Here is a 56169-nt window from a genome sequence, read left to right as displayed (position 1 = left end):
AGCAGCTCGATGCCGATGCCGATGCAGAGCGCGTCGATGAAGGCCACGCAGACCGTGCCGCGCACGTACGCGGTCAGGGTGGTCCAGGCCTTGGGGCCGGCCCCGGCCATCGCGTAGCGGGACTGCCGGGGCAGCACGCCGAGCAGCCAGTTCCAGATCCGGGCACCGTCGTAGAGCAGGAAGAAGGTGGTGAAGAAGGCCAGCACCACCCCGGTCAGCACCTCGACCGCCACCGTCACGCCGGTGAAGCCGGCCGAGGTGATCTGCTCGGAGTTGGTGCCGATCGCGGTGGAGATCTGCTTGGCGAAGTCGGTGATCTGCTGCTCCGTCAGGTGCAGCGGCCCGGTGACCAGCCACTCCCGCAGGCGCTCGACGCCGGCCTGCACCTGGTCGGTGACGTCGTGCAGGTTGGTGCTCACCTGCCACACCACGAACCAGCCCACCAGACCGATGCCGCCTATCCCGGCCAGGAAGCTGCTGGCCGCCGCGAGCGAGCGCGGCACGCCGTGCCGCTTCTGCCAGGAGACCACCGGCTCCAGCAGGGCCGAGACCAGCAGCGCCGCCAGCACCGCGAAGGCCACCAGCCGGAGCATGTCGACCACCCGGAAGACCAGGTAGAGCGCCCCGGCCAGGAGCAGCAGCCGCCAGGTCGACTCGGCCGCCACCCGCAGCCCCCACGGCACCGCCTCGGCCGGGGTGGCCGGTCGGACCGGGTACGGGTCGCGGGCCGGCTCCGGCCGGGGCGGCTCGGCGGGGGCCTCGACGAAGACCCGCACCTGCGGCACGGCCTGCGGTTCGCGCTGCACCGGCAGTCCGGCTCCTCCCGTTCCCGGCTCGTGCGCCGGGCGCGCGGCCGACGCCGCGGACGCGGCCGAACCGGCCCGCGCCGCCCGCCGCTGCAGCGCCGCGCTCAACCGGGCCGCGGCCCGGGACATCCAGAGGCCCTGTGACACCTCGACCACCGCTCCCCGCTCGTGCCGTGGGTCCCGCCACGACGATCCGGGGACGACGCTACCGGGCCGGGCCTCGCGTCAGCCACGGGTATCCCGGACCGCTCCTGACAGACCGTCTGCAAACGGGAGGTTTCGGACACCACGATCCCGGGGAGGGGGCGGAGTACACGGACCAACTGTCCGCGGACCGGCCCGGAGGCACCAGGACCCCCTCCGGCCCCCGCGTCCGCACCCGGCCGCACCGCCCGCGCGCACGGTCAGCGCATCCGGGCGGCGCGGCCCACCGACGCCCCGGGCACGACGAAGGCCCCGACCTGATCGCAGGTCGGGGCCTTCGTCGTGGTGTCTAGTACCAGTGGTGGGACTGCCAGAACTGCCAGGCACCGCAGGGCGAGCCGTAGCGGCTGTTCATGTAGTTCAGGCCCCACTTGATCTGGGTCGCGGGGTTGGTGCGCCAGTCCGCGCCGGCCGAGGCCATCTTGGAACCGGGCAGCGCCTGGACCAGGCCGTACGCGCCGGAGCTCGGGTTGCTCGCCGTGTAGTTCCAGCCGCTCTCGCGCTTCACGATCTGGCTGAAGCACTGGAACTGCGTGTCGTTGCCGACGATCTGGAGGGCCATCTCCTGGACCGAGCCGGGGCTGACGGTGGCCATCACGGAGCGCGCCTTGGCGCGGTTCGCGGCCTCCTCGTCGGCCTTCCGCTTCTCCTCGGCCGCCTTCGCGGCCTTCTCCGCGTCGGCCTTGGCCTGCGCGTCCGCGGCCGCCTTCTGACGGGCCGCCTCCTCGGCGGCCTTCTTGGCGGCGGCGTCGGCCGAAGCCTGCTGAGCGGTCGCCTGGGCGGCGATGTGGTCGCTGACCGTCTGGGCATGGGCGCCCACCGGGACGTCCTGGAGCAGGGTGGCTCCCGCGACGTCGACCGTCTGGGTCGGCTTGCCCTCGCTGCCCGAGGCCACGCCCACGACCGCACCGACTGCGGTGACGGCGGTGGCGGAGGCCACGGCAACTCCCCGGACCGAGATCCGAGTCACATGGTTTCCTTCCAGCAGCACCCACAGCCGTGACCGTCCGGGTGCACCATGCCCCTGGTCACTGGCCTCCATGGTGGTGCTCTGGTCACGGGAGACGCGGGCCCGGCACCTCTCCGGCAGGCCGGATCGGCGGTTCGTTCGGGCGGCGTACGGCTCATGGCTGTTCAGTTGTCCACCCGACGACCGGAGTTGTCGGGTGATATGTGCCGTACGCGGGGCCTGACAGAACCCTCACCATGCCGCACGGGGACGGGTCAACGCAATTCCCCTCCGCGTGGCAGATGTCACAGCCTCCGCCACCAGGACGTTTGACGGAGCACCGCCCGACAGACAGTCAGATCTGATGACAGCAACGGGACCTGATACTTCGTACCAGGTCCCGTTGTCCGGTCTTGCCCCGTTATGACCTCCCGGCCGGGGCGTTCCCGCGGGCCTCCTAGGGCCCGACGTCCTCCAGCATCTCGGTCACCAGGGCCGCGATCGGCGAACGCTCCGAGCGGGTCAGCGTGATGTGGGCGAACAGCGGATGGCCCTTCAGTTTCTCCACCACCGCGACCACGCCGTCGTACCGCCCCACCCGCAGGTTGTCCCGCTGGGCCACGTCGTGGGTGAGCACCACCCGCGAACCCTGGCCGATCCGGGAGAGCACGGTGAGCAGGACGTTCCGCTCCAGCGACTGGGCCTCGTCCACGATCACGAAGGCGTCGTGCAGCGAACGGCCCCGGATGTGGGTGAGCGGGAGCACCTCCAGCATCCCCCGGGAGATGACCTCCTCGATCACGTCCGGGGTGGTCACCGCCGAGAGCGTGTCGAAGACCGCCTGGGCCCACGGGCCCATCTTCTCCGCCTCGCTGCCCGGGAGGTAGCCCAACTCCTGCCCGCCGACCGCGTAGAGGGGACGGAAGACCATCACCTTGCGGTGCTGCCTCCGCTCCAGCACCGCCTCCAGACCGGCGCAGAGCGCCAGCGCGGACTTTCCGGTGCCGGCCCGGCCGCCCATCGAGACGATGCCGACCTCCTGGTCGAGCAACAGGTCGAGGGCGACCCGCTGTTCGGCACTGCGGCCGCGGAGCCCGAAGGCCTCCCGGTCCCCCCGGACCAGCCGCACCCGGCCGTCCGCGGTGACCCGGCCGAGGGCCCGGCCGCGCTCGGAGCTGAGCACCAGACCGGTGTGCACCGGCAGCTCCTCCGCGCCCTCCACGTCCACCGCGGCGTCGTGGCCCGCGCCGAACAGCGCGTCCACCTGGTCGCCGGAGACGTGGAGTTCGGACATCCCGGTGTAGCCCGAGGTGATCGCCAGCTCCGCGCGGTACTCCTCCGCGAGCAGACCGACCGAGCTGGCCTTGATCCGCATCGGCAGGTCCTTGGAGACGACGGTGACGTCGTACCCCTCGGCCTGGAGGTTGCGCGCGACCGCGAGGATCCGGGTGTCGGCCTCACCACCGCCGATGCGGTAGCCGGCCGGCAGCACCGAGGTGTCGGAGTGGTTGAGCTCCACCCTGATGGTGCCGCCCACCTCCCCCACCGGGATCGGCTCGTCGAGCCGGCCGAAGCGGACCCGGTAGTCGTCCAGCAGGCGCAGCGCCTGGCGGGCGAAGTAGCCGAGCTCCGGGTGGTGCCGCTTGGCCTCCAACTCGGTGACCACGACCACGGGGAGGACGACCTCGTGCTCCTCGAAGCGGGTCATGGCGAGTGGGTCCGCCAGGAGCACGCTGGTGTCGAGAACGTACGTGCGCCGGTCTGGTGTCCGGCGGCTCTTGGTACTGACCACTAGGCCTCCAGAGCCGGTCCCGCGACCCGGGTGGCCGGGTACCGGTCATGGTGGGTCTATTCCCTCACCCGAGACCTGACGAACCCTGCTGGAGATCATCCTCTTGGTTAACTTTCGGTGCGTCAGACCCACCGTGGGCCACCGGTCCTGGCCGACCGGGACCGACCGGGGCTACAGCCCCATCCGACGGTTCCTCAACTGGAAGTCCCGCAGGGCCCGGCGGAAGTCGACCTTCCGGAAGGCCGGCCAGTACGCCTCGCAGAAGCAGGCTGTCTCCTGCGGGGGTCGACCCCCGCACCCCCAGCCGACCCCGCGTCGCCGCCCGCCGGGCCGACCCGTACCGGGCCGTCGGGCCGGATGCCTCAGAGGCCCATCCGCCGGTTGCGCAGCTGGAAGTCCCGCAGGGCCCGCAGGAAGTCGACCTTCCGGAAGGCCGGCCAGTACGCCTCGCAGAAGTAGAACTCCGAGTGGGCGCTCTGCCAGAGCAGGAAGCCGGACAGGCGCTGCTCGCCGGAGGTGCGGATCACCAGGTCGGGGTCGGGCTGGCCCTTGGTGTAGAGGTGTTCGGCGATGTGCTCGACGTCGAGGAGTTCGGCGAGCTCCTCGATGGAGGTGCCGCGCTCGGCGTGCTCCTGGAGCAGGGAGCGGACCGCGTCGGTGATCTCGTGCCGCCCGCCGTAGCCGACCGCGACGTTGACGGTGATCCCGTTGACGTGGGCGGTGGCCTCGGCGGCGTCCTTGAGGGTGGAGGAGGTCCGCTCGGGGAGCAGGTCGAGCGCGCCGACCGGGTGGACCTTCCAGCGGCCGTCGGCGGCGAGCCGGCGGACGGTGTCCTCGATGATGCCGAGCAGCGGCAGCAGTTCGGCCGGCGGGCGGGAGAGGTTGTCGGTGGAGAGCATCCAGAGGGTGACCACCTGGACGTGCGTCTCCTCGCACCAGCCCAGGAACTCGCTGATCTTGTCGGCTCCGCGCTGGTGGCCGTCCACGGTGGTGCCACCGGTGGCCTTGGCCCAGCGGCGGTTCCCGTCCAGGATCACGCCGATGTGGTGCGGGGTGCTCTCCAGGTAGACCTCGACCCGGCGGCCGTACAGCCGGTAGGCGTTGTCCAGCAGGGTGCGGAGACCCGGCGTGCGCTCGACGACGTCGCGCAGACCCAATGTAGTTCGGTCCCTCCGTGCTCGGCCCCCGGGACGGGTACCGAAAAATACCCTGCGCAGCCTACTCCGGCACCGGTCCGCTCGGTAAAGCCGCAGGTACCGACCGTGTCACGACCTGACGTCGCCGCCGTGACCACGGACACGGAACGGTCTCCTGTTCCTTAAATATGGCGTAAGCCGACCGCCGACTCCTTGACGCTTGCCATTGGTCTAGTCCAGCTTTTGACCGAGAGCAGCGGACGCCCCACCGGCCGCCGCACTCACCGGAACCACAGCGGACCTCCCCTCCCCCACACGGAGCCGCCGCGCCCCCCACCGCGGCGGCTCCTCCCTCCTCCCACAGGAGCGTCTCCATGGCTCGTACGCTGTCGCAGCCGTCCCACCGGCGCCGGCGCAGCCCCGTCCCCGCCCTCGCGGCCGGCGGCACCGCACTCGCGCTGGCCGCCACCGGCCTGGCCCTGTTCGCGGGCGGCGCCAACGCCGCCGTCGGCAACCTGGTGGCCAACGGCGGCTTCGAGGCCGGGAACCTCTCCGGCTGGACCTGCACCGGCACCGCCTCGGCCGTCGCCTCCCCGGCGCACTCCGGCTCGTACGCGCTGAACGCGGCGCCGAGCAGCTCCGACACCGCCGAGTGCCGGCAGACCGTCAGCGTGCTGCCCAACACCAGCTACGCGCTGGCCGGTTGGGTTCAGGGCCCGTACACCTACCTCGGTGTCCGCGGCACCGGCGGCACCGACCCGTCGGTCTGGTCCAGCCAGTCCAGCTGGAACCAGCTCTCCACCAGCTTCACCACCGGCGCGGGCGTCAACAGCGTCACCCTGTACGTGCACGGCTGGTACGGCCAGGCCGCGTACCAGGCCGACGACATCACCCTGACCGGCCCGGGCGGCACCGCCTCCCCGACGCCGACCGTGACGCCGACCCCCACCCCGACCGCCACGCCGACGGTCACCCCCACGGCCACGCCGACCGTGACGCCCACCGTCACCCCGACGCCGACGCCGACGGTCACCCCCACGCCGACCCCCACGGTCACCCCGACCGGCCCGGTCACCGACCTGCCGAAGCACGTGCTGACCGGTTACTGGCACAACTTCGACAACGGCGCGACCGTCCAGAAGCTGAGCGAGGTGCAGAGCGCCTACGACATCATCGAGGTGTCGTTCGCCGACTCCGTCCCGACGAAGACCGGGGCGATCACCTTCCAGCTCGACCCGGGCCTGTCCAGCAAGCTCGGCGGCTACACCGACGCGCAGTTCCGCGCCGACGTGAAGGCCAAGCAGGCGGCCGGCAAGAAGGTCGTCCTCTCCATCGGCGGCCAGAACGGCGCCATCACGGTCAACGACGCGGCCGCCGCCACCGCCTTCACCGACAGCGCCTACGCGGTGCTGAAGGACTACGGCTTCGACGGCATCGACGTGGACCTGGAGAACGGGGTCAACCCGGAGCAGCTGGGCAACGCCCTGCTCAACCTGCAGGCGAAGATCGGCTCGAAGTTCGTCCTCACCATGGCGCCCGAGACCATCGGCGTCTACTCCACCGAGGGCGCGTACTTCAAGCTGGCGCTCAAGACCAAGTCCATCCTCACCGTGATGAACACCCAGTTCTACAACTCCGGTGGCATGAACGGCTGCGACGGCAAGGTCTACACCCAGGGCACCATCGACTTCATCACCTCCCAGGTCTGCACCCAGATCCAGGGCGGCCTGCGGCCCGACCAGGTCGGCATCGGCGTCCCGGCCTCGACCAAGGCGGCCGGCGGCGGCTACGTGGCCCCGAGCGTGGTCAACAACGCGCTCAGCTGCCTGGCCACCGGCACCAACTGCGGCTCCTTCGTCCCGCCGGCCAAGTGGCCGACCATCCGCGGCGCGATGACCTGGTCGACCAACTGGGACGCCAACAACGGCAACACCTTCTCCAACACCGTGGGCCCGTTCGTCCACTCCATGCCGTAACACCTCCCCGGGTGCGCGCCCTATGAGGGTGGGGCCGCGCACCCACGAGGCCCGTCACGCCGCTCCGGGCGTGGCGGGCCTCTTCGCGTTCGGCGGGCCCCTCCTCCGGACATGACGGCCCGTCAACCCACAGGTGGTTTTCCGCCACTCCCGTCACACCCGCCACTGTGGTCCGCCTCACGTTTGCCCCGGGGGGACCGGGACGGATCGGACACGGTTTCCGGATACCGGCTCCACCGGCCCCGGAGGCCGGACGTTCGGGGGCGACATGACAAGGTCTCGTGATGGCCGATTAAAGCAGTGGTAAAACCGGTGCGCGTTCGTAGGATCGAATTGTTGCGAGGAGATGAAATCCGGAGCCTCGCGATGGACGACCCGAAAAACCGCCATCATTTACCGGGGAGTTGGGAAATGCGTACTTTCAAGAAGGCCGTCATCGGTTTCGTCAGCGCGGCCGCGCTGACCGTCGGTATGGCCGGCACCGCCTCGGCCGGCAGCTACAACGGCGTCTGCGAATCCGCCGGCGGCGGCGAGGCCTGCCTCTACTACACCTACAGCTACGACGGCTGGGTGTACGACACCCTGTACAGCAAGCCCAGCTACACCGGCACGTACTACGGCACCGAGACCCCGATCAACGACACCGTCGGCGCGGTCTGGAACCGTGACCCCGACAGCTCGCTGAAGCTGTTCACCGGCGCCAACTACACCGGCAGCGTCAAGGTGGTCGCGGGCGGCGGCAAGTTCAACACGCTCGGCACCGGATTCGCGAACGCCTTCAGTTCGCACTGCTTCTCCTCCAACGCCGGCTGCCCGTAATCGGCCGGAGGGGCGCCCCGGAATTCCCGGGGCGCCCCTCCGCATTTCCCGGAATTCCCCGGACAGAGCGAGGAGAAAGATCCGTGGCACGCCTGCACCCGCTCGGCGCCGCCTCGGCCCTGCTGGCCGTGGTCGCCGTCCTCACCGCCTGCCAGGCCGACCGGCCGGCCGAGCCGAGCGCGTTCTCGTCCGCGCTGCCGACCCGGACGGTCGCCGGGGCGGTGGCCCCCGTCCTGCCGTTGGACGCCTACCGGCTGACGCCGCCCCAGCTGGAGCGCCTCCAGCAGGCCACCGACCGGATCGCGGCCGACTGCATGCGGGCCAAGGGCCTGAGCTGGCCCGCCCGTCCCGCCGCGGCGGGCGAGGAGCACGACGTCAACGAGCGCCGCTACGGCGTCACCGACGCCCGGACGGTGGCCGCGATCGGCTACCGGGTGGCGCCGCCGCGCGGCCTGACGGCCGCTCAGGTCACCGAGCGGCGGCAGGCGGTGGAGGCCAGGAACGCCGCCATGACGGAGCCCCTGGTCGCGGCGTACACCGGGGAGGAGCCCGGTGCGACCACCCCGCAGCAGGCCGGGCGCGGCGGCTGCCGGGGCGAGGCCGAGCAACGGCTCGGCGTCCCGGCCGGCCTGGCCGAGGGCGACGACCCGGTGGAGGCCGCCCTGCAGGCCGGGTGGCAGCGCACCGCCGAGGACGCCCGGGCCAAGGAGGCCGACGCTCGGTGGAGCACCTGCATGCGCGAGGCCGGTCTCGACTACCCCGATCCGCACCGGGCCGCGGGTGACCCGGCGTGGCGGCCGGGCGCGCCGGGCGTCCCGGCCTCCCCGGACGCCCGGGAGATCACCACCGCGAAGCAGGACCTCGACTGCAAGCGCCGCACCGGTTACCTGGCGGTCTGGCAGACCGTGGAGACCGAGCACCAGAACGCCCTGCTGAAGGAGCGCGAGCCGCAGCTGCGGGCCGCCGCCGAGGCCTGGCGGCAGGCGCTGGCGAAGGCCGAAGCGCTACTGGGCCAGTAGCACCGCGGCCAGCGTGCCGAGCAGCAGCGGCGGGCCGAAGGCCAGGTCGTCCCGGCGGCCGGCCCGGCGGGTGGCGAGCAGGGCGACCGCCCACAGGCCGGCCAGCAGGACGGTGAGCAGCAGGCCGGTGCGCACAGTGGACCAGCCGGTGACGGCCAGCAGGGCGCCCAGGCTGGGGGCCAGCTTGGCGTCGCCGAGGCCGATCGGGACCAGCAGGGCCAGCAGGGCGAAGCCGAGTCCGAGGGTCAGGGCCGCGAGCAGGCAGCGGAGCAGGGCCTGAGGCTCCGTCAGGGCCAGCAGGGCGGCGGTGCCCAGGGCCAGCGGGAGGGTGAGCACGTCGGGGAGGCGGTGCACCGAGGCGTCGATCAGGCCGAGCGGCACGCCGAGCAGGGCCAGCCAGACCAGGGCCGGCCAGCCGGGCACCCCGTACCCGGCCCCGACCGCGGCGCCCACCGCCACCGTCACGGCGGCCTGCACCGGCAGCGGCACCGGCCGCGCCGTCTCCCCCTCGTAGGGCACCGCCCAGCGGGCCACCGCCCACCGCACCCAGACCACCGCGGCCAGTCCCGCCAGCGCCCCGCCCAGAATCGCCGTCATGGCCCACAGCCTCCCAGAACACCTGACGCTGTGGGCAAGGCCACTGCGGATCCGGGGCCCGTCGCCCGTAGCATTACCGAGCATGCAGGTCATCCAGTCCAGCAAGCTCGCCAATGTCTGCTACGACATCCGCGGCCCGGTGCTCGACGAGGCGATGCGACTGGAGGACCAGGGCCATCGCATCCTCAAGCTGAACACGGGCAACCCCGCCGCCTTCGGCTTCGAGGCGCCGCCCGAGATCCTCCAGGACATCCTGAAGAACCTCTCCTCGGCGCACGGCTACGGCGACTCCAAGGGCCTGCTCTCGGCCCGCCGCGCCATCGTGATGCACTACGAGGAGCGCGGCCTGCACGGCCTCACGGTGGAGGACGTCTTCCTCGGCAACGGCGTCTCCGAGCTGATCCAGCTGGCCATGACGGCCCTGCTGGACGACGGCGACGAGGTGCTCGTGCCGGCTCCGGACTACCCGCTGTGGACCGCCTCGGTCTCGCTGGCCGGCGGCACCGCCGTGCACTACCGCTGCGACGAGCAGTCCGAGTGGTACCCGGACCTGGCCGACATCGAGGCCAAGGTGACCGACCGGACCAGGGCGATCGTGGTGATCAACCCGAACAACCCGACCGGCGCGGTCTACCCGCAGGAGGTGCTGGAGGGGATCGTCGAGATCGCCCGCCGGCACAAGCTGGTGCTCTACGCGGACGAGATCTACGACAAGATCCTCTACGACGACGCGGTGCACGTCCCGCTGGCCACCCTGGCCCCGGACCTGTTCTGCGTGACCTTCAACGGGATGTCCAAGTCCTACCGGGTGGCGGGCTTCCGCTCCGGCTGGATGGTGCTCTCCGGCGACCGGCACCGGGCGGCCAGCTACATCGAGGGCCTGACCGTGCTGGCCAGCATGCGGCTGTGCGCCAACATGCCCGCCCAGCACGCGGTGGCCGCGGCGCTCGGCGGACGGCAGTCGATCAAGGACCTGCTGCTGCCCGGCGGGCGGCTGCTGGAGTCCCGGGACGCGGCGTACGAGCTGCTCAACCAGATCCCGGGGGTGAGCTGCGTCAAGCCCAAGGGCGCGCTCTACGCCTTCCCCCGGCTGGACCCGCAGGTCTACAAGATCAAGGACGACGCCAGGATGGTGCTCGACCTGCTCCGGGCCAAGCGCATCCTGATCGTCCAGGGCACCGGCTTCAACTGGCCCGAGCCGGACCACTTCCGGCTGGTCACCCTGCCCCGCCCGGAGGACATCACCGACGCCGTCACCCGGATCGGCGACTTCCTCTCCGGCTACGTGCAGCCGTAGCGCGCCCGTACCCGGAAACGGCCGGAGCCCCGCCCGGACGATCCCCAGAGGGTTGGGATCGTACGGTCGGGGCTCCGGCCGTTCTGTGACGCCGCGTCAGGTCACCCGGGCATCAGCCCAGGCGGTCGACCAGCGCCTCGTACTCGTCCCAGAGCGCCTTCGGCGTGTGCTCGCCGAACAGCTCCAGGTGGGCGGGGACCAGCGCGGCCTCCTTGCGCCAGATCTCCTTGTCGACCGAGAACAGCAGGTCGAGGTCGGCGTCGGCGATGTTCAGGCCCTTGAGGTCGAAGCCCTCGACGGTCGGCAGCACGCCGATCGGGGTCTCGACGCCCGCGCCGGTGCCCTCCAGGCGCTCGACGATCCACTTCAGCACCCGGGCGTTCTCGCCGTAGCCCGGCCAGACGAAGTCGCCGCCGGCGTTCTTGCGGAACCAGTTGACGTAGTAGATCTTCGGCAGCTTCGCGGCGTCGGCCTCGGCACCGAGCTTCAGCCAGTGGGCGAAGTAGTCGCCCATGTTGTAGCCGCAGAACGGCAGCATCGCGAACGGGTCGCGGCGCAGCTCGCCGACGGTGCCCTCCTGGGCGGCGGTCTTCTCGGAGGCGATGTTGGCGCCCAGGAAGACGCCGTGCTGCCAGTCGAAGGACTCGGTGACCAGCGGGACGGCGGTGGCCCGGCGGCCGCCGAACAGGATGGCCGAGATCGGCACGCCGGCCTGGTCCTCCCACTCCGGCGCGATGGTCGGGCACTGCGCGGCCGGGACGGCGAAGCGGGCGTTGGGGTGGGCGGCGGGGGTGCCGGACTCGGGGGTCCAGTCGTTGCCGCGCCAGTCGGTCAGGTGGGCCGGCGGCTCGTCGGTCAGGCCCTCCCACCAGACGTCGCCGTCGTCGGTCAGCGCGACGTTGGTGAAGACCGTGTTGCCCCAGAGGGTGTCGATCGCGTTGGCGTTGGTGTCGGTGCCGGTGCCGGGGGCGACGCCGAAGAAGCCGGCCTCCGGGTTGATGGCGTAGAGCTGGCCGTCGGCGCCGAAGCGCATCCAGGCGATGTCGTCGCCGATGGTCTCGACCTTCCAGCCCGGGATGGTCGGCTGGAGCATCGCCAGGTTGGTCTTGCCGCAGGCGGACGGGAAGGCGGCCGCGATGTACTTGGGCTCGGCGCCGCTCGGCGGGGTGAGCTTGAGGACGAGCATGTGCTCGGCCAGCCAGCCCTCGTCCCGGGCCATGGTGGAGGCGATCCGCAGCGCGTAGCACTTCTTGCCGAGCAGGGCGTTGCCGCCGTAGCCGGAGCCGAAGGACCAGATCTCGCGGGTCTCCGGGAAGTGCGAGATGTACTTGGTGGTGTTGCACGGCCACGGGACGTCCGCCTGGCCCTCGGCCAGCGGGGCGCCGACGGTGTGCACGGCCTTGACGAACTCGCCGTCCTCGCCGAGCTGGTCCAGCACGGCCTGGCCCATCCGGGTCATCACGCGCATCGAGACGGCGACGTAGGCGGAGTCGGTGATCTCGACGCCGTACGCGGCCAGCGGGGAGCCGACCGGGCCCATGGAGAACGGCACGACGTACATCGTGCGGCCCTTCATCGCGCCCTTGAAGAGGCCCTCGGCGCCGGTGAACAGCTCCCGCATCTCGGCGGGGGCCTTCCAGTTGTTGGTCGGGCCCGCGTCCTTCTCCTGCTCGGAGCAGATGTAGGTGCGGTCCTCGACCCGGGCGACGTCGGTCGGGTCGGAGGCGGCGTAGTAGGAGTTGGGCCGCTTCTCCTGGTTGAGCTTGGTGAAGGTGCCCTGGGCCACCAGCTGGTCGGCGAGGCGCTGGTACTCCTCCTCCGAGCCGTCGCACCAGACGACGGCGTCCGGCTGGGTCAGCTCCGCGATCTCGCTCACCCAGGCGAGCAGGCGCTTGTGACGGGTCGGCGCGGTTGCGCTGAGCGCAGAGATCTCGTTCGACACGATCGCTCCGTTTCACGCCATCTCGTCGGGGAGGCGGCGTCGCGGTGGTTGAGGGTGTCTACACCGTAGCTCCGCCCTCAAGGCCAGGACACGGCACAGAGGCGTGATTGGCGGAATCTTTACGCCTCCTTGTCCAAGTACTGGGGGGTAACAAGGCTTCGGCGTCCCTCCCCGGACCCCCGAGTGCCACCCTCGAACACTCCAGAACGTACAAAGGTGGCGATCATCACTTCCTACACGTCGGTAACCTACGGGACCGTAGGTAGGATCTGGCCATGACGGATGCTCTGACGCAGGCCCTGGCCGAGATCAAGCCCAAGTGGCGCGGATGGCTGCACGCGGGGATGTTCCCGGCCTCGGTGGCCGCCGGCATCGTGCTGATCTGTCTGGCCGGCTCGACCCCGGCCCGGATCGCCTGCACCGTGTACTCGATCAGCGCGTGGATGCTGTTCGGCGTGAGCGCCGTCTACCACCGCTTCGACTGGGGCCCGCGCGGCGACGCGATCCTGCGCCGGCTCGACCACGCGAACATCTTCCTGATCATCGCGGGCTCGTACACCCCGTTCACCATCCTGCTGCTGGACGGCGGCCGGCAGCAGGTGCTGCTCTGGCTGGTCTGGGGCGGAGCGCTGGCCGGGATCGCCTTCCGGGTCTTCTGGGTCGGCGCACCGCGCTGGCTCTACACCCCGTGCTACCTGGCACTGGGGTGGGCGGCGGTCTTCTTCCTGCCCGACTTCCTGCGCACCGGCGGCGTCGCGGTGCTGGTGCTGATGCTCGTCGGCGGGGTGCTCTACAGCGTGGGCGGCGTGGTGTACGGACTCAAGAAGCCGAACCCCTCACCGCGCTGGTTCGGCTTCCACGAGGTCTTCCACGCCTTCACCCTGGGGGCGTTCATCACGCAGTACGTCGGGGTCTCCCTGGTCGCGTACAGCGTCGCCCACTGAGGGCCCGTCAGCGGACGGTCCGGCCCTCCAGCCGCCGCCTGGCCCGGGCGCACTGCTCGCAGTGGTCGGCCTCCGGCCGGACGGCCGCCCTGCGGTGCATCGCCCGCACCTTGAACCGGCGGGCCACGTCCATCATCACCAGCGCCACCTCGGCCGCCGCCACGATCCAGACCATCCTCGGTCCGCCCAGCACGTAGGCCAGCACGACGGCCAACGCCGCCGCGATCGCGACCAGCGCCCCCGTGTACCTCACCGCCATCTGCTCCCCTTCTCCTGACACCCAACGGGACTCCGACGGCACACACGGTGACATGCCGGACCGGCAGGAAGGCGAACGAGGGGTCAACGCTTCGTCAAAAAAGACCGAGGACGCGGTGCCGGTTCCCCGGCCCCGCGTCCTCGGTCCTGCCTCGGGCCCCGCTCCGCTAGCCGCGGGCCCTGCGCCGTGCCCGCAGTCCGAGGCCGGTCAGGGCGGTGGCCAGCAGGGCCGCGCCCGCCGTGCCCGCCGTCAGCAGCGACGGGCCGTCCGGCTCCGCCACCGGAGCGGCCTGGTAGCCACCGCCCTTGCCCTCCCGGTCGTAGACCGAGCCGGGCAGCTTGTCGCCGTAGCGCTGCTTCACCTGGCGCTGGTAGTCGGCCAGCGGGACCCCGGCGCCCACCGCCTTCCGGGCGTCCTCGTCCAGCGGGAGCACCCTGCCCCCGCGCAGCACGTACCAGGCGTCGATCTGCGGCTCGCGGAAGGCGGTGCCGCCTCCGCCGGCCGCGGCCTTCGCGGCGTAGTCGGTCTCGTCGCCACCGGTGGCGATGTTGACGACCCGCCAGCCCGCGCCCTGCCTGGCCGTCCAGACCGAGGCCACCTGGCCGTCGGCCGCCACCGCCTTGCTGGCGGTGAACTCCGCCCGGGCCACCGGGGCACCCGGGGTGCCGGCCACGAAGCCCGGGTCCAGCAGGTAGACCGGGACGGTGTCGCCGCTCAGCCGCGGTGCGGCCTCGGCGGCGGCCCGGGCCTCGTCGGCCGGGGAGAGCGCCAGCGACTGGTTCGGCGGGACGCCCTTGCGGGCGAAGAAGTGGCCCAACTGGTCCAGGACGGACGGGGACTGGGCCGCACCGCGGGCCGCGCTCAGCTCCGTGGGGGCGAGCTGGGCGGGAGCGCCGGGTGCCGGGTCGGCGGCCTGGGCGAGCGGGGCGGCGGCCAGGCCGAGGGTGGCGGCCAGCACGGTGGCGGCCGCGAGCCGGGAGGCTTGCTTGCGGATGGTGTCGGTCATGGTCGTCTCCTCAGGCGCCGATCCGGTAGAGGGAGTGGGTCCAGGAGAACGTGTTGTTGTTGACGTAGTAGTTGTAGTCCGCCCAGTTGTAGCGGTAGTTGGAGGGCCACGGGTCGCCCCAGTAGACCCAGTTGTTGCCGGTGTCGTAGCCGTAGAGCACGTGCATGTGGCCGCCGCCGGAGGACCACTGGATCCGGGTCTCGATCGGCCGGTTGGCGTCGATCTCGGTCTGCACCGTGCTGTAGCGCAGGTACCCGGTCACGTAGGAGCCGGAGTTGATGCCGATGTAGCGCAGCGCCGTCTGCACGTTCCCCAGCGTGGCCTGGTTGTTGGGGCAGCTGGAGTTGATCGAGCGGTTGAACGCGGCGTTGCAGAACTGGTTCTGGCTGTAGGTGTAGCCGAAGTAGGTGGCGATGGTGTTGCCGCTCGCCGCCCAGCACCAGTTGTCCTGCTGCTGTTGCTGCATGGTGAGGTTGAGCTTGCGCACCCCGAGGGCGGTGACGGCGCCGGGTGCCTGGGCGGTGGCCGCCCGGGCCTGGGGAGCGGTGGCGGCCTGGGCCGGGGTGCCGGTGGCGGCCACCAGGGTGGGGGCGATGACGCCGAGCGCGAGTGCGGCGACCGCACGGCGCAGGCGGGTCCTGGAGATCTGCATGGGCTTCTCCTCCTTGCGTTCCCGCAGGAGAGGGGATGTGGGGGTACCGCGATGGGGCGCGGTGCAGTGAGCATCGGGCCATGACGGGAGCCGGTCAACGCACCTCGTCGGGGCCCGGACGGGGGTGTGAACGAGGCCCCGCACGGTGTGAACACGGCCGGCACCCCGCGCACGTCAACACGTCCGGACCGGTGACAACTCGCCACCGGCGTGTGAATATTCACGGTCAACCCGACAGACGGGAGCCCGCCGTGCAGCAGACCGTCCACCCCGAGCTCGCCACCGCCCTCCGCACCGGCCCGTTCCACCTCGCCCTGCGCGCCGCCATCGCGGCCCGCGGCCTCGCCCTCCACCGCCTGCGGCTGCACCTGGCCCAGCGCGGCGTCCAGGTCGGGGTGACCAGCCTGAGCTACTGGCAGCAGGGGCGGCGACGGCCCGAACGGCCCGAATCCCTGCGCGCCGTACGGATCCTGGAGGAGGTGCTGGAACTCCCCGAGCACTCCCTCACCCGCCTGCTCGGCCCCCGCCAGGCGGCACCGGCCGAGGCCGCCGGGCCCGCCACCCGCCCGTACCGGGACCTGATCGCACCGGCCGTCGCCGTGGACGGCCTGCTCGCCACCATCGCCTCACCGCCGGACACCGGCCTGCACACCATCACCCACATCGAACGGGTCCGGATCGGCGCCGACCGGCAGATGGTCCGCCGCGACTCCCAACACGCCCTGCGGGCGCACCGCGACGGGATCGACCGGTACCTGGCGCTCTACCAGGGGGATCCGGGGTGCGACATCGGGGTGGTGCGGGTGCGGGGTGAGGAGAACTGCCGGCCGGGGCGGGTCCGGCGCGACCCGGAGGCCGAACTGCTGGTCGCGGAACTGCTGTTGGACCGGCGGCTGCGGACCGGGGACACCCATCTGCTGGGGTACGGGTTCGACGACGCCCCGGCGGCGGAGCCGTCCACCGAGTACGTCCGCGGCTTCAACTCCGGCGCCGGGCAGTACGTCCTGCAGGTCACCTTCCATCCGGAGGCGCTGCCGGTCCGGTGCCACCGCTTCGCCAGCCGGGCGCCGGGCGAACCACCTTACGAGACGGAGGAGTTGACGCTGGACGGGCACCACTGCGTGCACCTGGTCGCCAGCTCGCTCAGCCCCTGCCTGCTGGGCATCCGCTGGGACTGGGAGTGACCGTGCCGGACGGGGGGCGGAAGGGCAGCGACCCGGGGGCGCGAGGCTCTGCTGACCTGCGGCTCCGCCGCGGGGCGCGCGGGGGAACGGCAGCACGTGCAACTGGCTGACGGCGGTTCAGTTGCCGGTGAGCCGCCTCCCGACCCGCGCAGTTCCTCGCGCCCCCGGCATCACCACGTACGTTCCGCGCGCCCCGGCATCACGTTCTGCCGCGCCCCTGGATCACAACCGCTCTCGCACCGATCCCCCTCAGGCGAAGTCGATGGAGACGCAGTCCTCGACCGGCCGGTAGCCGAGCTTCTGGTAGATGGAGTTGCTGGTGGGGTTGGCCAGGTCGGTGTAGAGCAGCACCTCGGCCGCGCCGGCGGCGAGGGCGTGGGCGGAGCCGGCCGCGACGACGCCGCTGGCGTAACCGTGGCCCCGGTGCTGCGGCGGGGTGTAGACGGGCCCGATCCGTGACATCCCGGCGAGGACGTCGCTGACCCCGGCGAAGGAGACCACCTCGCCCTGGTGCTCCCAGACGTGCAGGTGGCCGCGGGCGATCCGCCGCTCCACGGTGGGCCGGTGGTTCTCGCCCGGGATGCCGACCTCGGCCTCGGCGACGAAGGCGGCGAACCAGTCCGTCAGGAGGTCGGCCTCGTCCGGGGTGGCGAGCCGGACGGAGCCCTTCGGCAGCGGCGACGGGTCCGTCAGATCTCCGAGCCGGTAGAGCCGTTCGTTGCTGTTGACGCTGCTGCCGACCCCGGTCTCCCGCTCCCAGGCCTCGGCGAAGGCCCGGGCCGCGACGGTCTCGCCGCCGACCGCCAGCACCTCCCGCCGGTCGGCGCCGAGCGCCGTCGCCAGCTCGGCGGCCGCCTCGGGCGGCATGGTGCTGAGCCGGAGCGGGAACGGCGGCGTCCGGCAGAAGGCGCCGGCCACCGGTGCGTCCGGGGCCGGCCGCCACCAGCCGAACCACGGGTCGGCCTCGCCGAAGACGTGCGGGCCGCTCAGGGTCAGGTTGTGCACCAGGGTCAGCAGGACGGTGTTCCCGGCCGGATGGGCCGCCAGGAAATCGCCCGCGTGCGTCCGGAATTCGTCCAGGGAGGAGGAGAGGGTCCAGTTCATGCCGCATCCTCCCTGATCAGCGGCGCTTCACGCACCTCCATTACCGTCGGTCCGGGCCCCCACCTTGGCCGCCAGCTCGGCCGCCTGCGCCACCGGTGCCTCGCAGACGAAGTGGTGGCAGACGTACGCCCCCGCGGCCCCGCCCACCAGCGGCCGCCCGGCCAGCAGCGGCACCTCGGAGGAGCCGGGCTCCCCGACCGCGACCACGGCGCCCGGCGCGGTGCCGAGCAGCGCCGTCCGGTGCAGCAGCGCCCGCCCGGCGTCGCCCTCGGCGCCGACCACGGCCACCTCGCGCGGCCCGTCGGCCAGCGCCTCGGCGGCGGCCAGGCCCCACCCGACGAACCGCGGCGCCCGGCCGCCGAGCGCGCCGACGATGGCCAGCGCCCCCTCGGCCGCCGTGCGGTGCCGCTCGGAGCCGGTGTACGCGGCGTAGGTCAGCAGCGCCTGGGCGGCGGCCGTCCAGCCGGAGGGGGTGGCGTTGTCGGTCGGGTCCTGCGGGCGGCGGATCAGCTGCTCGGCGTCGTCGGCGGTGTCGTAGAGCGCGCCCGACGCCTCGTCGCGGAAGTGCGCCAGCACCGTGTCCAGCAGCCCGCCCGCCAGCCCGAGCCACTCGGCCCCGCCGGTCACCGCGTAGAGCGCGAGGAAGCCCTCGGCGGTGTCCGCGTAGTCCTCCAGCACGCCCGCGTTGGCCCCGGCCCGGCCGTCCCGGGAGGTGCGCAGCAGCCGGCCGTCCTCGCCGAGGTGCACGGTGATCAGCAGGTCGGCGGCGCGTTCGGCGGCCTCGACCAGGTCGGGCCGCTCCAGCAGGGCGCCGGTCTCGGCCAGCGCGGCGATGGCCAGGCCGTTCCAGGCCGCCACCACCTTGTCGTCCCGGGCCGGGGCCGGACGCTTCAGCCGGGCCTCGTACAGCGCCGTCCGGATCCGGTCGTGGGCGACCTCGTCCACCGGGTCGGAGAGCAGCTGGAGCACCGAACTCCCGTGCTCGAAGGTGCCCTCCGCCGTCACCTCGAACAGCACCGCGGCCAGCGCCCCGTCCTCCTCCCCCAGCACCTCGGCCAGCTGCTGCGGGGTCCACGCGTAGTAGGCGCCCTCGGCGTTCTCGCCGCTCGCCGCGTCCAGGCTGTCCGCGTCCAGCGCGGAGGCGAACCCACCCTCGGGGGTGCGGAGTTCGCGCAGCAGGAAGTCCGCGGTCTCCAGCGCGATCCGGCGCGGCAGGACGTCGCCGGTGGTCCGCCACAGGTGCAGGTAGGCGCGGAGCAGCAGGGCGTTGTCGTAGAGCATCTTCTCGAAGTGCGGCACCACCCAGCGGTTGTCCACCGCGTAGCGGGCGAAGCCGCCGCCGAGCTGGTCGTAGATCCCGCCGCGGGCCATCGCCTCGCAGCTGTGCCCGGCCATCGCGAGCGCCTCGGCCGAACCGGTCCGGGCGTGGTGGCGCAGCAGGAACTCGATCGCCATCGACGGCGGGAACTTGGGTGCCCCGCCGAAGCCGCCCCACTTCTCGTCGTACGAGCGCCCCAGCTCGGCCACCGCGGCCGCCAGCCCCTCGGCCCCGGGCGCCTCGTGCACCCCGCTGCCGACCCCGTACACCGAGGCGCGCTCCGCCAGGTCGGCCCGGATCCGGGCGGCCACCTCGCCGACCTCGTCCCGGCGGTCCCGCCAGGCGGAGTTCACCCCCTCCAGCACCTGCCGGAAGCCCGGCAGGCCGTGCCGGGGCTTCGGCGGGAAGTACGTCCCGAAGTAGAAGGGCTCCTGACCGGGCGTCAGGAAGACCGTCATCGGCCACCCGCCCTGCCCGGTGGCCGCCTGCACCGCCTCCATGTAGACGGCGTCCACGTCCGGCCGCTCCTCGCGGTCCACCTTGACGGCCACGAAGTGTTCGTTGGCGTACTCCGCCACCGACTCGTCCTCGAAGGACTCGTGGGCCATCACGTGGCACCAGTGGCAGGCCGCGTAGCCGACGCTGAGCAGCACCGGCACCCCGCGCCGCTCCGCCTCCTCGAAGGCCTCCGGCCCCCAGGGCCACCAGTCGACCGGATTGTCGGCGTGCTGCAGCAGGTACGGCGAGGTCGCGTCCGCGAGACGGTTCGGCATGGCCCCATCCTTGCGCATCGGGTGCCCTCCGCGTCGAACCTGGTGGTGCGGATACCCCTCTCAATACACATATGGACGCCCTTCTGACGGCCCGTTAGCGTCCTCATCGTGCATATCCGTTAATTCGAAAAAGCACCCCGGAAGTGCGTCCCTCGCGATCCATGATGTGGCGGTGTGAAATGTCCCAGGACGGCAAGCGGAATCGAGGAGCCGGTATCCGGCCGGCGTTCGGCGGCGAACCGGAAGTACTGATCGTCGGCGGTGGCCCCGTCGGTCTGGTGCTCGGCTGTGAACTTCTCCAGCAGGGCGTCGGGGTCAGGGTGGTGGAGCGGCGGCCGAGCCCGCGGGGCAGTGCCGGTCTGCATTCGCGGGCCATCCTGATCTGGCCCCGGATACTCGAGCAGTTGCGCCGGGTCGGCGTCAGCGAACGGCTGGTCGAGGCCGGGCACGTGCTCCCCTCGGTGGACTACTTCGCCGAGGGCCGCCCGCGCGGCTCGGTGCGGATGGACCGGCTGCCCGACACCCCCTACCCCTTCGTCCTGACGCTGGCCCAGGGCGAGACCGAGGAGATCCTCCGGTCCCGGCTCACCGAGCTGGGCGGGGTGGTCGAGTACGAGACCGCCCTGGAGGGGCTGGAGCACGGCACGGCCGGCGACGACCGGCCGAAGGTCAGGCTGCGGCGGGCGGACGGCACCGAGGAGACCGTCGTCCCGCAGTACCTGGTGGGTGCCGACGGCGCCGGCAGCACCCTGCGCGAGCTGCTCGGCATCGCCTTCGACCCCGAACCGATCGACGTCAGCTACGCGATCGGCGACTTCGCGATCAGCGGAGGGGTGCCGCACAGCGTGCAGTACTACTACTCGCCGAACGGCATCGCGGTGGTGGTGCCGCTGAAGAACGGGCTCTACCGCCTGGCGGGCAACGTGCCGCACCGCGGCGAGGAGGCCGGCCCGCCGACCCTGGAGCTGTTCCAGAACATGCTGCGCCAGCGGGCCCGGCTCTCGGTCCGGCTCGCCGAGCCGCTGTGGACCAGCTCCTTCCGGCCGCGCTGCGGCGTGGTGCACCAGTACCGCAGCGGCCGGTGCTTCCTGGCCGGCGACGCCGCGCACGTGGTCAGCCCGGCGGGCGGCCAGGGGATGAACCTGGGCCTGCAGGACGCCGTGAACCTCGGCTGGAAGCTGGGCGGGGTGCTCCGCGGGCAGCTGGACCACTCGATCCTGAACACCTACCACCCCGAGCGCAGCGCCGCCGCCGAGCGGGTCGGCCGGGCCGCCGCCACCCAGATCCGCTACGGCACGGTGCGCGGCGCCTTCAAGGTCGGCCTGCGGGACAACCTGTTCCACGCCTCCCACTACGCGGGCGTGCTGCAGCGGGGCATGGCGCCGCTGCTCGCCCAGACCGACTTCACCTACGGCCGCCAGCCGCTCGGCGTGACCGGCTGGGGCGTGCGCCGGCCGGCCCAGGAGGGCGACCGGCTCCCGCTCTTCGCCGGGCCCGCGGCCCTGGCCGGTCTGCCCGTCCTCGACCTGGAGCAGTACACCGTGCTGCTCTGGCCGGGCCGCCGCGCGGACCGGGACTGGGCGGCCGAGGCGGCCGTGCTGCGGCAGCGGCTGGCCGACCTGGCGCCGGTGCACGACCTGTCCACCGTCTTCGGCCGGGCGCACACCTGGCTGCTGGACGCCCTCGGCAGCGCCCCGGCGCTGGCCGTGGTGCGCCCCGACGGCCACCTGGCCCTGCGCACCGGGCCCGGCCGGCCCGAGCAGGTGGCCGCCTTCCTGGCCGAGCAGCGCCCGGGCGCCGCCCTGCTGCGCGGGGAGCTCGCCGCACGCCCGGCCGACGCCGCACTTCTCACCTGACCCGACGTCACCCGAACCTTCACCGACCAGCGACGAGTAGCAAGAGGAGCACAGCCGTGTCCGAGAACGCCACCACCGTGCGCGGGACCGCCGAGACCGTCCAGGAGTTCTTCAACCGCTTCGGGGCCGGTGACCGCACCGGCATGCTGGAGCTGTTCGCCGAGACCACCGACTTCGAGGTCCCCGGGGCGCCGACCGTGCCGTGGACCGGACAGCGGTCGACCCACGGGCAGATCGCGGAGTTCATCCGCAGCGCGACGGAGGACGTCGCCACCAAGGCCTTCAACGTCGACCACATCCTGGTGGACGGTCAGCACGCCGTCGTACTGGGCGACTTCGCGCACGAGGTGCTGAGCACCGGCAAGGTCTTCGCGAGCCGGTTCGCCCTGCACGTCACGGTCACCGACGGCCTGATCACCACCTACCGGATGTACGAGAACAGCGTCGCGGCGGCCTTCGCCTTCGCCGGCTGAGGGGGACCCACCATGTCGACCACCGACCAGAGCGTCGTCGCGCCCGCGGCGGCCGGCGACCGACTCGACGGCAGGCAGCGCTGGCTGCTCGTCCTGCTGCTCGGAGCCCAGTTCCTGATCGCGCTGGACTTCTCGATCCTCAACGTGGCCCTGCCGGACATCGGCACGGGCATGGGCTTCAGCCCGGAGAACCTGCAGTGGGTCGTGACGCTGTTCGCGCTCAGCTCGGCCGGCTTCACCCTGCTGTTCGGCCGGGTGGCCGAGATCGCCGGACGGCGCAACGTGTTCATGGGCGGCATGGTGGTGCTCGCACTCGCCTCGCTGACCGGCGGCCTGGCCGACTCCCAGACCGTCCTGCTGGTGGCCCGGGTCGCGCAGGGCCTGGGCACGGCCGCGGTCGCGCCCACCGCCATGGCGCTGCTCACCACCTCCTTCCCCGAAGGCCCGGCCCGGCAGCGGGCGTTGGGCCTGAGCGGTGCGCTGCTCTCGGCCGGCTTCACCACCGGAGCGGTCGCCGGCGGCCTGCTCACCGGCCTGGTGAGCTGGCGCTGGGCGTTCCTGATCAACATCCCGGTCTGCGTCGCGGTGCTGGCCGTCGCCCCGGGGCTGATCTCCGACCGCAGCCGCGGCGGGCGGGCCCGGCTGGACGTGCCCGGAGCGGTCACCGTCACCGGTGGCCTGCTCGCGCTGAGCTACGGCGTCACCTCGGGCGGGCACGAGGGCTTCGGCAGCACCACCACACTCGTCTCGCTCGCGGCCGCGGTCGTGCTGCTGGGGGCGTTCTGGGCGGTGGAGCTGCGCCAGGAGCAGCCGCTGGTGTCGCTGCGGGTGCTCGCCCGGCCCACCGTGAAGTGGGGCAACCTCGGCGGGCTGATCACCTTCACGATGTTCAGCGCCGTCATCTTCCTGATGACGCTCTACCTCCAGCAGGTGCTGGACTACTCGCCGCTGGTCACCGGCCTGGCCTTCGGCCTCCAGGGCGCGGCCGCCTTCTTCGCCGGTCTGCTGGCCGGCCCGCTGATCAGCCGGCTCGGCGGCAGCCGGGTCACCCTGGTGGGCGGCCTGGTGGTGCAGTCGGCCGTGACGGCCTCGCTCTTCCTGGTCGGCGCGGACCGCTCGTGGATGGTCCTGGTCCTGGTCGCGACCACGGTCGGCGGCTTCGCCCACGTGCTGAGCGTGGTCTCCTTCATGGTGACCAGCACCTCGGGGCTGGACGACGAGGAGCAGGGCCTGGCCACCGGCCTCGCCACCCTGACCCAGCAGGTGGGCATCACCCTGGGCATCCCGGTGATGAGCGCGGTCGCCACCGCGCGCACCGAGGCGCTCTCCGGCCGGACCCCCGAGCAGGCGATGCTGGGCGGGACGACGCTGGCCCTGCTGGTGGACGCGGCGATCGTGCTGGTCGCGGCCGTGGTCATCGGGCTGGCGCTGCGGCGGGTGGCCCCCAGGGCGGCTGCGGCCACCGACTGACGCGCCGTCACGCCGCCGCGTCCGGAAGGACGGAACGACCCGGAACCGGTTGCCCGGTTCCGGGTCGTTCCGTCGTTCTGTTCTGTTCCGTTCCGTTCCGTCAACCGTCCCAGTCCGCCAGGGGCTCGTCGCCCTGCGCGGCCCGCAGCAGCCTCTGGAGCTTCTGGGTGGTCTGCGAGGTCCTGCGCGGGACGTGCAGGATCAGCTGCACGTTCTCGTTGGCGGCGAGGTTCCAGTGGTGGACGTCGAAGCTGAGCCGGCCGACCATCGGGTGGTCGATCTCCTTGAGCCGGTGGTCGGCGTCCAGCACCTCGTGGCTGTGCCAGAGCCGCCGGAACTCCTCGCTCCGCTCCTGCAGCGACTCCACCAGGGCCTCCAACTGCGGATCGCCGAAGTGCTCCGCCATGCTGGCCCGGAACTTGGCCACCGTGACCCGGGCCAGCTCGTCGGAGTCGACGTACCGCGAGCGCGAGATCCGGTCGGTGAAGTAGACCTCCAGCAGGTTGGTGTTGAACTCGCCGAACCCGAAGACCTCGTAGACCGCCGCGTTGACGGCCAGGACGTTCCAGAACTTGTCGAGGATGAAGGCCGGGTTCGGCAGCCACTCGTCCACCACGTGGGCCAGCCGCATCTGGTCCAGCACGCCCTCGGCGGAGGTGTCCTTGGCCACCCGCGGCATCCCTGCCAGCTTGAACAGGTAGTCCTCCTCCGTGGCGTTCAGGCACAGCGCACGGCTGATCGCCCTGACCACGGACTCGGAGACGTTGATGTCGCGCCCCTGCTCCACCCAGGTGTACCAGGAGGTGCCGACGCCGGCCCGGACCGCCACCTCCTCCCGCCTCAGCCCGGGAGTACGTCTTCGGCTCGACGGTGCGAAGCCCAGTTCGTCGGGGGACAGTCTGGCGCGACGACCGCGTAAGAACTGCCCTAATTCCTGCAAGCGCCTCTGCTGCCCAACCCCCGTCATCCCACTCATGGCTTCGATGCTTGCCGCAACCTGACGGTGTGTCAAGCAATGTTTTGGCAATGACGGCGGTATCGGCTAGGGGATCAGGCGCTTTATCGTGCGGAAACATTCAGAAGTGAACCACGGGCAAATCGAAGCGAAGTCTCCACTCTCTTTAATAGTGTCATATATACGACAAAACCCGCACTCGACGAGTGCGGGTTCTGCGGGCGGACGGAGCCGGCTCAGCCGGCGGGGACGGGCAGCAGCCCCTGCTCGGCCAGCACCTTCCGCACCACGGCGACGCCGTTGAAGGTGCGCGGGAAGCCGACGAAGACCAGACAGTGCAGGACCGTCTCCACGATCTCCTGCGGGGTGGCCCCCACTTCGAGGGCGACCTTGGTGTGGAACGAGAGCTGGGGCTCGCAGTCGCCGAGCGCCAGCAGCGAGGCCAGGGTCAGGAGTTGACGCTGCTTCGGGTCGAGCCCGGGCCTGCTGTAGACGTCCCCGAACGCGAACTCCGCGACATACCGGCCCAGATCGGGCGCGACGTCACTCAGGGCGTCGAAGATCACCTGGGCGTCGCCGCCGATCTCCGCGAGCTTGGCGACCCCGCGCTCGAACCGCTCGCCGGGGGGCTGCGTCATGATCGCTCTCCAAGGGTGAGGTGCCGGAGGTCAGTTGGCCACGGCGGCGTGGCGGGCGGTGAAGTCCAGGATCCGGCCCCAGGCGTCGGTGCAGGCCTCCTGCCACTCGGCGAAGCCCCGGTCGAAGAAGGAGTGCGGGGCACCCTCGTAGACCTGGCTCTCGTAGGTCTTGCCGGCCTTCTCCAGGGCGCCGGTGAAGGCGTCGAACTCCTCCGGCGTGGTGGCCACGTCGCTGCCGGCGATGAGCAGCAGCAGCGGCACCTCCATGCCGTCGACCGCGTCCTCGACCAGCTTGGGCTGGCCGTAGAAGCCGATGGTGCCCGCCAGGCCCAGGCCGGCCGCCGACAGGCGCCAGGACTGGCTGCCGCCGAAGCAGAAGCCGACCGTGAAGACCGGGCCCGGGGCGGTCTCGGCCAGGTGCGCGACGGCCGCCTTGACGTCCAGCGCGACCTCGTCGGGCTGCACCAGCGGCAGGTACTGCTGCCAGTCGAACTCGTCGTCCCGCGCGCCGATGCCGGCCGTGCGGCCGTAGTAGTCGAGCGCCAGCACGGTGAACCCGGCCTCGGCGAAGCGCTGTGCCAGCTCCCGGTAGTACGGGTGCACGCCCCGGACGTCCGGGAGGATGACGACGCTGCGGCCGTTGGGCTCGGCCGGCACCGCGCGGTAGGCCTCGAAGACGTTGCCGTCCTCGGTGGTCAGCCGGACGATGCCGTGCTCGGCGACCTCACCCGGGTTCTCGATGCCCGGCGGACGGCTGTCGGTGGGGTGGCACATGGTGAACTGCCTTTCGATGATGGGTGGTTACCGCCCCCGGACGGGGAGGCCACGGGGCCCGGCCGCCGCGCTGACGGCGCAGGTGAGGCGAGCGGTGGAGCTGAGCTTTCCGGTGTGGTCGCTGATCTCGATCCCGTACGTGGCGTGCGCCCCCGCTTCGTGCAGAGGGCGGCAGACGCCGGTGACCAGCCCGCTCGACGCCCAGCGGTGGTGGGTGACCGACAGGTCGAGGCCCACCACGCTGCCGCCGGGGCCGGCGTGCAGCCAGGCCGCCACCGAGCCGAGCGTCTCGGCCAGCACGGCGTTGGCGCCGCCGTGCAGGATCCCGACCGGTTGGCGGTTGCCCCGGACCGGCATCGTGCCGATCACCAGGCCCGGTTCGCAGCGCAGGATCTCGATGCCCAGACGTGTGACGAGCTGCTCGTCCGCGTACTCCGGCAGGACCGCGACCGGCCCTAGCGACATCGCTGGCACAACCACCTCCGGAACGCGGGAGCCGATGCGAACGACCCTAGCGGCAAAAGCAGTTGGAATACGGCCCGGTGCGTAGTGGCCTCAAGGGTGGTACTGGCAGTAACAGCATCAGCACCTATGTGCCTCGCAGAACTTTTCTCGTGTTAGCTTTCGAATCAGCGGTCGCCGGCCGGATTTCCGCTCCGGTGGCCCGCCATGCGCACCGGCATTTTCATGGGGGAAAAACATGCCTGGAACCGCAGTTCACCTCGATTCGGTGGACGACTACCTCGGACCGGCCGAGAAGAGATTCTTCGGCGCCGGATTCCGCCGCGTCGAATACGACTACCAACCCGTCTCGGTCCGGTCCCTGGCCGACGGCAGCGTGATGCTGCACACCCTGCTCGGCGTGGCCTATCCCGCCGACTGGTCCCGCAAGGGCCGCAGCGCCGACCTCCGGCCGCACCTGAGCACCGTGGACGGTCTGATCACCGCGGTGCAGCTGAGCGAACTGACGCTCACCCACTCCTTCGGGCTGTCGGCCGCCGACCGCCGCCGGATGCTGGTCCGGTCCGTGCGGATCAAGGCCGGCACCACCCCGGACGAGGAGCTCGGGCGGCTCCAGGTGACGACCCGTCTGCTGACCAGCGTCACGGACCCGGCGGCGCTGAACGGCCAGTCCTCGGTCCTGGAGACCCGCCTCGGCGGCATGCGGGTGCGCTGCGAGATCGACCACGCCGCCGTCGGCCGCCCGCTCGGGCGCTCCGTCGGCCGGGCCCGCTACGCCGGCCCGGACAGCCTGCTCGGCCCGGCCGAGGAGCGCTACTACGGCACCGGCTTCGCCCGGCAGGCGCACGCGCTGCGCCGGGTCCTCGTCGAGCCGGAGCGGCTGCGGGCCGAGGCCGGGGTGCACATCGCCCGCGCCGGGCTGGTCGCCGACCAGGGCATCGAGGGCCGCTACCAGCCCTTCCTGGGCATGGTCGACAGCTTCGTGGTGAGCCTGCAGCTCGGACAGGTCCTGCTCTACGAGCTGGACGGCACCGAGCGCGGCGCCAGCAACACGCTGTGGATGCGCGGCACCGAGATCGTCGCGGCGCCGGTGCCCCAGGTGTGCAGCGACGGCGCGGCGGCCGTCACCCGGCTGGAGAACGCCCAACTGCTGGAGCGCCCCGACGGCGTCTGGCGGACCGCGGACGTGGTCGGCGTGCTCGGCGGGGTCACCACCCGCTGCTCCGTGACCCACCGCCTCCCCTGAACGACCCTGCCCCGTACGGCAGTCGACACCCTTTCCACGACCGGATCACCAGGAGGACCTCATGCGCATCGCGATCTCCGGCACCTACTCGTCCGGCAAGACCTTCACCTCGTACGCCCTGTCCCACCTCACCGGCATCCCGCGGACCCGCGCCCGCACCATGCGCGAGCTGCTGCCCGAGGCCGTCCCCGGCAAGACCCTGGAGCAGTGCACCGCCGCCGAGTTGGTGCAGCTGATCGTGCGCCGGCACTCGGAGCGCGCGGTCTTCGAGAGCCGCTTCGGCGACGCCTTCATCTCCGACGGCACCTCGCTGCAGGAGTGGATCTACGGCTCGGTCCGGGTGATCGTCGGCATCAACCCGAACGCCTCGCTCCACCTCGGCGAGCTGGAGAGCGTCGACCGCACCCCGGAGATCAAGGTCTTCGACGAGGTGATGGCGCAGCTCGGCGTGTACTTCAAGCAGCACGTCCAGCAGACCTACGACGTCTTCGTCCACCTGCCGAACGAGCTGGCGCTGGCCAAGGACGGCCACCGTCCGGTCAACGAGCGCTTCCGCTCGATGGCCGACGAGCGGCTGCTGGAGATGGCCGCCGAACTCGGCATCCCGGCGCACATCGTGGGCGGCACGATCCCCGAGCGCCTGGAGCGGATCCTCGAGGTCTTCGGCCTGCAGCCGAAGATGGGCATCGAGGAGGCGATCGAGCTCGCACAGCGCGAGTACCAGGCGGTCGACATGACCATCGAGTCCGACCGCGCCTCCGTCATCGTCCGCTGAGCACCGGCGATGCGGAGAACGGGGATCGTCGCGGGGATCGGATCGGCCGTCCCCGCGCGGACAGTGACCAACCATCAGCTGGCGGAGCGGATGGACACCTCCGACCAGTGGATCCGGAGCCGGACCGGGATCGCCGAGCGCCGGGTGATCGAACCCGGCACCTCGACCAGTGACCTGGCCGTCGAGGCCGGCCTGCGCGCGCTGCGCTCGGCGGGCACCGACCGGGTGGACGCGGTGGTACTGGCCACCGCGACACCGGACCACCAAGTGCCCGCCACCGCACCCGCGGTGGCGGCCCGGCTGGACCTGCCGGGGGTGCCGGCGTACGACGTGTCGGCGGTCTGCACCGGCTTCCTGTACGGGCTCTCCAGCGGCCTGGGCCTGATCGCCCAGGAAGCGGCCGACACGGTGCTGGTGATCGGTGCGGACGCCTTCACCACCATCATCGACCCGACAGACCGCAACACGGCACCCATCTTCGGCGACGGCGCCGGGGCCGTGGTGCTCCGCGCGGGCGCCCCGGACGAGCCGGGCGCGGTGGCCGCCATGGAGCTGGGGAGCGACGGCCGGCTCGCCGAGCTGATCATCGTCCCGGCCGGCGGCTCCCGGCAGCGCTCCTCGGGCGTGCCGGCCGCACCCGGGGACCACTTCATGCTGATGCAGGGCCGCGAGGTCTTCAAGCACGCCGTGGTGCGGATGACCGACTCCGCCCGGAGCGTGCTGGCCCGGGCCGGGTGGCCGCTGGACTCGGTCGACCTGCTGGTCGGCCACCAGGCCAACGCCCGGATCCTGCACTCGGTGGCCGAGCAGCTCGGCCTGCCGCCGGAGCGGGCGTTCCTCAACCTCGACCGCTACGGCAACACCGCGGCCGGATCCATCCCGCTGGCCCTGCACGAGGCGGCCGCGACCGGCGTGCTCAAGCCGGGCGACCGGGTGCTGACCGCCGCCTTCGGCGCCGGCACCACCTGGGGTGCGGCCTGCCTGACCTGGCCGGACGTCAGCGCCGGCTGACCGCACGGCACTTCGGACAGCGGAACAGAACAGCAGAACAGCCGAACAGCCGAACAGCAAGGAGAAGCCCGTGCCCACCGTCAGTTACGACCGCCTGGTCGACTTCATCGCCCGCAAGGCCGAGGTGCCGGTCGAGGAGATCGTCCCCGACGAGCCGCTGGACACCGTCGGTCTGGACTCCCTGGTCCTGATCGAGGTCGCGCTCTTCGTCGAGCGCGAGTACGGCATCGAGCTCGCCGAGGGCGAACTCGCCGCCACCCAGACGCTCAACGAGTGGACGGCCTTCCTGGACGGGAGGACGCCCTGACCCCGGTGGCCCGCCGCGCCGCCTTCCTGGACGTCGACGGAACGCTGATCCGGATCACCAGCCTCTTCCGCTTCCTGGCGTTCGACCTCCGGCTGAGCGGGGCGCCGCCGTCCCGGTACGAGGAGCTCCTGGCGGAGGTCCGGAGTCTGAAGGCGGCCGGCGCCCCCCGGGAACGGACCAACCGCGCGTTCTACCGGGTCTTCGCCGGCCGCCCGGCGGAGGAGCTGGCGCAGCGCGGCGAGCTCTGGTTCCGGGAGGAGGAGAGCCTGCCCGGGCTGTTCAACCTCCGGGTGCTGGAGCGGCTGGAGGAGCACCGGGCGGCCGGGGCCGCGATCGTCGCGGTCTCCGGCTCCTTCCCGCCGTGCCTGGCACCGATCGCCCGCCGGATCGGCGCCGACGCGGTGATCTGCACCCGGCCGGAGGTCCGCGACGGCCGGTACAGCGGCGAGGTTCCCGTGCCGATGATCGGCGATCAGAAGGCACGGGCGGTGCACCGGTTCGCCTCGGTGCACGGACTGGACCTGGCCGAGTGCCACGCGTACGGCGACGACGAGTCCGACGCCCCGCTGCTCGCCGCGGTCGGGCACCCGTGCGCGGTCGGCGACCGGCCGGCCCTGCTCCGGCTGGCCGCGGCGCGCGGCTGGCCGGTGCTCGACGGCTGAGGCCCCGTCAACCCACCGCACCACGACCACCGATCGAGAAGGCACACCATGACAGAGCTGATGAACGTGATCCGGACCACCGGAGCCGGGGCGGCGGCGGACGTCCTCGTCCCCGCCGTGGCCCCCCGGCCCGTACCGCTGCCCACCGAGGTGCTGGTGCGGGTGCACGCCGCCGGGGTGAACCCGGTGGACTGGAAGGTCCGCAGCGGGGTCTTCCCGCCCGGCGGGCTCGGCGCCCCGCCGTTCGTCCAGGGCTGGGACGTCGCGGGGGTGGTGGAGTCCGGCCCCCGGGTCACCCGCTTCCAGCCGGAGGACGAGGTGTTCGGGCTGGTCTGGTTCCCGCGCCCCGGCGGCGGCTACGGCGAGTACGTCACCGCGCCCGCCCGGCAGTTCGCCCGCAAGCCCGCCGCGCTGAGCTTCGAGGAGGCGGCGGCCCTGCCGATGGCCGGGCTCACCGCCTGGCAGACGCTGGCCGAGGTGGCCGAGCTCCGGGAGGGCCAGCGGGTGCTGATCACCGCGGCGGCGGGCGGGGTCGGGCACCTGGCCGCGCAGATCGCCGGGGTGCGGGGCGCGGAGGTGACCGGGACGGCCAGCGCGCCCAAGCACGACTTCCTGCGCTCGGTGGGCGTCGACCACCCGGTCGACTACACCGCCGGCCGGGTGTCCGAGCAGGTGCGGGACCAGGACGTGGTGCTCGACCTGCTCGGCGGCGAGCACACCCTGGACCTGCTGCGGACGCTGCGCCCGGGCGGGCTGCTGATCCTGGCCATCGGCCAGGTGAGCCCCGAGGTGGCCACCCGCGCCCTGAGCCTGGGCGTGCGGGTGACGCCGTTCCTGGTCGAACCCGACGGGGCCGGGCTGGAGGCGCTGGCCGGGCTGGTGGAGGCCGGCCGGCTGCGGGTCCACCTGGAGCGGGTCTTCCCGCTGGCGGACGCCGCCAAGGCGCACGAGCTCGGCGAGACCGACCGGGCCACCGGCAAGATCGTGCTCTCCGTGCGGAACTGACCCTCCGCCAACTCCGCGCGCCGATAACCTGGTTGCGCACCGATGCCGCCGCAGGCCGGTCTCCCCCGTCCGGCCTGCGGCCCGCTGCCCCGGGTGGGCGGCCGGCGACGGCCGCCCACCGTCGACCTGCGAAAGGCCGTACTGGTGACCACCTCCGGAGCCCCTTCCCCCGTGCCCACCGCCGCCCGGCCGGGACGCCGGCCCCTGCTGCCGGGCGGCGGGCTCTCCGACGGCACGGTCACCCTGTTCTCGGTGGCCGCCGGCCTCGCGGTCGCGAACATCTACTACGCGCAGCCGCTGCTCACCGCGATCGCCGCCACCTTCCGCTCCGGCAGCGGCGCCGCCTCCCTGGTCGTCACCGTCTCCACGGTCGGCTACGCGGCCGGCCTCGCCCTGCTGGTCCCGCTCGGCGACATCGTCAACCGCCGCCGCCTGGTGGTCCTGCTGCTCTCGGTGGTGGCGCTGGCCCAGGCCGCCTCGGCGGCGGCGCCCTCGCTGGCCGTCCTGGTGGTGCTCTCGGGACTGCTGTCGGTCACCGCTGTGGTCGCCCCGCTGCTGGTCTCCTTCGCGGCCACCCTGGCGGAGCCGGAGCAGCGCGGCCGGGTGACCGGCCGGGTGATGAGCGGGGTGCTGGCCGGGGTCCTGCTCGCCCGTACCGGCGCGGGCGCGGTCGCCCAGTACGCGGGCGGCTGGCGCTCCGTCTACGCGGTGGCGGCCGTGCTGATGGTGCTGCTCGCGGCGGTGCTGTGGCGCACCCTGCCCGACGTGCCGCGGGCCGCGGAGCTGCGCTACCCCGCCCTGCTCCGCTCCGTGGCCACGGTGGTGCGCCAGGAGCCGGTGCTGCGGCTGCGCTGCCTGTACGGCTTCCTCTGCTTCGCCTCGTTCAGCGCCTTCTGGGCCTCCGCCGCCTTCCTGCTGGTCGCACCCCCGTACTCCTTCGACGAGGCGCTGATCGGCGCGTTCGGCGTGCTCGGCATCGCGGGCGCGGTGGCCGCCCGGGCCACCGGCTTCCTGGTGGACCGGGGCCGGGACCGCACCGCGACCACCGTCCTGCTGGCCGCCTCCTGCCTGAGCTGGGCCCTGCTCGCCGTCGACCACGGCCGCGCGGCGGTCCCGCTGGTGCTCGGCGTGCTGCTGCTCGACTTCGGCGTCCAGGGCGCCCAGGTGACCAACCTCGGCGTGCTCTACCGGCTCCGGCCGGAGGCCCGCAGCCGGATCACCATGGCCTACATGACCACCTACTTCCTGGGCGGCGCGGTCGGCTCCGCGGTCTCCGGCGCGCTGTACGCCGGGTACGGCTGGTGGGGCGTCTGCGCGGCCGGCGGCGGCGCGGCGCTGCTCGCGCTGGCGGTCTGGACGGCGGAGTCGGTCGTCCTGCGCCGCAGGACCGCCGCGGGCACCGTGGGCACCGCGGGCACCGTGGGCACCGCGGGCACCGCGGGCACCGCCGACTGAACCCGGCGACGACCGGTCCCGGGGCGGTTCAGGGCCCGTACACCGAGTCCAGCAGGCCGTTCACGAAGGCGTCCAGGTCGTCCAGGCCGGCGCTGGCCAGGGCGCGGGGGTTGCCGCCGAGGAGCTGGGGGATGGCGGCGTGCAGGGCGAGGGTGACGGTGGCGGCGCGGCGGGGGGTGACGGGGAGTCCGGCCGCGCGCTGGGCGTGTTCGAAGCCGGCGAAGTCGGCGGCGACGACCGAGGCGAGGGTGTCGGCCAGCCAGGGGCGGCGGGCGGCCTCGATCTGGAGCTCCAGGTAGGCGAGCATCCGGGGGGCGCCGGGGCCGGCCACGTCGTGCAGCAGTCCGGCCATCAGGGCGGCCAGGCCGCGACGGTCCACGGGGTGGGCGCCGGAGGCCATCACCTCGGCGGTGGTGCGCTCGTACTGCTCGACGATCCGCTCGGCCGTGGCCCGGAGCAGGGCGTCCCGGCTCGGGTGGTAGTTCTTGGCGGTGCCCAGCGGCAGCCCGGCGGCCGCGTCCACGGCCCGGTGGGTCAGCCCCCGGCCTCCCGCTTCGGCCAGGACCCGGATCGCGGCGTCGCCCAGCCGGTCCCGGCGGTTCTCACTCACCGTCAGTTCTCCTCGTTCCTCGGTGCGTTGCCCAAACTACCCCAGGCGTGGTACCACAGGTGTGGTAGACCGGAAGCCATACGACGCCGGGGGGCGCGATGACGGGTACGGCCGTGGTGGTGGGAGCGGGAGTCGGCGGGCTGGCGGCCGCGATCGGGCTGCGCCGGGCGGGCTGGCGGGTGACGGTGCTGGAGCGCCGCGCCGGGATCGAGCGGTACGGCACCGCCTTCGCGCTCCACCCCGCCGCGCAGGACGCGCTCGACCGGCTCGGGGTGGGCGAGGCGGTGCGCCGCCGCGCGGTGCCGTACCGCTCCGCGCAGATCCGCACCCCGGGCGGGCGGGTGCTGGCCCGGCTCCCGCTGGACCGGGTGGAGAAGAAGGCGGGCAAGCCCGAACTGCTGCTCTCCCGCCCGTACTTGATCGATGCCCTGCTGGCCGGCCTGGAGGCCTTCGGGGACGTGCCGGTCAAGGCGGGCGAGGCCGTCACCGACACTACGGAGCTGCGGGCCGCGCACGACCTGGTGGTCGGAGCCGACGGCATCCGCAGCGTGGTGCGCGGGGACTTCGGCACCGCGAGCGGGCCGCGGAACATCGGCTCGGTGGCCTGGATCGGCATCGCCGACTTCGAGAGCGGGCTGCACGGCGAGACCTGGGGCCGCGGCCGCTTCTTCGGCCTCACCCCGGTCGAGCCCGGCCGCACCAACTGGTACGCGGCCGTCCCCGAGGGCACCACCGCCGACGACCTGCCCGGGCTCTTCGAAGGCTGGCACGACCCGGTCCCCCGCATCCTCACCGGGACCGACCCGGCCGGCTGGCTCCGCTACGAGATGCGGCACCTGCACCCGGCCCTGCCGAGCTTCGTGCACGGCGACCGGACCGCCCTGATCGGCGACGCCGCGCACGCCATGACGCCCAACCTGGGCCAGGGCGCCTGCACCGCCGTCCTGGACGCCGAGGCACTGGCCCGCGCGGTGGCCCGGCACGGGGTCACCGGCGTGCCGCAGGCGCTGCGCGACTACGACCGCGAACGGCGGCGCACCGCCCAGCGCACCGCCTTCGCCTCCCGCACCCTGCACCGCTTCGTCTCCACCGAGCGCACCGCGCTCCGGGACGGGCTGGCCCGGCTGCTGCCGGGCTGAGCCGTCGTCAGTCCGTGGCCGGCTTGGCGGGCACGGCAGCGGGCTGCTCGGGCTCCTCGACGAAGTTCACCCGACCGAACTGCTTGTTCATGGACTTGACCAGGAACCAGGTGGCCACGCCGAGGGCGGCGAAGACCACGAAGCCGAGCAGGCCGGGGGTGACCTTGGCCTTGTCGAAGGCGATGGCCGCGGTGGCGAGGTCGGTGAGGTGCATCGGGGTGCTCATGTCTCCAATGGTGGCCCGGCCCTACACGGACCGGGCCACCGGGGTGGAATGTGTCGCGCCGTCAGGCCGAGGCGGCGGTGCCGGCCGGGGTGCGCAGGCCGGCGAACAGGTCGTCCTCCGGCAGGTCGGTGTCGACCAGGGAGCGGGCCAGCTCGTAGTCCTCGGTCGGCCAGACGGCCTTCTGGACCTCCAGCGGCACCCGGAACCACGGGCCGTCCGGGTCGATCTGGGTGGCGTGCGCGATCAGCGCGCGGTCCCGGGTCTCGAACCAGTCGTCGCAGCGCACCCGGGTGGTGATCTCCCGGTCCTGGCGGCCGCTCTTCTCCCAGCCCGCGATCCACTCGCCGTACGGCGACTCGATGCCGTGCTCGGTCAGGTACGCGTGCATGGCCCGGATCCGGCCCATGGTGAAGCCGTTGTAGTACAGCTTCGAGGGCTGCCACGGCTCACCGAGGCCGGGGTAGGTCTCCGGGTCACCGGCCGCGCCCCAGGCCGCCATGGTGATCTTGTGGGTCATGATGTGGTCCGGGTGCGGGTAGCCGCCGTTCTCGTCGTACGTGGTGATCACGTGCGGGCGGAACTCGCGGATCAGCTTCACCAGCGGCGCGGCCGCCTCGGCCACGTCCTGGAGGCCGAAGCAGCCCTCCGGCAGCGGCGGCAGCGGGTCGCCCTCCGGGAGGCCGGAGTCGACGAAGCCGAGCCAGGCCTGCTTGACGCCGAGGATCTCCCGGGCCGCGTCCATCTCCTTGCTGCGCACCTCGTGGATGTTCTCCTCGATCCACGGGTCGCCCTGGAGCTTGGGGTTGAGGATCGAGCCGCGCTCGCCCCCGGTGCAGGTGGCGACCAGGACGTCCACCCCCTGCGACACGTACATCGCCATGGTCGCGGCACCCTTGCTGGACTCGTCGTCCGGGTGCGCGTGCACCGCCATCAGTCGCAACTGCTCAGTCAACGCCTGGTTCCTTCCGGGATTCATCCGGTTCATCGGGCCGCTCCCCCCGCCGCCTCCGGCGCGGACGTACCACTCCTATAGTGACTGACCGAAGGGCCCGTCCATTCCCCCCGCAGACCGGCGGCCCCTCAGCGAAAGGACTGAGCCGCCATGGACTCCGGACGTACGACCACCGCCGCCGCCGTGCCGCAGGGCCGCTACGGCCGCACCTCCGACCGGGAGGCCGATCGCAGGCTCCGGACCCTCGGGGTGGTCTGCGGCGCGCTGGGGCTGGCCCTGGTGGGCTGGCTGGGCTGGTCGTACGTCAGCAAGGGCTCCGAGATGAACGGCCTGGTGCCCGGGTTCCAGGTGGTCTCCGACAGCGCCGTGCAGGTGCAGCTCTCCGTGCACAAGAGCGACGGGAAGGCGGGGGTCTGCACCATCCGGGCCCAGGCCGAGGACGGCGGCGTGGTCGGGCTGCACGACTTCCAGGTGCCCGCCGCCGGGGGGACGTACGACGAGGTGGTCACCCTGCGCACCACCGCCAGGGCCACCAGCGCACAACTGCTGGGCTGCACTCCGGCGAAGTAACGCCCTCCCCTTCGTCGGCGGAACTTGTTAGGCTCGTGGTTTCGCCCCTTCCGCGCCGCCTGCCCGGAAGCCGGGCGTTGCTTTGTAGTACGACACCGTTCGGCTGCTGACCCAACCCTCAGCGCGACCCTGCACCTACGAGGAGCACCCGTGACCCAGACCAGCGAGAACGTGACCTGGCTCACTCAGGCCGGCTACGACAAGCTCAAGGCTGAGCTGGAGTACATGACCACCACCTGGCGTTCCGAGATCGTCCAGAAGATCGAGGCCGCGCGCGAGGAGGGTGACCTCAAGGAGAACGCCGGCTACCACGCCGCCCGGGACGACCAGGGCAAGGGCGAGCTGCGCATCCGTCAGCTCACCCAGCTGCTGGAGCGGGCCAAGGTCGGCGAGGCTCCGGCCGGCGCGGACGCCGTGGCCCCCGGCACCGTGGTCACCGTCGCCTTCGACGGCGACGAGGACGACACCATGAAGTTCCTGATCGGCTCCCGCGAGATGGCGGGCACCACCGACATCGACGTCTACTCGCCGCAGTCCCCGCTGGGCCTGGCGATCGACGGCAAGAAGATCGGCGACGAGGCGCACTACGAGCTGCCCAACGGCAAGCGCGCCATGGTCAAGATCATCGCGGTCGAGGCCCACACCGGCTGACGCACCCTCAGCACGCGGCAGAGCGGCCGCCCCCTCCTGGAGGGGGCGGCCGCTCTCGCGTCGCGGACTAGCCCACGGCCGAGCGGTACTTGCGCACCGAGAGCCAGCCGAACAGGCCCAGGATCACCAGCGACCAGAGCACCGAGACCAGCACGGCGTTCTCCATCGGCCAGCCGCCCTGCACCGGGCCGAGCTGGTTGCCGAACAGGTCGCGGCAGGCCTGCACGGTGGCGCTGAACGGGTTCCAGTACGCGATCGGCTGGAGCCAGCCCGGCATCGAGCTGATCGGCACGAAGGCGTTGGAGACGAAGGTCAGCGGGAACAGCCAGATCAGACCGGCCGAGGTGGCCGCCTCGGGGCTGCGCACCGAGAGGCCGATCAGCGCGCCGATCCAGGAGAAGGCGTAGCCCAGCAGGAGCAGCAGCGCGAACGCGCCGAGCGCCTTGAGGAAGCCCTCGTGGAAGCGCCAGCCGACGATGGCCGCCACGACCGCCAGCACCAGCAGGGTGAAGGCGGTCTGCACCAGGTCGGCCAGGGTGCGGCCGACCAGCACCGCGGAGCGGGCCATCGGCAGCGAGCGGAAACGGTCCACCAGGCCCTTGGTCATGTCCTCCGCGATGCCGGCCGAGGCGCCGGCCACCGCGAAGGTGACGGTCTGGGCGAAGATGCCCGCCATCAGGAACTGGGTGTAGGTGTCGGTGCTCGCGGTGGCACCGGGGATCTGGATCGCTCCGCCCATCACGTAGGTGAAGAGCAGGACGAACATCACCGGCTGCATCAGGCCGAAGACCACGATCTCCGGGATGCGGGTCATCCGGCGCAGGTTCCGCTTGGCGACCACCCAGGAGTCGTGCAGCATCGCGGCGAGGCCGTGCTTGGGGTGGGTGACGGCGGAGCCGATGGCTTGTTGCGGGTTGGCCGTGGTCATCAGGCGTCCTTCCCGTGGCTCTTGCGGCCCTTGGCCGGCTTCTGCCCCTCGCCCGACTCGTCCTCGTCCTCCTCGACCGTGGCCCGGCCGGTGAGGGAGAGGAAGACGTCGTCCAGGGTCGGGCGGCGCAGGCCGATGTCGTCGATCTCGATCGAGCGGGCGTCCAGCTCGCGGATCACGTCGGCCAGCACCCGGGCGCCGCCGCTGACCGGGACGGTGATCTTGCGGGTGTTCTTCTCCAGCGCCGGGTCGCCCTTGGCGTACGGGGCGAGCGCGGCCTGCGCCTCGGTCACGTCGTCGGCGCGGTGCACCACGACCTCGATCCGCTCGCCGCCGATCTGGGCCTTGAGCTGGTCGGCGGTGCCGCGGGCGATCACCTTGCCGTGGTCGACCACCGCGATGTCGTGGGCGAGGCGGTCGGCCTCCTCCAGGTACTGGGTGGTGAGCAGCAGGGTGGTGCCCTGCTCGACCAGGGTCTCGATGACCTCCCAGAGCGCCAGCCGGTTCCGCGGGTCGAGGCCGGTGGTCGGCTCGTCCAGGAACATCACCGGCGGGCGGACCACCAGGGCGGCGGCCAGGTCCAGGCGGCGGCGCATGCCGCCGGAGTAGGTCTTGGCGGTGCGGTCGGCGGCCTCGGTGAGGTTGAACCACTCCAGCAGCTCCTTGGCCCGGGCCTTGGAGTCGCGGTTGGTCATCTGGTAGAGCTCGCCGACCATCTCCAGGTTCTCGCGCCCCGTCAGGTACTCGTCGACGGCGGCGTACTGGCCGGAGAGGCCGATCAGGCTGCGCACCTTGTTGGGGTGCTTGAGCACGTCCACCCCGGCGACCACGGCGTGGCCGGAGTCGGGGCGGAGCAGCGTGGTGAGGACGCGGACGGTGGTGGTCTTGCCGGCGCCGTTGGGGCCGAGCAGCCCGAGCACCGTGCCTTCGGGGACGTCCAGGCTGACGCCGTCGAGGGCGCGCACGTCACCGAAGGTCTTGACCAGGTTCTCGGCTTGGATGGCTGGCGCCATGAGCCTGCCTCATCTCCTTCTGGGGGATTTGTCCTTTTTATCCCATGGCGGTACCCGGGTGCCCGGGGATTCATGCCGCAGGAAAGGCCCTGACACCCTCTCAGCTACCTGTGACAACCGCCTCCGGTTTTCGGGATCGGCGGCGCCGGTCAGCTGCTCACCACGTAGTCCGCGTCCCGGAGTTCGCCCACCACCAGGGCGCAGTGCTCCGGCCCCTTGGTCTCCAGGTGGAGGTCCACCTCGACCTCGGTCAGTCCCAGCCGCGGGTCGATCCGCACGTGCGCCACGTCCAGCACGTTGGCGTCCACCCGGGTGAGCACGGCCAGCAGGTCGGCCAGCGCCCCCGGCTTGTCGGTCAGCCGGACCCGCAGCGACAGGTAGCGCCCTGCGGCGGCCAGGCCGTGCCGCAGCACCCGCTGCATCAGCTGGGGGTCGATGTTGCCCCCGGAGAGCACCGCCACCACCGGGCCGCCCCGGAAGTCCTCCGGGTGCTCCAGCAGGGCCGCCACCGGGCTGGCCCCGGCCGGCTCGACCACCATCTTGAGCCGCTCCAGGCCGACCAGCAGGGCCCGCGACAGGCTCTCCTCGGAGACCGTGCGGACGCCGTCGGCCAGGGCGTTGACCACCTCGAAGGGGATGTCGCCCGGGCGGCCGACCATGATGCCGTCGGCCATGGTGGCGAAGCGCTCCAGCGACACCGGCCGCCCGGCCGCCAGCGAGGGCGGGTAGGCGGCCGCGCCGGCCGCCTGCACCCCGATCACCCGGACGTCCGGCCGCAGCGGCTTCACCGCCGCCGCGATGCCCGCCAGCAGCCCGCCGCCGCCCACCCCGACCAGGATGGTGCGCACCTCCGGGCACTGCTCCAGGATCTCCAGGCCGACGGTGGCCTGGCCGGTGACCACGTCCCAGTGGTCGAAGGGGTGGATGAAGGTGGCACCGGTGGTCTCCGCGTACTGCTGGGCGGCCCGCAGCGCCTCGTCCACGGTCGCGCCGTGCAGCTTCACCTCGGCGCCGTAGTCACGGGTGGCGGCCACCTTGGGCAGCGGGGCCGCGCGCGGCATGAAGACGGTGGCCCGGACCCCGAGCAGCGAGGCGGCCAGCGCCACGCCCTGCGCGTGGTTGCCCGCGCTGGCGGCCACCACGCCGCCGGCCCGCTGCACCGGCGTCAGCCCGGCGATCCGCACGTACGCGCCGCGCAGCTTGAAGGAGCCGGTGCGCTGGAGGTTCTCGCACTTGAGGTGCACCGGGGAGCCGATCAGCCCGGAGAGGTACCGGCTGCTCTCCATCGGGGTGACCCGGGCGACCCCGGCGAGCATCTTGTGCGCACCGCGGACGTCGTCCAGGGTGACCGGCCAGTTCTGCATGGTTCCTCAGGTGCCGTGTGACGTACGGGAATTGACGAAGGGGCGCGCGCCACAAGGCGCGCGCCCCCGGGTGGAGCGGGATCAGCCGAGCGCCTGCGTCAGGTCGGCCAGCAGGTCGTCGATCGCCTCGATGCCGACCGAGACCCGGACCAGGTCGGCCGGGACCTCCAGCGCGGAGCCCGCGACCGAGGCGTGGGTCATCAGGCCCGGGTGCTCGATCAGCGACTCCACGCCGCCCAGCGACTCGCCCAGGGTGAACAGCTTCGCCCGGTTGCAGACCTCGACCGCCGCCTGCTGGCCGCCCGCGACGCGGAACGACACCATGCCGCCGAAGGCCTTCATCTGCTTGGCCGCGATGTCGTGGCCCTGGTGCTCCGGCAGGCCCGGGTAGTAGACCTGGCTGACCTTCGGGTGCGAGGTCAGCAGCTCGGCCACCTTCTCGGCGTTGGAGCTGTGGCGGTCCATCCGGACGCCCAGGGTCTTGATGCCGCGCAGCACCAGCCAGGCGTCGAACGGGCCGGAGACCGCGCCCATCGCGTTCTGGTGGTACGCCAGCTCCTCGGCCAGGCCCGCGTCGGCCGCGACCAGCGCGCCGCCGACCACGTCCGAGTGGCCGCCCATGTACTTGGTGGTCGAGTGCACCACCACGTCGGCGCCGAAGGAGATCGGCTGCTGCAGGTAGGAGCTGGCGAAGGTGTTGTCCACCACCAGCAGCGCGCCCGCGGCGTGCGCCACCTCGGCCAGGCCCGCGATGTCGGAGATGCCGAGCAGCGGGTTGGACGGGGTCTCCACCCAGACCGCCTTGGTGCCCGGGCGGATCGCCGCGCGCACGGCGTCGAGGCTCTGGGTGTCGGCCACCGAGAACTCCACGCCCCAGCGGCTCAGCACCTTGGCGAACAGGCGGAAGGTGCCGCCGTAGGCGTCGTTCGGGATGACGATGTGGTCGCCCGGCTTCAGCACGGTGCGCAGCAGGGTGTCCTCGGCCGCCAGGCCGGAGGCGAAGGCCAGGCCGCGGGCGCCGCCCTCGATCGCGGCGAGGCACTCCTCCAGCGCGGTGCGGGTCGGGTTGGCGGAGCGGCTGTACTCGTAGCCGCCGCGCAGCCCGCCCACTCCGTCCTGCTTGTAGGTGGACACCTGGTAGATCGGCGTGACGACGGCCCCGGTCTGGGGGTCTGCTTCCTGGCCCGCGTGGATGGCGAGGGTCTCGAAGCCCTGGGGAAGAGGGTGCTCGGTCATGGTCCGAGCCTAGTCCGCAAACGGGACCAAGGCGGTCGATACGCCCCCCGGTCGGACCGTCCGTCAACTTCCGCGCGTGGTGCGGCTACGATCTGCACGCCCCGTACACGTGTCCGACCCGAACGGAGCATCCCGGACCGGCCGGCCGAGCGCCCTCGCGCACGCCCCCGCACCCGCCGTCCGACCCACCGTCAGCTGCCCGTGAACCACCGGAGTGCCCCGTGCTGTTCCTGACCATCGCGGTCATCGCGCTGCTCTTCAGCCTGTTCAAGTCCCTGCGCGCCCGCCGGGCCGCCCGCCCGCCGGCCCCGCTGACCGACGCCGCCGCCCAGCGCTTCGGCCTGGTCCCCGACCGCGGCCTGGTGCTCGGCCACACCACCCTGGACGACCGGGGCCGGGCGGCCCTGGAGTCCGCCGAGCGCGGCGACTGGCGCCCGGCCGCCGAGTACGTCGAGGAGGCCGGGACGGACTGGGACGAGCGCTACGACCGGATCGACCTGCTGGTCGACCTGGCCGGCCGCCGCCACGAGTGGCTGGAGGCCTGGCGGCAGGAGCGGCCGGAGTCCTCGGACGCCGCCTCGATCCGCACCGCCGCCCTGGTGCACGCCGCCTGGGCGATCCGCGGCTCCGGGTACTCCGACACCGTCACCGACGAGATGCGCAAGGGCTTCCAGGCCAAGCTGGCCGAGGCCCGCGAGGCCGGCGCCGCGGCGGCCCGCCTGGCCCCCGCCGGCGACCCGACCCCGTACCTGGCCCAGCTGGCGCTGGCCCGCGGCCAGAACTGGTCCGCCGAGGAGTTCCGCGCGCTGTGGGCCGAGGTCTCCTCGCGCGCCCCGCGGCACTGGGACGGCATCTGGCAGGGCAAGGAGTACTGGACCCGCAAGTGGCACGGCAGCCACGAGCTGATGCACGCCTTCGTCGACGCCACGATCGCCGCCAACCCGGTCGGCAGCCTGCTCACCGTCCACAAGCTGGACGCCTACACCGAGCAGTACGGCGACGCCGCGGCCGGCCTCGGCACCGCCGAGCTGCGGGCCGCCGTGGACGCCCTGCTGGCCGACCTGGCCGCCGCCCGCCCCGACCACCCGCAGCTGGCCGCCGCCCGCGGCACGGCCGTGCGCTTCCTGGCCGGCCAGGGCCGCCACGCCGAGGCGCTGGCCCAGCTCCAGGCCCTCGGCCCGGTCATCCCGCGGACCTTCCTGCGCTCCTCGAACGGGCCGGACGAGTTCACCGACCTGCGGGCCCGCACGGTGGCCGCGCTCGCCCGCGGCTGACGCCGCGTCAGCGGGAGGGGCCGTCCGGGCCCGGCCCGTCCGGAATTTCCGGGCGGGCCCCCTGCGTTGTCAGGGTCACCCCCCGATGTCGAACCCCGGGAGCAGGCCGTGCTGTTCAACCGTTCCAAGAGCGAGCTCGTCACCCCCGAGGAGGCCCTGCCCGGCCGCGCCGAGCCCCGGTTCGTCCCGGCCGGCCCGCACACCGTCCTCGGTACCCCGCTCACCGGCCCCTACCCGGACGGCCTGGAGGTCGCCGACTTCGCGCTCGGCTGCTTCTGGGGCGCGGAGCGCACCTTCTGGCGCCTGCCCGGCGTCTTCACCACCCTGGTCGGCTACCAGGGCGGCCACACGCCGAACCCGACGTACGAGGAGGTGTGCAGCGGCCTGACCGCGCACACCGAGGTGGTCCGCGTGGTCTACGACCCCGCCGTGATCTCCTACGAGACCCTGCTGAAGACCTTCTTCGAGTCCCACGACCCGACCCAGGGCTTCCGCCAGGGGAACGACCGGGGCACCCAGTACCGCTCCGCCGCCTACACCCACTCCCCCGCCCAGCTGGCCGCCGCCCTGGGCGCCAAGGACGCCTTCCAGCCCGCGCTGACCGCGATCGGCCTCGGGCCGATCACCACCGAGATCGCCCCGGCCGGCCCGTTCTACCCGGCCGAGGAGTACCACCAGCAGTACCTCTCGGACGCCAAGAACCCGAACGGCTACTGCGGCCTCGGCGGCACCGGCGCCAGCTGCCCGATCGGCGTGGCCAAGGCCTGACGACCGGCACGGAACGGGCCCCGTCGCTCCCCCCTTCCGGGGGAGCGACGGGGCCCGGGTGCGTTCCGGTCTATCGTCAGCCGCCGGCCGCGGCCAGCGCCTTGAGCTGCTCGAAGGTCATGCCGGCCTGGGCCAGCACCTTGATCTCGGCCTCGGGCGCGCCGAGCGCGACGAGCTCCTTGATCTGCGCGTCGGTCAGCGTGACCGCACCGGCACCGGGCTTGACGCCCGGGATGTCGGCGCCGCCCGGGACGGGGGCGCCGCCCTTGCCGGCCATCGCGGCGCCCATGACGGCGCCCATGGTGTCCTCGAGGTCCTTCTTGGTGATCGCGGTGGCGCCGGTCGGGGCCTTGGGGGCCTCGGCGTCCTTGGCGAAGGTCACCTTGATCGGCATGTGGAGGTCGGCCGGGGCGTCCTTCTCGAACTGGGCCAGGTCGAAGGAGACCGCCGAGAGGGCGCCGTCCTTGATGAAGACGTCGACGCCGACCTTCTTGTCCGGGAAGTCGGACGGGACGGTGGCGGGCAGCTCGTCGAAGCCCGGCAGGTCCTTCGCCAGCGGCTTGATGCTCTTCAGCAGGTCGTCCGCGAAGGCCTTGGCGGGGGCGGCCACGTAGATGTGGTCGGCGCCCTCGTGCTTGCCCTTGTCCTCGAAGGTGACGTTGCGGGAGATGACGTCCTTGACGGTGTTGACCAGGCCGGAGGCGACCTTCGGGTCCACCGACGGGGCGGCCGAGGGGCTGCCCTTGCTGCCCGCCGCCTTGCCGGCCTCCTCCGCCAGGCCCTTGAGGGTCTTGGTGTCGATCGAGACCCACTTGCCGCCGATGGCGTCCTGGAAGACCTTCGGGAAGAGGGCGGCGCCCTCCTTCAGCTCCTTGGTGTCCTCGCCGGCGATCTTGGCGATGCCGTCGACGTCGGCCTTCGCGTAGAGGGTGCCGTCGATGTAGCGGATGTCGGCCAGCGCGGCGCCGTCCTTGCCGGTGAGGGCGTAGGCGGCGTCGAACCCGAGGTCGTCCGGGATGGAGTTGAGGTCGGCGGCCTGGCCCTCCTTGAGGCCCGCCACGTCCTTCAGCGGCTTGTCGGCGGCGATCGCGACCGAGAGCTTGATGCCGGACATCAGCTCGGCCGTCTTCTGGTCGAGCTGCTCGCTCTTGTCCTTGGAGACGGCCTTGTCGAAGGCGAGGATCTGCTCGGGCGTGGCGTCGAAGCCGAGCTCGGCCTTGAAGCTCTTGCCCTCGTAGACCTTGCCGAAGGCGTCCGAGACCTTGTCGGCGGCGGACAGCTGCTTGACGGTGCCGCAGGCGACCAGGCCGCCGGCCAGCACGACGGAACAGGCGGTGGCGGTGGCGGCGACGCGGGCCGTCCGGCGCAGGGTGGTGTTGATGGGACTTCTCCCCCGTGAAAGGCACCCGGACTGCTCACCGGGCTGCAGTGCTCGACTCTTGGTGACGACCCCAGGCAAGCAGCTTTCACCCGCCGGGTCACCCTGTTTTCGGCACTTGTGGCCGAAGCAGGACGCACCCGGTAACTTATCCGGTTCTTATGACGAGCCCACGACCGGGTCAGACCGCGCTGCCGGCCTTCCACGCGGACCAGTCCATGTTCCAGCCGTTCAGGCCGTTCGACGGACTCACGGTCCTGTCACCCGAGTTGATCACCTCGACCACGTCCCCGGCCATCGAACTCGCGTAGAACTTGGCACCGTTCGTCCCGGGATCACCGGCGCCCTTGACGTCCCGCAGGGCGATGCAGCCGTGGCTGGTGTTGGCGTTGCCGAACTGTGACGCGGGGGACCAGTAGTTGCCGTGGATGAAGGTGCCGGAGGTGGTCAGCCGCTGGGCGTGCGGGACGTCCGGGATGTTGTACTCGTCGCCCAGGCCGACGGTCTGCGAGTCCATCTTGGTCTGGGTGTACTGCTCGGAGATGACCATCTTCCCGGCCCAGGTCCGGTGCTCCGGGGAGCCGCCGATCACCGGGTAGGTGGCGGTCACCTGGCCGTCGGTGGTCACCGTGAGGGTGTCCTTGCCCAGGTCCGCGACGCTGACCTGGCTGCGGCCGATGGTGAAGGCCACGTCCTTGGACTGGGTGCCGTAGACGCCCTTGGCGCCCTCCACGTCCTTGAGCCGCAGCTTCAGAGTGACCTTGGTGCCCTTGGCCCAGTACTGCTCGGGGCGGAAGTCGAGCCGGGTGCTGGAGTACCAGTGCCCGACGACCTCGACGCCCGGCTCGGCCGTCACCGTGATCGCCTGCTGGACGGCCTTGCGGTTGGTGACCGCCTTGTTGAAGTTGATCGAGACCGGCATGCCGACCCCGACGACGGCCCCGTTCTCGGGGGTGAAGTAGCCGACGAAGGTGTTGGCCGGGGAGGCGGTGGCGAACTTCGCGTTGGCGTCCGCCTCCAGCTTGTCCTTGTCCTGGGCGACGGCCGCCACGGCGTACTTGGCGCCGCTGGACAGCGGCGCGGTGGAGGTCCAGCTCGCGCCGTCGGCGGCGAGCTGGCCGGCTATCTCCTTGCCGTCCTCGGCGGTGAGCTTCACCGAGGTGAGCCTCCCGTCCACGACGGTGACCTTGACCGGCTCGGTGAACGGGGCGTCGGTGACGCCGTCCGCCGGGGAGACGGTGATCTTCGCGACCGAGGTCCTCGGCGAGCCGCTGCCGCCCGCCCCGGTGCCCCCGCCGCCACTGCCGCCGGATGGCTTGTCGTCGTTGCAGGCCGCCAGCAGGAAGACGGGGGCACCGAGCATCCCGGCCAGTACGCCGCGCCTGGTCCAGTGCGGCTTCTCGGTCTGCGTCACGGCGGTTCTCCCTGCTCTTCACCTACGGGCGTTACGTACCAAATCAACGCGATCCGGGCGGAAGCGGTTCCATCACCAAACGGTTGAGATCGTACGAGAGTACTGAAGATGCCGCCAGAACGGACAAATCCCCCACCCGGGGCTCCGGGCGGGGGATTCGCGGTGCTGCCTACTGGTCCGCGTACTCGGTCCAGGTCTCCTCGTCCGGGTCGTAGTCGATCCGGGCCGACTCCCAGGTGGCCGAGGTCAGCTCGGTGCCGGGGACGCCGCCGAGCAGCGCCACCGGGTCGATGAAGTGCGCGAGCGAGCCGGACGGGTCCAGCTCGATGGCCTCCACCGACTGGCCGCGCTCCTCGTCGTCCAGGTACTCGTCGGCCTCCACCTGGGCCAGGGCGGCGGCCTTCAGGGCCTGCTCGTCGGTGATCTCGGCGACGATCTCGATGCTGAGCCGTACGTAACGGGGGGCGTCCTGCTCGGGCAGGTCAGTGCTGGTCATGGGGGCGAGCCTAGGCGAGCACCCGCCGCCGGGGAAACGGGTGAGGCCGGCCCCCTCGGAAGGGGGCCGGCCTCGCCGTCTCCGCCCTGGTTCCCCCACCCGGGAACCGCGGAGCGCGCCTCGCGGCGCGGTAGGTGCCGCGGGGGCCACCACACCCTGGGCCGGCCTGGGCCGGCACAGGGGCGGGACGACGGCAACCCCCACGGGCAGGACACGGTGGGCCGGGTCAGGGCCGACCGACGTGTCCGTGGTGACCCCGGTGCGGGGAGCCGCTCCCGCTTCCGCTGTCACCTGCTTCGGCGTCTCGCCGTTGACCACTACAGTGCACGACCCGTGTTAACCGCGTGATGCGCGCAGGTGACGCCGGTGTACCACTTCGTGCCGGGAGCGTTCCGTCAGCCGCCGTCCCCGGCACGGCGGCTGACGGCGGGTCAGTGACCGGCCCGGTTGGCCAGGAAGGCCAGCAGGTCCTGGCTGGTCACGATGCCCTGCGGCTTGCCCTCGACCAGCACCACGGCGGCGTCGGCCTTCTCCAGCACGGTCATCAGGCTGGTGACGGTCTCGCCCGAGCCGACCACCGGCAGCGGCTTGGACATCACGCTGTCCAGGGTGTCGGTGAGCGCGACCTTCTGGGTGAACAGCCCCTCCAGCAGCTCCCGCTCCACCACCGAGCCGATCACCTCGCCGGCCATGATGTCGGGGTGCCCCGCGCCCGGCGAGACCACCGGCATCTGCGAGACGCCGAAGTCGCGCAGCACCCGGATCGCCTCGGCCACCGTCTCGTTGGGGTGCATGTGGACGAACTGCGGGACGCCCTCGTGCTCCAGCGCGTCCTTGCGGGCCAGCACCTCGACGATGTGCGCCTCGTCGGTCTCCGAGGGCAGGAAGCCGTAGTCGGCCATCCAGTCGTCGTTGAAGATCTTCGACAGGTAGCCGCGGCCGCCGTCCGGCAGCAGCACCACGACCACGTCGTCCGGGCCGAGCCGCTTGGCGACCTCCAGGGCGGCCACCACGGCCATCCCGCAGGAGCCGCCGACCAGCAGGCCCTCCTCCTTGGCCAGGCGGCGGGTCATCTGGAACGAGTCCTTGTCGGAGACGGCGACGATCTCGTCCGCCACCTCGCGGTCGTAGGCGGTCGGCCAGAAGTCCTCGCCGACGCCCTCGACCAGGTACGGGCGGCCGGTGCCGCCGGAGTAGACCGAGCCCTCCGGGTCGGCGCCGATCACCTTGACGGCGCCCTTCGAGGCGTCCTTGAGGTAGCGGCCGGTGCCGGAGATGGTGCCGCCGGTGCCGACGCCGGCGACGAAGTGGGTGATCTTCCCCTCGGTCTGCTCCCAGAGCTCGGGGCCGGTCGAGTGGTAGTGCGAGGCCGGGTTGTCCGGGTTGGAGTACTGGTCCGGCTTCCAGGCGTTCGGGGTCTCGCGGACCAGGCGGTCGGAGACGTTGTAGTAGGAGTCCGGGTGCTCGGGCGCGACGGCGGTCGGGCAGACCACCACCTCGGCACCGTACGCCCGAAGGGTGTTGATCTTGTCGGTGGAGACCTTGTCGGGGCAGACGAAGATGCACTTGTAGCCCTTCTGCTGGGCCACGATCGCCAGGCCGACCCCGGTGTTGCCGGAGGTGGGCTCGACGATGGTGCCGCCCGGCTTGAGGGCGCCCGAGGCCTCGGCGGCCTCGATCATGCGCATCGCGATCCGGTCCTTGACCGAGCCGCCGGGGTTGAAGTACTCGACCTTCGCCAGCACCGTGGCGCTGATCCCGTCGGTGACCTTGTTGAGCTTCACCAGCGGCGTGCCGCCGACCAGGTCGATGATCGAATTGTGGTACCGCACGGGGGTCCTCCCGGTCTGGGGCAATGCGACGTCTGTGAGTACCTCAAAGCCTAGGGCGTCTCAAGGGGTGGACGGGCACTTGCGGGACGAAAGGGAACCGCGTCCGGCTCGGCGGGGGCGCGGGCCGTTCCGGCGACGGGCGGCGCGGCACCTGACGTTCTCTCCCCGGATGGCCGAGGGTGCCCGGTAGGGCGCTCCGTCGTTGGGTACCCAGAAGGGGACAGAAGGTGCCGCCCCGACGAGGGGCCCGGTGGATGGAGGGGGTGCGGGGTTGACGCGGGAGTCACGGGCCCGGGCGGCCCGGCGGATCGCCACCGCGGCCGCGTACGGCGGCGGCGGGCTGGGGCTGCTCGGGGTGGGCTTCGTCGGGCTGCTGGTCACCGAGAGCCGGCTGGCCGTCCGCGCGGTCGGGCTGCTGGAGGGCGACCCGCCGCGCGCGGACGGGGTGTACGGGGCCGCCTTCGCCGATCCGGCGGGCGAGCAGGAGCCACTGGTGCTGGGCTTCCTGGGCGACTCGACGGCCGCCGGGCTGGGCGTGCGGCGGGGGCACGAGACCCCGGGCGCGCTGCTGGCGGCCGGTCTGGCCTCGGTGGCCGAGCGCCGGGTGCGGCTCGCCAACGTGGCCCGCTCCGGCGGCCGGTCCGCCGACCTGGCCGAGCAGGTGGTCCAGGTGCTGCCGCACCGCCCCGAGCTGGCCGTGATCATCGTCGGCGCCAACGACGTGACCAAGCGCACCCCGCCCGCCCTGGCGGTCCGTCAGCTCGGCGAGGCGGTCCGGGCGCTGCGCGAGGCCGGCTGCCAGGTGGTGGTCGGCACCTGCCCGGACCTGGGCACCATCAAGCCGGTGCGCCCGCCGCTGCGCTGGGTGGCCCGGCGGCTGAGCCGCGAGCTGGCCGCCGCCCAGACCATCGCGGTGGTGGAGCAGGGCGGCCGGACGGTCTCGCTGGGCTCGCTGCTGGGCCCGGAGTTCGCGGCCCGTCCGGAGATGTTCGCCGCCGACCGCTACCACCCCTCCGCGCAGGGCTACGCGACCGCCGCGATGGCCCTGCTGCCCTCGCTCTGCGCCGCCCTGGACCTCTGGCCGGACGAGCGGGAGCCGGCCGCGCCGGGGGCCGAGCAGGTGCTGCCGATGGCCGTCGCGGCGGCGGCCGCAGCGGGCCGTTCGGGCACCGAGGTGACGGCCGACGAGCGGATCGGGGACTTCGGCCGGCGGTGGGCGCAGGTCAAGCTGCGGCTGCGGTTCGGCCTGCCGGACGCGGCCGACTCGACCCCCGAACCGGCGTCGGCCAACTCACACGCGGGGACGGGTGACGACAGGGCTACCAAGCGGTAACTTTCTCCCGGACCGTCCGCCGCCGCCCCCGCGCGGCGCACCCGGACGCCCGTCGACCCGGACACCCAGCGAGGAGCCCACCATGCCCGAAGCCGTCATCGTCAGCGCCGCCCGTTCGCCGATCGGCCGGGCCTTCAAGGGCTCGCTCAAGGACATCCGCCCGGACGACCTGACCGCGCAGATCATCGGCGCCGCACTGGCCAAGGTGCCCGGGCTGGACCCGCGCCAGATCGACGACCTGATGCTCGGCTGCGGCCTGCCCGGCGGCGAGCAGGGCCACAACCTGGGCCGGATCGTCGCGGTCCAGATGGGCATGGACTACCTGCCCGGCACCACCATCACCCGGTACTGCGCCTCCTCGCTGCAGACCACCCGGATGGCGCTGCACGCCATCAAGGCGGGCGAGGGCGACATCTTCGTCTCGGCCGGCGTGGAGACCGTCTCGCGCAGCGTGAACGGCACCTCGGACGGCATGCCGGGCACCCAGAACCCGCTGTTCGCCGACGCGGTGGCGCGCACCGCCGACCGGGCCGCGAACGGCGGCGGCGAGTGGCACGACCCGCGCGAGGACGGCCTGCTGCCGGACGCCTACATCGCGATGGGCCAGACCGCCGAGAACCTGGCCGCGCTCAAGGGGATCACCCGCGCCGAGCAGGACGAGTTCGGCGTCCGCTCGCAGAACCTGGCCGAGGCCGCCATCAAGTCCGGCTTCTGGGCGCGCGACATCACTCCCGTCACCCTGCCCGACGGCACCGTGGTCTCCGCCGACGACGGCCCGCGCGCCGGGGTCACCCTGGAGGCCGTCTCCGGCCTCAAGCCGGTCTTCCGCCCGGACGGCACCGTCACGGCCGGCAACTGCTGCCCGCTGAACGACGGCGCCGCCGCCCTGGTGGTCATGTCCGACACCAAGGCCCGCGAGCTCGGCCTCACCCCGCTCGCCCGCGTGGTCTCCACCGGCGTCAGCGGCCTCTCCCCCGAGATCATGGGCTACGGCCCGGTCGAGGCCAGCCGCCAGGCGCTCAAGCGGGCCGGGCTGACCATCGACGACATCGACCTGGTGGAGATCAACGAGGCCTTCGCGGCCCAGGTCATCCCCTCCTACCGGGACCTGGGCATCCCGCTGGAGAAGCTGAACGTCAACGGCGGCGCGATCGCCGTCGGCCACCCCTTCGGCATGACCGGCGCCCGCCTCACCAGCACCCTGATCAACTCCCTGCAGTGGCACGACAAGCAGTTCGGCCTGGAGACCATGTGCGTCGGCGGCGGCCAGGGCATGGCGATGGTCATCGAGCGCCTGAGCTGACCGCTCGACCGACTCCGTCCACCCGTTCGGAGTGACGGTGCGTAACTGAGGGCCGGATCACACGCGGAGTGCGATCCGGCCCTCGGCACACCCTCTCCGAGCCGTTTTGTCGACGCCCCGGAATCGGTCAACTCCGCAGCGTAGAGCGGGACTACCTAACAATTTGAGGACAAGGACGAAAGTCACGGACAAATCGGACATCTGCCACTGCAGCATCAGTCGCCCATGCGGCACTGTGGAGACGTAACCCCGTTCCGCTCCTCCCTAGGAGTACGTTCCGTGAGCGTCGTGTACACCACCCTGCTGCTGGTCCTGATCGCCCTCTCCGCCGCGCTGCTGGTCCAGGGCCGCCGCCTCTCCCGCCGTCTCGCCGAGCAGGCGGCCGCCACCGCCGCCGCGACCGCCGCCGCAAGTGCCGCCGCCCCGGCCGTGGTTGACGAGACGGTGATACGCCGGGCCGTGCACGAGGCGCTGGCCGCCGACCGCGAGCGGGAGATCGCCGAGGCCCGCGCGTTCTGGGCCGAGCAGGAGGCCCGGGCCGCGGAGGACGCCCCGATCTTCGACTCCCCGTTCACCAGTGCCCAGGAGGAGTGGCCGCTCTTCTTCCCGCGCCCGACCGGCCCGCTCGACGCCGCCGACCAGGCGGGCACCATGGACCCGGAGTTCGGCGAGGCGCTGCGCAGCGCGCTCGAGGACCTGATCGGCGAGGACGGCGGCACCGCCGCCCCGCGCCCGGCGGGCGCCCACCCCTCGGGCGGCGGCCACCCCGCCGAGAGCGCCGGGGAGATCCGGGCCCGCCGCGAGGCCGATCTGCTCGCCACCGGCCTGGAGGCCGGCCTGCTGGACGCCGAACCGGCCGTGGACGCCGAGCCGGTGGCCGCCCCCGACCCGCGCCGCCACCCCTCGCACCCGGACTTCGTGCCCAGCCCGACCCCGTCCCGCGAGTGGACCGACACCCGCCTCGCCACCCTGGCCGACGAGGGCGTCGCGCTCACCGACGTCCGCCCCGGCCCGCTCGGCACCCTGGACGTCTACGCCTTCGCCGACGGCACCACGCTCTGCGTCGCCCCCGGCGACCGCGAGGCCGCCTACCGCCTGATCGACGCCGTCCGGGCCGGCGAGGACGTCCGGCTGCTCGGCGGCTCGCGGTTCTCCGGCTCCTACTCGCTGACCTTCTCCACCGACGAGGAGGCCGTCTACGTGCTGGCCGACCGGGTGGTCGCCAGCATCTGATCCGCCCTCAGCAGGCCAACGGCCGGTCGAGTCATCGGGGTTACCGACTCGACCGGCCGTTCGCGTGCCCGGGCTCCCGGGGGTCAGGCGGTGAGCTCGTCCGCCGCCCGCACCGCGTCCAGCGCCTGGGCCAGCACCTCGGGGCCGGCCACCGCGGCCAGTTCCCGCCCGGCGACGGCCAGTTGGTCGCCCACCGCGAAGGCCCCGGCGTCCGGGAACTCCCTCGGCGGCTCGCCCGCCAGCTCCAGCGCCCGCCCGGCCGAGTCCGCCGCCAGGGCCAGCACGGCCGCCGCCCGGCTCGGGTACCCGGGCACCGGGGCCAGCAGCCTGCTCTGCGGCATCGAACGGAAGCGGTCGGCCAGCCGGTCCACGGCGGCCAGGAAGGTCTGTGCGTCTGCCATGCGGTGAGCCTATGCGCTGCCGGGAACGGCGGAGGCCCGCCCCGGTGCGACCGGGGCGGGCCTCAGGCGGGCTGACGCGGGATCAGTCGTCGCCGCGGAGGATGGCGATCAGGCGCAGCATCTCCAGGTAGATCCAGACCAGCGACAGGGTGAGCCCGAAGGCGGCCCGCCAGGCCTCCTTCTCCGGGGCGCCGCCCTGGATGCCCGCCTCGATCTCGGCGAAGTCCAGGGAGAGGAAGAAGGCGCCGATGCCGATGCCGAGGATGCCCACCACGATGCCGAGCGGGCCCGAGCGCAGGCCCATGTCGGCGCCGAACAGCGAGGCCACCACGTTGACCAGCATGAGCAGCACGAAGCCCATGGCGATCGCGATGCCGATCCGGGTGTAGCGCGGGGTGACCCGGATCCGGCCGGACTTGTAGGCGATCAGCATCGCCGCGAAGACGGCCGCGGTGCCGAGCACGGCCTGCACCACGATGCCCGAGAACATGGTCTCGAAGGCGTGGCTGACCGCGCCGAGGAAGAAGCCCTCCAGGGCCGCGTAGGTGACGATCAGGGCGGGGCTGACGCTCCGCTTGAAGCTGATCACCATGCCGACCACGAAGGCGGCGATCGCGGCGCCGATGGCCGGGCCGAAGGAGGTGGCGGGCAGCAGGAACCAGGCCACCGCGCCGGCCGCGACCAGGGTCAGCAGCGTGATCGCGGTGCGGGCGACCACGTCGTCCATGGTCATCCGGCCGGTCTGCAGCGGGCCCGCGGACGGGGCCTGGTACATCTGCACCAGCTGCTCGTCGGTCAGCTGACCGGGCTGCGGCTGGGCGTAGGGGTTGTTGCCGTAGGGGTTGTTGCCGTACGGGCTCCCGGCCTGCGGCGCCCCGGCCTGGGGCTGCTGGGCGGTGTTGAACCCCGCGTATCCGGCGTCGCGGGTGAAGGACCCCTCCCGCGAGAAGACCGGGTTGCTGCTTCTCATGTCATTCCCTCCGGGGCGGCGTGGTGCCACCCGCACCGCTCCAGGGTAATGCCTTGGCAAAGGAATGAGCCTCAACCGCGAGGATGATCTCGCACACGCGCACCGGCGGCGCGCGGAGTCTTGGTGCCCGGGGCCGGACTCGAACCGGCACGGCCTACGGCCAAGCAGTTTTAAGCTGCCCGTGTCTGCGTTCCACCACCCGGGCGGGACCTCTCCGCCCCTCGTACGGGGTACCCCTGAGACTAGTCGCCCAGAGCACCCTTTCGCACACTCTCAGGCAGGCAATTTGTCATGTTTCCTTGACATCTGACGAATCGTCTGGAAATCGGCCATGCCCCGGCGCGATCCGGCCACCTCCTCGGCGTCGGGGTCGGTGTCATACCGCAGGAGGAGAAGCCCGGGCCCCGCCTACGCCCAGCGGCGGTGGGACCAACCGTTCCGGCGGGCGACGGATTCCATGATCGTCCGGCGGAGGATGGTGTAGCGGTCGGGCCCTGCGTCCGGCCGTCCACGACCACCTCACGTCCGCAAGGAGTTCCCCCGTGATCACCAAGCCCGCGTACGCCGCACACACCGGCCAGGCGGCCGCCCGCGCCACCGGCCTCAACAAGGTCTACGGCGAGGGCGAGACCAGGGTGGTCGCGCTGGACAACGTCAGCGTCGTGTTCCCGCAGGGCCAGTTCACCGCCATCATGGGGCCCTCGGGTTCCGGCAAGTCCACCCTCATGCACTGCATGGCGGGCCTGGACACGGTGAGCTCCGGCTCCTCCACCATCGGGGACACCGAGCTGGTCGGCCTCAAGGACAAGCAGCTCACCAAGCTCCGCCGGGACAAGATCGGCTTCATCTTCCAGGCCTTCAACCTGCTGCCGACGCTGACCGCGCTGGAGAACATCACGCTGCCGATGGACATCGCCGGCCGCAAGGTCGACCAGGCCTGGCTGGACCGGGTGGTGGAGACGGTCGGCCTCTCCGGCCGCCTCTCGCACCGCCCCTCGCAGCTCTCCGGCGGCCAGCAGCAGCGGGTGGCCTGCGCCCGCGCGCTGGCCAGCAGGCCGGACATCGTCTTCGCCGACGAGCCGACCGGGAACCTCGACTCCCGCTCCGGCGCCGAGATCCTCTCCTTCCTGCGCAACTCGGTGCGCGAGCTCGGCCAGACGGTCGTGATGGTCACCCACGACCCGGTCGCCGCCTCCTACGCGGACCGGGTGGTCTTCCTGGCCGACGGCCGGATCGTGGACGAGCTGACCGGGCCGACCGCGGACACCGTGCTGGACCGGATGCGCCGCTTCGACGCCAAGGGCCGGACGAGCTGACGGCCTGACGGCCCGTCACCGACCGCCCCCCGCTCCGACTCCCCCAGGACGACATCCGATGTTCCGCACCGCACTGCGCAACGTGGCGGCCCACAAGGGCCGGCTGCTCATGACGGTCCTCGCCGTCATGCTCGGCACCGCCTTCGTGGCTGGCACCATGGTCTTCTCCGACACGCTCGGCAAGGCCATGACCAACAGCTACTCCAAGAGCTACTCCGACATCTCGGTCCAGGTCACCGACAGCTCGGCCTCCGCCTACGCCCGCGCCTCGGAGAAGACCGGCGACGGCGCCGAGCTCACCAAGGCCACCGTCGACCAGCTGGCCGCCCTCCCGGGCGTCGCCCAGGTCCGCGGCGTGGCGGCCGGCTTCACCGCCGTGGCGAACAAGAAGGGCGACCTGATCGGCCAGGCGTACAACGCCTACGGCGCCAACTGGTCCCCGGCCGCCGACGGCAAGGACCCGCGCTACCCGATGGTCGAGGGCCAGGGCCCGAAGAAGGCCGGCGAGGTGGCGCTGGACCGCTCCAGCGCCGACAAGGCCGGCTACAAGGTCGGCGACACCGTCCGGGTGGCGGGCAACGGCCCGGCCCAGGACGTGAAGCTGACCGGGATCTTCACCACCGACGACCCGCAGATCACCTCGGGCGCCACCCTCACGCTATTCGACACCGCCACCGCGCAGCAGTTCCTGCTCTCGCCCGGCCGCTTCTCGGCCATCGACGTCCAGGGCAAGCCCGGCACCTCGCAGACCGCGCTGCAGGACGCGGTGATCTCCAAGCTGCCCAAGGAAGGCTCGATCACCGCGAAGACCGGTGACCAGCTGACGGCCGATCAGACCAAGATGGTCGAGCAGGGCACCAGCGGCATGAAGACGATGCTGCTGGCCTTCGCCGGCA

Annotated in this window: 54 protein-coding genes, 1 tRNA gene and 1 pseudogene (2 of these 56 running past the window's edge); 26 read left to right on the top strand and 30 right to left on the bottom strand. The window is 72.3% G+C overall.

All coding sequences use genetic code 11. The features are described from left to right. From ABD946_RS09945 to ABD946_RS09925, 5 genes and pseudogenes are all read right to left on the bottom strand, one after another. Window positions 1-806, bottom strand: partial view of an AI-2E family transporter gene (locus ABD946_RS09945; RefSeq protein WP_345282073.1) — the 5' portion only. Its footprint begins 412 nt before the window's first position; only the first 806 of its 1218 coding nucleotides appear in the window; its start codon is at window positions 804-806; the stop codon falls past the left edge of the window. A gap of 493 nt (window positions 807-1299) precedes the next feature. Then, on the bottom strand, window positions 1300-1980 hold the full coding sequence (locus ABD946_RS09940) for an aggregation-promoting factor C-terminal-like domain-containing protein (protein WP_345282071.1): 681 nt from the start codon (window positions 1978-1980) through the stop codon (window positions 1300-1302). A 436-nt stretch (window positions 1981-2416) separates the two neighbouring features. Further along, complete coding sequence (phoH2, locus tag ABD946_RS09935) at window positions 2417-3751, bottom strand: RNA 5'-3' helicase PhoH2 (protein WP_345282069.1); 1335 nt, start codon at window positions 3749-3751, stop codon at window positions 2417-2419. A 171-nt stretch (window positions 3752-3922) separates the two neighbouring features. Next, window positions 3923-4015 (bottom strand): annotated as a pseudogene (locus ABD946_RS09930) (undecaprenyl diphosphate synthase family protein); the annotation flags it as partial. A gap of 98 nt (window positions 4016-4113) precedes the next feature. Continuing rightward, window positions 4114-4908, bottom strand: a complete 795-nt coding sequence (locus ABD946_RS09925; protein ID WP_380149422.1) for an isoprenyl transferase — start codon at window positions 4906-4908, stop codon at window positions 4114-4116. A gap of 353 nt (window positions 4909-5261) precedes the next feature. Here ABD946_RS09925 and ABD946_RS09920 point away from each other — a divergent pair, with 353 nt between their 5' ends. The 3 genes from ABD946_RS09920 (at window position 5262) to ABD946_RS09910 (ending at window position 8701) form a co-directional block, all read left to right on the top strand. Further along, complete coding sequence (locus ABD946_RS09920; RefSeq protein WP_345282067.1) at window positions 5262-6863, top strand: chitinase; 1602 nt, start codon at window positions 5262-5264, stop codon at window positions 6861-6863. Window positions 6864-7274: 411 nt separating this feature from the next. Continuing rightward, window positions 7275-7682: a peptidase inhibitor family I36 protein gene (locus tag ABD946_RS09915; RefSeq protein WP_345282065.1), complete on the top strand. Its 408-nt coding sequence runs from the start codon at window positions 7275-7277 to the stop codon at window positions 7680-7682. Window positions 7683-7765: 83 nt separating this feature from the next. Then, entirely contained in the window at window positions 7766-8701 is a 936-nt protein-coding gene (locus ABD946_RS09910) for a hypothetical protein (RefSeq protein WP_345282063.1), read from the top strand. Here the strand turns inward: ABD946_RS09910 and ABD946_RS09905 are convergent. Then, on the bottom strand, window positions 8687-9298 hold the full coding sequence (locus ABD946_RS09905; protein ID WP_345282061.1) for a prepilin peptidase: 612 nt from the start codon (window positions 9296-9298) through the stop codon (window positions 8687-8689). The genes ABD946_RS09910 and ABD946_RS09905 overlap by 15 nt on opposite strands. An 82-nt stretch (window positions 9299-9380) precedes the next feature. Here ABD946_RS09905 and ABD946_RS09900 point away from each other — a divergent pair, with 82 nt between their 5' ends. Beyond that, window positions 9381-10595, top strand: a complete 1215-nt coding sequence (locus ABD946_RS09900) for a pyridoxal phosphate-dependent aminotransferase (protein ID WP_345282059.1) — start codon at window positions 9381-9383, stop codon at window positions 10593-10595. 112 nt (window positions 10596-10707) lie between these two features. On the opposite strand, the gene ABD946_RS09895 is transcribed toward ABD946_RS09900, so the two are convergent. Next, the gene (locus tag ABD946_RS09895; RefSeq protein WP_345282057.1) at window positions 10708-12537 is read right to left on the bottom strand and encodes a phosphoenolpyruvate carboxykinase (GTP); all 1830 of its coding nucleotides are present in this window, start codon (window positions 12535-12537) and stop codon (window positions 10708-10710) included. 275 nt (window positions 12538-12812) lie between these two features. Between ABD946_RS09895 and trhA the strand changes: the two genes are divergently transcribed. Then, window positions 12813-13481 carry a PAQR family membrane homeostasis protein TrhA gene (trhA, locus tag ABD946_RS09890; RefSeq protein ID WP_345282055.1) on the top strand — a complete coding sequence of 223 codons (669 nt, stop codon included), beginning with the start codon at window positions 12813-12815 and terminating at the stop codon, window positions 13479-13481. Window positions 13482-13488: 7 nt separating this feature from the next. Here the strand turns inward: trhA and ABD946_RS09885 are convergent, their stop codons facing one another. The 3 genes from ABD946_RS09885 to ABD946_RS09875 form a co-directional block, all read right to left on the bottom strand. Further along, complete coding sequence (locus ABD946_RS09885) at window positions 13489-13740, bottom strand: hypothetical protein (RefSeq protein ID WP_345282053.1); 252 nt, start codon at window positions 13738-13740, stop codon at window positions 13489-13491. A 166-nt stretch (window positions 13741-13906) separates the two neighbouring features. Next, window positions 13907-14746: a hypothetical protein gene (locus tag ABD946_RS09880; RefSeq protein WP_345282051.1), complete on the bottom strand. Its 840-nt coding sequence runs from the start codon at window positions 14744-14746 to the stop codon at window positions 13907-13909. Between the two features lie 10 nt (window positions 14747-14756). Then, window positions 14757-15398, bottom strand: a complete 642-nt coding sequence (locus ABD946_RS09875) for a papain-like cysteine protease family protein (RefSeq protein ID WP_345282049.1) — start codon at window positions 15396-15398, stop codon at window positions 14757-14759. A 251-nt stretch (window positions 15399-15649) separates the two neighbouring features. On the opposite strand from ABD946_RS09875, the gene ABD946_RS09870 reads away from it, so the two are divergent. After that, on the top strand, window positions 15650-16582 hold the full coding sequence (locus ABD946_RS09870; protein ID WP_345282047.1) for a hypothetical protein: 933 nt from the start codon (window positions 15650-15652) through the stop codon (window positions 16580-16582). A gap of 249 nt (window positions 16583-16831) precedes the next feature. Here ABD946_RS09870 and ABD946_RS09865 read toward each other — a convergent pair whose 3' ends face one another. Next, entirely contained in the window at window positions 16832-17686 is an 855-nt protein-coding gene (locus ABD946_RS09865) for a GNAT family N-acetyltransferase (RefSeq protein ID WP_345282045.1), read from the bottom strand. A gap of 27 nt (window positions 17687-17713) precedes the next feature. After that, window positions 17714-19777, bottom strand: coding sequence for a thioredoxin domain-containing protein (locus ABD946_RS09860; protein ID WP_345282043.1), 2064 nt, complete (start codon window positions 19775-19777; stop codon window positions 17714-17716). A 179-nt stretch (window positions 19778-19956) separates the two neighbouring features. On the opposite strand from ABD946_RS09860, the gene ABD946_RS09855 reads away from it, so the two are divergent. From ABD946_RS09855 to ABD946_RS09845, 3 genes are read left to right on the top strand one after another with little or no spacing between them, the layout of a single operon-like run. Next, window positions 19957-21633: an FAD-dependent monooxygenase gene (locus ABD946_RS09855; RefSeq protein WP_345282041.1), complete on the top strand. Its 1677-nt coding sequence runs from the start codon at window positions 19957-19959 to the stop codon at window positions 21631-21633. A gap of 56 nt (window positions 21634-21689) precedes the next feature. Next, complete coding sequence (locus tag ABD946_RS09850; protein ID WP_345282040.1) at window positions 21690-22106, top strand: nuclear transport factor 2 family protein; 417 nt, start codon at window positions 21690-21692, stop codon at window positions 22104-22106. Window positions 22107-22118: 12 nt separating this feature from the next. Then, a complete protein-coding gene (locus tag ABD946_RS09845) occupies window positions 22119-23576 on the top strand; it encodes an MFS transporter (protein ID WP_345282038.1) in 1458 nt (485 codons plus the stop codon). A gap of 100 nt (window positions 23577-23676) precedes the next feature. On the opposite strand, the gene ABD946_RS09840 is transcribed toward ABD946_RS09845, so the two are convergent. The 4 genes from ABD946_RS09840 to ABD946_RS09825 form a co-directional block, all read right to left on the bottom strand. After that, window positions 23677-24543, bottom strand: coding sequence for a helix-turn-helix transcriptional regulator (locus ABD946_RS09840; RefSeq protein WP_345282210.1), 867 nt, complete (start codon window positions 24541-24543; stop codon window positions 23677-23679). 224 nt (window positions 24544-24767) lie between these two features. Beyond that, window positions 24768-25169 (bottom strand): carboxymuconolactone decarboxylase family protein, encoded by a 402-nt coding sequence (locus tag ABD946_RS09835; protein ID WP_345282037.1) that lies wholly within the window; start codon window positions 25167-25169, stop codon window positions 24768-24770. Window positions 25170-25199: 30 nt separating this feature from the next. After that, window positions 25200-25943 (bottom strand): dienelactone hydrolase family protein, encoded by a 744-nt coding sequence (locus ABD946_RS09830; RefSeq protein WP_345282035.1) that lies wholly within the window; start codon window positions 25941-25943, stop codon window positions 25200-25202. A 27-nt stretch (window positions 25944-25970) separates the two neighbouring features. Then, window positions 25971-26408 carry a hotdog fold thioesterase gene (locus ABD946_RS09825; protein WP_345282033.1) on the bottom strand — a complete coding sequence of 146 codons (438 nt, stop codon included), beginning with the start codon at window positions 26406-26408 and terminating at the stop codon, window positions 25971-25973. Window positions 26409-26643: 235 nt separating this feature from the next. Here ABD946_RS09825 and ABD946_RS09820 point away from each other — a divergent pair, with 235 nt between their 5' ends. The 7 genes from ABD946_RS09820 (at window position 26644) to ABD946_RS09790 (ending at window position 32866) form a co-directional block, all read left to right on the top strand. After that, the gene (locus tag ABD946_RS09820) at window positions 26644-27651 is read left to right on the top strand and encodes an AvrD family protein (RefSeq protein WP_345282031.1); all 1008 of its coding nucleotides are present in this window, start codon (window positions 26644-26646) and stop codon (window positions 27649-27651) included. Between the two features lie 61 nt (window positions 27652-27712). Continuing rightward, window positions 27713-28426, top strand: a complete 714-nt coding sequence (locus tag ABD946_RS09815) for an AAA family ATPase (RefSeq protein ID WP_345282029.1) — start codon at window positions 27713-27715, stop codon at window positions 28424-28426. Between the two features lie 9 nt (window positions 28427-28435). Then, window positions 28436-29437: a beta-ketoacyl-ACP synthase III gene (locus tag ABD946_RS09810; protein ID WP_345282027.1), complete on the top strand. Its 1002-nt coding sequence runs from the start codon at window positions 28436-28438 to the stop codon at window positions 29435-29437. A gap of 70 nt (window positions 29438-29507) precedes the next feature. After that, window positions 29508-29744 carry an acyl carrier protein gene (locus ABD946_RS09805; RefSeq protein WP_345282025.1) on the top strand — a complete coding sequence of 79 codons (237 nt, stop codon included), beginning with the start codon at window positions 29508-29510 and terminating at the stop codon, window positions 29742-29744. Further along, the gene (locus ABD946_RS09800; protein WP_345282023.1) at window positions 29711-30406 is read left to right on the top strand and encodes an HAD family hydrolase; all 696 of its coding nucleotides are present in this window, start codon (window positions 29711-29713) and stop codon (window positions 30404-30406) included. Before ABD946_RS09805 ends, ABD946_RS09800 begins: the two co-directional genes overlap by 34 nt. 48 nt (window positions 30407-30454) lie before the next feature. Then, window positions 30455-31411 carry an NADP-dependent oxidoreductase gene (locus tag ABD946_RS09795; RefSeq protein ID WP_345282022.1) on the top strand — a complete coding sequence of 319 codons (957 nt, stop codon included), beginning with the start codon at window positions 30455-30457 and terminating at the stop codon, window positions 31409-31411. Window positions 31412-31555: 144 nt separating this feature from the next. After that, window positions 31556-32866, top strand: a complete 1311-nt coding sequence (locus ABD946_RS09790; RefSeq protein WP_345282021.1) for an MFS transporter — start codon at window positions 31556-31558, stop codon at window positions 32864-32866. A 28-nt stretch (window positions 32867-32894) separates the two neighbouring features. Here ABD946_RS09790 and ABD946_RS09785 read toward each other — a convergent pair whose 3' ends face one another. Further along, window positions 32895-33476 carry a TetR/AcrR family transcriptional regulator gene (locus tag ABD946_RS09785; protein ID WP_345282020.1) on the bottom strand — a complete coding sequence of 194 codons (582 nt, stop codon included), beginning with the start codon at window positions 33474-33476 and terminating at the stop codon, window positions 32895-32897. Between the two features lie 98 nt (window positions 33477-33574). Here ABD946_RS09785 and ABD946_RS09780 point away from each other — a divergent pair, with 98 nt between their 5' ends. Continuing rightward, window positions 33575-34615, top strand: coding sequence for an FAD-dependent oxidoreductase (locus ABD946_RS09780; protein ID WP_345282019.1), 1041 nt, complete (start codon window positions 33575-33577; stop codon window positions 34613-34615). A 7-nt stretch (window positions 34616-34622) separates the two neighbouring features. On the opposite strand, the gene ABD946_RS09775 is transcribed toward ABD946_RS09780, so the two are convergent. Both ABD946_RS09775 and mca read right to left on the bottom strand, forming a co-directional pair. Continuing rightward, on the bottom strand, window positions 34623-34841 hold the full coding sequence (locus tag ABD946_RS09775) for a hypothetical protein (protein WP_345282018.1): 219 nt from the start codon (window positions 34839-34841) through the stop codon (window positions 34623-34625). Between the two features lie 61 nt (window positions 34842-34902). Further along, complete coding sequence (gene mca / locus ABD946_RS09770) at window positions 34903-35793, bottom strand: mycothiol conjugate amidase Mca (RefSeq protein ID WP_345282016.1); 891 nt, start codon at window positions 35791-35793, stop codon at window positions 34903-34905. A 150-nt stretch (window positions 35794-35943) separates the two neighbouring features. Between mca and ABD946_RS09765 the strand changes: the two genes are divergently transcribed. Both ABD946_RS09765 and greA read left to right on the top strand, forming a co-directional pair. Next, complete coding sequence (locus tag ABD946_RS09765) at window positions 35944-36363, top strand: DUF4307 domain-containing protein (protein WP_345282014.1); 420 nt, start codon at window positions 35944-35946, stop codon at window positions 36361-36363. A 150-nt stretch (window positions 36364-36513) separates the two neighbouring features. Next, window positions 36514-37014, top strand: coding sequence for a transcription elongation factor GreA (gene greA, locus ABD946_RS09760; RefSeq protein WP_345282012.1), 501 nt, complete (start codon window positions 36514-36516; stop codon window positions 37012-37014). 67 nt (window positions 37015-37081) lie between these two features. Here greA and ABD946_RS09755 read toward each other — a convergent pair whose 3' ends face one another. The 4 genes from ABD946_RS09755 to ABD946_RS09740 all read right to left on the bottom strand — a co-directional run bounded on the left by ABD946_RS09755 (window position 37082) and on the right by ABD946_RS09740 (window position 41555). Continuing rightward, window positions 37082-37873 carry an ABC transporter permease gene (locus ABD946_RS09755; protein WP_345282208.1) on the bottom strand — a complete coding sequence of 264 codons (792 nt, stop codon included), beginning with the start codon at window positions 37871-37873 and terminating at the stop codon, window positions 37082-37084. Between the two features lie 68 nt (window positions 37874-37941). Then, window positions 37942-38955: an ATP-binding cassette domain-containing protein gene (locus tag ABD946_RS09750; RefSeq protein ID WP_345282010.1), complete on the bottom strand. Its 1014-nt coding sequence runs from the start codon at window positions 38953-38955 to the stop codon at window positions 37942-37944. 149 nt (window positions 38956-39104) lie between these two features. Continuing rightward, on the bottom strand, window positions 39105-40319 hold the full coding sequence (gene ilvA / locus ABD946_RS09745; RefSeq protein ID WP_345282008.1) for a threonine ammonia-lyase: 1215 nt from the start codon (window positions 40317-40319) through the stop codon (window positions 39105-39107). An 81-nt stretch (window positions 40320-40400) separates the two neighbouring features. Continuing rightward, window positions 40401-41555, bottom strand: a complete 1155-nt coding sequence (locus tag ABD946_RS09740) for a cystathionine gamma-synthase (protein ID WP_345282006.1) — start codon at window positions 41553-41555, stop codon at window positions 40401-40403. Window positions 41556-41776: 221 nt separating this feature from the next. On the opposite strand from ABD946_RS09740, the gene ABD946_RS09735 reads away from it, so the two are divergent. Together ABD946_RS09735 and msrA are read left to right on the top strand one after the other, a co-directional pair. Then, entirely contained in the window at window positions 41777-42829 is a 1053-nt protein-coding gene (locus ABD946_RS09735) for a DUF4034 domain-containing protein (protein ID WP_345282004.1), read from the top strand. A gap of 108 nt (window positions 42830-42937) precedes the next feature. After that, window positions 42938-43597 carry a peptide-methionine (S)-S-oxide reductase MsrA gene (msrA, locus tag ABD946_RS09730; protein WP_345282002.1) on the top strand — a complete coding sequence of 220 codons (660 nt, stop codon included), beginning with the start codon at window positions 42938-42940 and terminating at the stop codon, window positions 43595-43597. A 76-nt stretch (window positions 43598-43673) separates the two neighbouring features. Here the strand turns inward: msrA and ABD946_RS09725 are convergent, their stop codons facing one another. The 4 genes from ABD946_RS09725 to ABD946_RS09710 all read right to left on the bottom strand — a co-directional run bounded on the left by ABD946_RS09725 (window position 43674) and on the right by ABD946_RS09710 (window position 48717). After that, complete coding sequence (locus ABD946_RS09725) at window positions 43674-45056, bottom strand: hypothetical protein (protein WP_345282000.1); 1383 nt, start codon at window positions 45054-45056, stop codon at window positions 43674-43676. Window positions 45057-45156: 100 nt separating this feature from the next. After that, window positions 45157-46338: a L,D-transpeptidase gene (locus ABD946_RS09720; protein WP_380149458.1), complete on the bottom strand. Its 1182-nt coding sequence runs from the start codon at window positions 46336-46338 to the stop codon at window positions 45157-45159. Between the two features lie 220 nt (window positions 46339-46558). Further along, a complete protein-coding gene (locus ABD946_RS09715) occupies window positions 46559-46885 on the bottom strand; it encodes a hypothetical protein (RefSeq protein ID WP_345281996.1) in 327 nt (108 codons plus the stop codon). A gap of 431 nt (window positions 46886-47316) precedes the next feature. Then, window positions 47317-48717: a cystathionine beta-synthase gene (locus tag ABD946_RS09710; RefSeq protein WP_345281994.1), complete on the bottom strand. Its 1401-nt coding sequence runs from the start codon at window positions 48715-48717 to the stop codon at window positions 47317-47319. A gap of 271 nt (window positions 48718-48988) precedes the next feature. On the opposite strand from ABD946_RS09710, the gene ABD946_RS09705 reads away from it, so the two are divergent. The 3 genes from ABD946_RS09705 (at window position 48989) to ABD946_RS09695 (ending at window position 52586) form a co-directional block, all read left to right on the top strand. Then, complete coding sequence (locus ABD946_RS09705) at window positions 48989-50050, top strand: SGNH/GDSL hydrolase family protein (RefSeq protein WP_345281992.1); 1062 nt, start codon at window positions 48989-48991, stop codon at window positions 50048-50050. Window positions 50051-50132: 82 nt separating this feature from the next. Then, window positions 50133-51353 carry an acetyl-CoA C-acetyltransferase gene (locus tag ABD946_RS09700; RefSeq protein WP_345281990.1) on the top strand — a complete coding sequence of 407 codons (1221 nt, stop codon included), beginning with the start codon at window positions 50133-50135 and terminating at the stop codon, window positions 51351-51353. Window positions 51354-51632: 279 nt separating this feature from the next. Further along, the gene (locus tag ABD946_RS09695; RefSeq protein ID WP_345281988.1) at window positions 51633-52586 is read left to right on the top strand and encodes a hypothetical protein; all 954 of its coding nucleotides are present in this window, start codon (window positions 51633-51635) and stop codon (window positions 52584-52586) included. An 83-nt stretch (window positions 52587-52669) separates the two neighbouring features. On the opposite strand, the gene ABD946_RS09690 is transcribed toward ABD946_RS09695, so the two are convergent. The 3 genes from ABD946_RS09690 to ABD946_RS09680 all read right to left on the bottom strand — a co-directional run bounded on the left by ABD946_RS09690 (window position 52670) and on the right by ABD946_RS09680 (window position 54162). Further along, window positions 52670-52987, bottom strand: a complete 318-nt coding sequence (locus ABD946_RS09690; protein WP_345281986.1) for a hypothetical protein — start codon at window positions 52985-52987, stop codon at window positions 52670-52672. Window positions 52988-53069: 82 nt separating this feature from the next. Continuing rightward, window positions 53070-53957, bottom strand: coding sequence for a Bax inhibitor-1/YccA family protein (locus ABD946_RS09685; RefSeq protein ID WP_345281984.1), 888 nt, complete (start codon window positions 53955-53957; stop codon window positions 53070-53072). A gap of 121 nt (window positions 53958-54078) precedes the next feature. Further along, window positions 54079-54162 (bottom strand) — tRNA-Leu (locus tag ABD946_RS09680). A 340-nt stretch (window positions 54163-54502) separates the two neighbouring features. Here ABD946_RS09680 and ABD946_RS09675 point away from each other — a divergent pair. Beyond that, window positions 54503-55273: an ABC transporter ATP-binding protein gene (locus tag ABD946_RS09675; protein ID WP_345282207.1), complete on the top strand. Its 771-nt coding sequence runs from the start codon at window positions 54503-54505 to the stop codon at window positions 55271-55273. Window positions 55274-55331: 58 nt separating this feature from the next. Next, window positions 55332-56169: the 5' end (the start) of an ABC transporter permease gene (locus ABD946_RS09670; protein WP_345281982.1), read on the top strand. It continues 1718 nt past the right edge of the window; only the first 838 of its 2556 coding nucleotides appear in the window; the start codon lies at window positions 55332-55334; its stop codon lies beyond the right edge, outside the window.

Origin of the sequence: Kitasatospora albolonga, from assembly GCF_039535905.1 — a bacterium.
Classification (GTDB): Bacteria; Actinomycetota; Actinomycetes; order Streptomycetales; family Streptomycetaceae; genus Kitasatospora; species Kitasatospora albolonga.
This window is presented reverse-complemented; position numbering and strand designations above follow the sequence as displayed.

Coding starts and splice junctions, on each gene's coding strand:
- ABD946_RS09920 (WP_345282067.1), top strand. CDS start 5,262: ATGGCTCGTACGCTGTCGCAGCCGTCCCACCGGCGCCGGCGCAGCCCC.
- ABD946_RS09915 (WP_345282065.1), top strand. CDS start 7,275: ATGCGTACTTTCAAGAAGGCCGTCATCGGTTTCGTCAGCGCGGCCGCG.
- ABD946_RS09905 (WP_345282061.1), bottom strand. CDS start 9,298: ATGACGGCGATTCTGGGCGGGGCGCTGGCGGGACTGGCCGCGGTGGTC.
- ABD946_RS09900 (WP_345282059.1), top strand. CDS start 9,381: ATGCAGGTCATCCAGTCCAGCAAGCTCGCCAATGTCTGCTACGACATC.
- trhA (WP_345282055.1), top strand. CDS start 12,813: ATGACGGATGCTCTGACGCAGGCCCTGGCCGAGATCAAGCCCAAGTGG.
- ABD946_RS09885 (WP_345282053.1), bottom strand. CDS start 13,740: ATGGCGGTGAGGTACACGGGGGCGCTGGTCGCGATCGCGGCGGCGTTG.
- ABD946_RS09880 (WP_345282051.1), bottom strand. CDS start 14,746: ATGACCGACACCATCCGCAAGCAAGCCTCCCGGCTCGCGGCCGCCACC.
- ABD946_RS09875 (WP_345282049.1), bottom strand. CDS start 15,398: ATGCAGATCTCCAGGACCCGCCTGCGCCGTGCGGTCGCCGCACTCGCG.
- ABD946_RS09865 (WP_345282045.1), bottom strand. CDS start 17,686: ATGAACTGGACCCTCTCCTCCTCCCTGGACGAATTCCGGACGCACGCG.
- ABD946_RS09860 (WP_345282043.1), bottom strand. CDS start 19,777: ATGCCGAACCGTCTCGCGGACGCGACCTCGCCGTACCTGCTGCAGCAC.
- ABD946_RS09855 (WP_345282041.1), top strand. CDS start 19,957: ATGTCCCAGGACGGCAAGCGGAATCGAGGAGCCGGTATCCGGCCGGCG.
- ABD946_RS09845 (WP_345282038.1), top strand. CDS start 22,119: ATGTCGACCACCGACCAGAGCGTCGTCGCGCCCGCGGCGGCCGGCGAC.
- ABD946_RS09840 (WP_345282210.1), bottom strand. CDS start 24,543: ATGACGGGGGTTGGGCAGCAGAGGCGCTTGCAGGAATTAGGGCAGTTC.
- ABD946_RS09835 (WP_345282037.1), bottom strand. CDS start 25,169: ATGACGCAGCCCCCCGGCGAGCGGTTCGAGCGCGGGGTCGCCAAGCTC.
- ABD946_RS09830 (WP_345282035.1), bottom strand. CDS start 25,943: ATGTGCCACCCCACCGACAGCCGTCCGCCGGGCATCGAGAACCCGGGT.
- ABD946_RS09825 (WP_345282033.1), bottom strand. CDS start 26,408: ATGTCGCTAGGGCCGGTCGCGGTCCTGCCGGAGTACGCGGACGAGCAG.
- ABD946_RS09820 (WP_345282031.1), top strand. CDS start 26,644: ATGCCTGGAACCGCAGTTCACCTCGATTCGGTGGACGACTACCTCGGA.
- ABD946_RS09815 (WP_345282029.1), top strand. CDS start 27,713: ATGCGCATCGCGATCTCCGGCACCTACTCGTCCGGCAAGACCTTCACC.
- ABD946_RS09810 (WP_345282027.1), top strand. CDS start 28,436: ATGCGGAGAACGGGGATCGTCGCGGGGATCGGATCGGCCGTCCCCGCG.
- ABD946_RS09795 (WP_345282022.1), top strand. CDS start 30,455: ATGACAGAGCTGATGAACGTGATCCGGACCACCGGAGCCGGGGCGGCG.
- ABD946_RS09780 (WP_345282019.1), top strand. CDS start 33,575: ATGACGGGTACGGCCGTGGTGGTGGGAGCGGGAGTCGGCGGGCTGGCG.
- ABD946_RS09775 (WP_345282018.1), bottom strand. CDS start 34,841: ATGAGCACCCCGATGCACCTCACCGACCTCGCCACCGCGGCCATCGCC.
- ABD946_RS09765 (WP_345282014.1), top strand. CDS start 35,944: ATGGACTCCGGACGTACGACCACCGCCGCCGCCGTGCCGCAGGGCCGC.
- ABD946_RS09755 (WP_345282208.1), bottom strand. CDS start 37,873: ATGCTGCACGACTCCTGGGTGGTCGCCAAGCGGAACCTGCGCCGGATG.
- ABD946_RS09750 (WP_345282010.1), bottom strand. CDS start 38,955: ATGGCGCCAGCCATCCAAGCCGAGAACCTGGTCAAGACCTTCGGTGAC.
- ilvA (WP_345282008.1), bottom strand. CDS start 40,319: ATGCAGAACTGGCCGGTCACCCTGGACGACGTCCGCGGTGCGCACAAG.
- ABD946_RS09740 (WP_345282006.1), bottom strand. CDS start 41,555: ATGACCGAGCACCCTCTTCCCCAGGGCTTCGAGACCCTCGCCATCCAC.
- ABD946_RS09720 (WP_380149458.1), bottom strand. CDS start 46,338: ATGCTCGGTGCCCCCGTCTTCCTGCTGGCGGCCTGCAACGACGACAAG.
- ABD946_RS09715 (WP_345281996.1), bottom strand. CDS start 46,885: ATGACCAGCACTGACCTGCCCGAGCAGGACGCCCCCCGTTACGTACGG.
- ABD946_RS09700 (WP_345281990.1), top strand. CDS start 50,133: ATGCCCGAAGCCGTCATCGTCAGCGCCGCCCGTTCGCCGATCGGCCGG.
- ABD946_RS09690 (WP_345281986.1), bottom strand. CDS start 52,987: ATGGCAGACGCACAGACCTTCCTGGCCGCCGTGGACCGGCTGGCCGAC.
- ABD946_RS09685 (WP_345281984.1), bottom strand. CDS start 53,957: ATGAGAAGCAGCAACCCGGTCTTCTCGCGGGAGGGGTCCTTCACCCGC.